We start from the raw sequence: 57,671 nt of genomic DNA on the forward strand, positions 1-57,671 counted from the left end.
TAGTCGGTGCTTATGGCAATGAGGTCACACCCGTTCCCATTCCGAACACGGAAGTTAAGCTCATTCGCGTTGACGATACTTGGCTGGTGACGGCCCGGGAAACTAAATCAGTGCCGACATATATATTCCTCCTTAGCTCAGTCGGTAGAGCACTCGGCTGTTAACCGAGTTGTCGCCCGTTCGAGCCGGGCAGGGGGAGCCAAAAGGACATCTGCAATAGCAGGTGTCTTTTTTTATTTCATGAAGTTTTTAGTTTAGCTCCTGTTTTGCAGGAGTTCTTTTATTCATATACGGATATAACTGCAATTATATGTTTATACACCTTGACAAATGAGGGGAAACACTGTATAATTAATAACTGTGCGATGATTTAACTAAACGGCGATTAATAGATATTAATTATATTGTCCTTAATTAACAGTGCACTTAAAAGATGTGAGATTAACAGAATGAGCTTTCCAAACATAATAATTCGGAAAAATCCTTGTCCTGATTGGATCAGGCGGCTGTAGACAGAGAATATTTCCGAAGAGAAAGTGGGAAGTTTTAAATGAAAATTTGTGTTCTTAATTGTTCTCCGAAAAACAATTTGTCCATTACCATGCAGGCTGTTCTTTATTTGCAGAAATGGTTTCAGGAAATGCTGGATCATGACGAGTTTGATATCGTCCCTGCATTCAGCGGAACAGTTGATGAGAGGATCGAGAGTGCTGTGAAAAACGCTGACCTCATTGTAATGTCAGGTGCGGTTTTCCATTTTGATGTTCACAGCAGTATGGGTAAATTGTTGGACGTTTTGTCCGATGAGTACTATGATTTAATAAAGGATAAGCCTATTACCTTTATTTCAACTTCGGGCATGGTGGGAGATACATTGGCTCATAACAGATTTGAGATATGGGCTGAAAGGAACAATTTGATGTATATTAACAGCCTGAGCCTCGAAAGTTCGGCGATTCTTTCGCCTGTCGGACGTGAGGAGCTTTTCTGCTGGTTTAAGTACGTAAGAGCTGTAGCAGAATATTATCATGACAGAAATATGCCTGAGATAAAAAAACAGGGACGTGTGGTTCTGCTGGATACCTGCGAAAATGAAAATGCGAAAATCACATCTGCTCTGGAAACTGCTAAAAAGAGATTTGAAAAAAGCGGCTTTACTGTCAGCAGCATTATTTTAAGAGATAAGGAGATACGCTGCTGTACAGGCTGTCAGAGCTGTTTCAGCAACAGAAATTGTATCTTTGATGATGACTGGGAGGAGACCTTCGAGGACCTGTATCTTGATACGGATATGATAGTTTACTTCGGTGAACTGCACTATTCGACGCTGGGAAGCTGTTATAAGACTTTCCTCGAAAGACACGCAAGCTTAGGACGCTCAGGCATCGAAGACGAGGTCATCAAGTCTTATTTCTTTGTTCTGGACGAAAAAGCCGACAGAGAGGATATTGCTGAATTCAAGATACATTGCGAGGTTTTTGACGGTTTGAACTGCTCATATCTCAGCGATATCTGTGAGATAGGTGATAACGAGAAAATCATAGAGCTCTGCGATAAGATGACCTTGGCTTATAATTCGGATATCATGCCGCAGAACGGTTTCTTAAAGAACGGCATAAGAAGCGGTTTTGCTGCCGTAGCTGCCAATGTAAGGAACCGATGTCCAGGGGATTACAGGTACTTCAAGGAGATCGGCTGCTATGATGAGATAGCTCCAAGCCCGTATGTGCAGTGGCTGGACAATGCAGACGACGCAAAAAAGGACAGAGAGGCAAGAATGATACCTTATAAAATTACTCTGATGCACCTTGAAGGGCTTCCCGAGGTAAACGAAAGAAGAAAGAACAAAAGCGTATCTGTTATTGAAAGACAAAAAGCAGCAGTTCAGTTATATGAACTGAAACGCAGCTGATAATTGAAATGTGTCCGCTCCTGTGGGCACATTTTTTATTGCCGTAATGGCACAGTTTTATTTGGGTTTAGGAGAATCTGAGGTGATATCTACATACAGTATACAAAATGTTATAATTTTATGAATTCTATAGAGTTTCTCTTGACAAAGTATACAGAACGTGATATAATAAGGACAACAAAACAAGTATGTTGTTCAATTTCCCTTTCTTAACCTTTATTAATTCTTCCTTTTATAATTTGTCCCCTTCTTCATTTAAAACACGCAAATGCGTGTTTTTTCTTTTGCCTTGGCTTGACTAATTGCTGTCGATGTGCTATAATTTTTCTTCAAAGGAGGGATAACATGGAAATAAGACATATCACTGAAAACGATGATTTCAAGGCTGTAAGGAATATTTACGAGAAGAGCTGGCAGTTCGCATACAAGGGCATTATACCTCAGGACTACCTCGACAATATCCCTAAGGAAAAATGGGGCGGAAATATCCTCAAAAACGGCAGGACTGAGATAGGTGCATTTGACGGGGACAAAATAGTAGGCACGGCAAGCTTTTGTCCGTCACGTTGGGAGAATTTCAGCAGCTGCGGCGAGATAGTTACTATTTATCTGCTGCCCGAGTATATAGGCAGAGGTATCGGCTCTCAGCTTATGGAGGCTTGCATAGAGGAGCTTGAATTTCTCGGCTACAGGGAGATTCTTCTGTGGGTGCTGGAGGACAACCACAGAGCCAGACGCTTCTATGAGAAGCAGGGCTTTGTATGCACTGAGGACTACATGGACGATATTATCGGCGGCAAGCCGCTCCGCGAGGTAATGTATCTGCGGAGAAAATAAAGCGGTGGAGTGATTTGCATCACTCCACCTAAAATAATAAAGAAGAAAGAATAATGAATAAAGAATAATTATGGTATCGCCTTTCGGCGATATTATTTTTAATATGTCCGCGAAGCGGACACTTTTATTCTTATTTCTTCTCTATTCTTTCTTATTTTAGAAAAAGGCATGAAGAGTATTCTTCATGCCTTTTTCGCTGCTTAGCCGTTGGCTGCCTGTGCTATGGATTCTACCTTGTTCAGGTTCTTGATAGCAGGTATTGCGGCGATAATGGATATCAGTACATTTATGCCGAGTGCAAGCGCCACAACGGCTGGTATTGCTGCAACGTCCTGAAGCCTGAGCTCTTTTGAAATCAGAGTTTCTATAAGCGTCAGCATATATAAGCCTGTGCCAAGTATCGCTCCCGAGACAGCGGCTGTGGTGGAGAACATTATTGTCTCCAGCATTACGCTCTTGCGGAGCTGTTTCTTTGTCATGCCTACGCTCCTGAGCATCATGAGCTCGCGGCTTCGGTTCAGTACGCTGGTGTTTACCGAGTTTATCATGGAGAGTACTCCTACAAGCCATATCGATATGAGGAATGAAGCCACTATCTTTACTATCGCACTGATGAAACTGCTAAGTCCTGTATTGACTACGAAAATGTCTTCGATACTGGCTGCGAAGTTGTTCATTGCAAAATCGTTTACCTTTTCCTTTGCTGCATCATAGTGCTTGGCATCAGATACATTCAGCAGGATATCGAATGAATTTATGCCGTACTGAGGGGCTTTTTCTGCGGGGATTATAATAGTTCCATCGCCTAATTTACCTGACAGCTTTCCGACTATGTGGTAGCTGTGACCTTCGTAATCGGTTATGGTAAAGCCTTTGCCCAGATCAGTGTAGCTTTTTTCGTATGCGGAGATATACTCGCCTGTTTCCTCATCGAATTTTGGTTCCGAACCGTATATGGAGTTATTGAAGAATACGCCGTCCATGTTTTTGTATTCTTCATAGCTTATGCCTGTTATTTTGTCAATGCTTTTATTGTTGTATTCATATTCGCTGATAATATTGATAGACGTCATGGTGACACCTTTTCTCGGTGTGCGCATGAGCTTGTTTGAAACTATCTTGTCAGAGCCGTCCCTTGAATTAAGACCGACAATATTGTAGCCCTGTATATAGTATTCAGGGAATATCTCTTTGTCGGAGAAGTATTTTTCGGGCTCGGCAAGGGGGGTATCGGGATCGTCGATGACATAGCTGTCGATATAGAAATCGAAGTTGAGTTCGTCCGCCATGTCTTTCATCTCATGTTTTAGGCTGTTGCCTATCAGAGCTGTTGCGGTGAACATGGCAACTCCCAGAGCCATTGTTATAGTTGCGACTATGAAGCGGCTCTTGCAGGCTTTGATGTTCTTCTTGGTGTAGCGGCGGAGCCACTTCCTTGAGCTGAGGTTCAGCTTTGACTTCCTCTTGCGGAGCTTTCTTTTGCTCTTGGGCTTGCCGAAGTTGAGCGCCTCAGCAGGGGAGAGCTTTCTCGAAGCCCACATAGCTGAGGTATATGCCGAGATGAACAGTGCGATTATGGTGAGGAATGCGGCAACTTCAATGAACAGAGGCTTTGCGGAGAACTCGCAGAATTGTATTCCCGAGTTTTTCAGTGAGTTGAAGCACAGACGGCATACAATTACCGCTAATATCATTCCGAGAGGTATCGCCGTGAAGCAGTAGAACAGGGCTTCGTTGAGGACTACAAAGGCTATCTGTGTCTTTGAAGCGCCCATGATACGCATTGCGGCAAAGTGAGTGCTGCGCTCCTGTACTGCCATTTCAAAGGTGTTGTCGATAACGAATCGGGATATGAACCAGCCTATAAGAAGCACTATAAGCATGGGCACGATAGCTACCATTGTCTTATACATGGCATAGGGGCTTTTCAGCTCAAGTGCAAGAAGAAGCGTGTTTTCTCCTTGAGGAAACTCATATTCGTCAAGGAACTGACTGTCATAGTCGAAGCCTAAATCTGTGAACAGCATTTTCAGGGCTTCGTCATAGTCGCAGTTGTCGATAAGACGTATCTTCATCAACGGGTTATACTGTAAGTCGAGCTGGGGATTCTTTTTATAAAGCTCCGAGATATCGAGTTTGTCGCTGTCTGTGCTGAGCGTTATAAATTCTTCGTTTCTGAAAATGAAGCTGTTCGGAGTTATAAAGCCTGCTATTTTAAAGGTAAATGTCACAGGCTCGCCGTATTCAAGGTCGGTATAGGGTATTTTGCGGAGAGGTATACGCTTTTTTATGCGGAGATAGTTCTCGATAGTATTGTTGTATGCCTTCTGGCGCTGCTCCTTTGTGAGTCTGTCATAGCCCTTTTCGCCCTTGCAGTACTCTGTGCCGTATTTTTCTTTCAGCTCCTCACGGGCGTTCTTGACGATATCGGAATCCTCGTCTACAACGCCTGCGGCAGGACGGACAGTGAGTGATATGGTATCGCCCTCGGAATAGCCCATATCCCTTATTTCCATGGGAACGTAGATACCTGATCTCTGGGATATGGAGTTCAGAGATACAGGCATACTGTTTTTGTCGAGCTCACCTATGATGTCAGCGTTTCCGCTTAATGAGCTTGTCAGGAAGGTGCGGCAGGCAGTGGTGTTTTTGCCGTCGGATATCTCCATAAAGTGTGACTTCCCGTCATATGAGCCTTCTTCCATATCCTCATCTTCGCCCAAGCTGACAAATCTGGTTTCTGTGCAGAAATAGTCATCGACTACGGCATGATTCCGTATTATATCTGCTGCCTTGTCGGTGTCCTTTGACTTTTCGAGCCATGAGGAGATGTCTACCTCCCATTTGCCCTCGTCATAGACAGCTTCATTATATAATGTGGTGTAAAGGCTGCTGCCGTAGCAGCATATGGTGGTGAGGATAAATGCCGACAGGGTTATGCACATGAATGTAAGGAATGTGCGGAGCTTTTGTCGGCGGATATATTTCATTGAAAGTGCAATAAGATGTTTCATTGTACCGCCCCCTTATTCGGAAAGCACACCGTCGGTGATACGGCAGACGCGGTCTGCCTGAGTTGCTATGCTGCCGTCATGAGTGATGAGTATCAGCGTCTGGTTGTATTTCTTTATGGAGGTTTTCAGTATGGAGATTATCTCGCGGCTGTTCTTGCTGTCAAGGTTGCCTGTAGGCTCGTCAGCGAGGATTATCTGGGGCTTGTGTATTAGGGCGCGGGCAAAGGCTACACGCTGCTGCTGACCGCCTGAGAGCTCGTGAGGATAGTTACGGCGCTTCTTGTCAAGTCCCGTAAGGCGCAGGAGCTCCTCCAAGAAATCCATATCGGGGGGAGTGTTGTCGAGATTCAGGGGCAGGACGATGTTTTCCTCGACGTTGAGCACGGGGATAAGGTTGTAGGACTGGAATATAAAGCCGATGTTCTTTCTGCGGTAGGCGGAAAGTCCCTTGTCGTCAAGCTTGGTGATGTCCTTGCCGTTTACGAAGATACTGCCGCCGGTAGGTCTGTCAAGTGAGCCGAGACAGTTCAGCAGAGTAGTCTTGCCGCTGCCGCTTTCGCCTGTTATAGCTACAAATTCGCCCTTGCGGACCTCAAGGTCGACGTTGTTTACTGCCATGAGCTTTGTCTCGCCCTCGCCGTACTGCTTGCAGAGCTTTTCTGTTTTTATTATAATGTTGTTTTCCATATAAAGACCACCTTTCTCTTATGTTACTCCCATTATAAAATGTCAATCTTACGGTAACGTTACAAAAGCAGATTTTTTTATGTGATATTTGTAATATCTGAAATGTGACAAATGTCATATGAGAAACTGACACAAGACACTACAAAAATCGTTTTCAGTATTGTATAATGATTATAGTGAAAAACATAAGGGAGGAAAACACTATGAATACAGTTGTTAAAATAAAGGATCTCGTTAAGCGCTACGGCGACCTCATAGCTTTGGATCACCTCAATCTGGAAATTGAGCAGGGAGAGATATTCGGACTTCTCGGACCTAACGGCTCGGGCAAGACCACTACAATAAACTGTCTGCTGTCACTTCTCTCATTCGATAAGGGCGATATTGAGATATTCGGTAAGGAGATGACTCCCGTAAGCTACGATATCAAGAAGGATATTGGCGTTATCATGCAGAATGTGGCTGTCTTTGACGAGCTTACGGTTTATGAGAACATCGACTACTTCTGCGGACTCTACATCAATGACAAGGAAAAGAGAAAGCAGTGCGTTGATGACGCTATCAAGTTCGTGGGACTGGAGGACTTCCGCAAGTTCTATCCGAAAAAGCTGTCGGGAGGTCTTCTACGCAGACTGAACATCGCCTGCGGCATAGCTCACAAGCCTAAGCTCATAATCCTCGACGAGCCTACAGTTGCCGTTGATCCCCAGAGCCGTAACCGTATCCTTGAAGGCATTCAGGAGCTCAACAAAAACGGCGCTACAGTCATCTACACCTCGCACTACATGGAGGAGGTAGAGCAGATATGCACACGTATCTCTATCATGGATAAGGGCAAAAAGGTGGCTGAGGGCACTAAGGACGAGCTCAAGCGCATGATAAAGAATACGGAGACTATCATCATTGAGATACTGGAGCTCCCCGACAAGGCATACAGTGAGATAGCTTCACTGCCTCATGTATACGATTCAAGGTTCGAGAACGGCAAGCTTTCCGTATACTGCTCGGGCGGCAAGCACAACCTCACAAGAGTGCTGGACGTATTGCAGAAGAACGAGCTGGGCTTCGGCAGAGTATATACGGAGCTCCCCACACTCAACGACGTATTCCTCGAAATTACTGGTACTGCTCTCAGAGACAAGGAGGACTGACCATGTTCATGCATATATTGAAATATGAGCTTAAAGGCGGTTTGAGAAGCAAAGACCTCATTATATGGCTCATACTTTTCCCCATAATTCTCGGTACCGTATTTAAGGTGGGCTTCGGAAGTATCTACGAAAAGACCGAGAAATTCAATTCCATTCCTGTTGCAGTGGTGGAGGAGAGCGAAAACAAGGCGTTCAGACAGGTCATCGAAAACATTGAGAGCGCCGACGAGCCCTTTATCACTGCAAGCTTTACAGATAAGGCAAATGCTGAAAAGCTCCTTGACGACGGCGATGTTGAGGGCATAATCTTCTCGGGTGAGAAGCTGAGCCTGACGGTCAAGGAAAAGGGACTCCGCGAGACTATGCTGAAATCCTTTGTGGAGCAGTATTCAGTCCGCGAGAAGATAGCTAAGGACGCTTTTGAAACAGCTCCCGAAAAGGCTCAGGAGGTCATTGAAACGCTTACAGCGGAGACAGTTTCCTCATGCAGGGAGATACCCGTAACTCAGGGAAATCCCGACGTTTATGCACAGTATTTCTACAACCTTATCGCTATGGTGGCTATATTCGGTTCTATAACAGGCATGACTGTTACCTCGCGCAGACAGGCTGACCTTTCGGCTCTCGGCGCAAGAAGCTGCTGCTCGCCTGTGCCTAAGTCAATAAGCGTTCTTGCAAGCCTTGCAAGCAGCTTCATATTGCAGACCATATGCATGACAGTATGCGTCACATTCCTTGCATTCGTGCTCAAAGTGGACTTCGGCGACAGACTGTGGCTGGTTTATCCTACGGCAATATTCGGAGGTATCCTCGGAGTTTCCTTCGGCTTCCTGGTAGGCTCTTTTGCACGCGTCAGCGAAAAGGTAAAGACGGCTATACTTATGACCACATCAATGCTGCTGTGCTTCTTCAGCGGTCTTATGATGGGTAATATGAAGGCTATCGTGGCTGAGAAAGCTCCGTGGTTCAATAACATCAATCCCGTTGCAGTAATATCGGACTGCTTCTACTGCCTCAACATCTATGAGGACTACGACCGCTACTTTACAAAGCTGATAACTATGGCGGTCATTACAGTATTGTTCATAACCCTCGGCATTGTCTTTTCAAGGAGGAAAAAATATGCAAGTATTTAAAGCTATGATGAAGATAATGAGAAAAAGACTGCCTTCTGCTATGATATATATCATAGTATTCGTGGTCATCTCTATCCTCGTTACAAATGCCTCGACAAAGGATAATAAATTCGAGGTGACAAAGCTGAATATATGCGTGTTCGACGAGGACGATACTCCCGAGAGCCGCGCACTCACCGAGTTTATCGGAAAAACCAATGATATAGATGAAATAGAGAACGACAGGGACGCTATCATCGACGCTCTGTATTATAAGCGCGTCAACTACGCGCTCATTATCAATAAGGGCTATGCCGAGAAGCTGGCGGCAGGGGATACAGCCGACCTCTTCGGAAGCTACCACATCGACGAGAACTACTCGGTAGTATATATCGGACAGTTCCTCGACGAGTACACCACTTCGGTAAAGGCTTACCTCGCTATGGGCAAGACTGTTGACGAGGCTATAAGCTGCACTGAGAAGGCGCTCTCACAGCACACGGACGTTGATATGCTGAGAGTTGACAAGGGCGGCAATTCGCACTACAGTGTGGATTTCGCAGGCTATTTCCAGTATATGCCATATATACTCATTGCGGCAGTATTCATCGTTATCTGTCAGGTGCTTGTTACCATGAACAAGAAGGATATACGCTACCGCACCAACTGCTCCTGCATGAACAGCTCAAAATACACAACACAGCTTATTTTAGGAAGCGGCTTGTTTGTTGTCTCGGTATGGCTCCTGCTTATTATAATAGGAGCTGTGCTCAACAAGGAAATGTACGCTGGCAGAGCATGGTACGCGGTATTAAACAGCTTCATATTCTCATTGGTGGTAACTGCTATGGCTGTATTTGTGGCAAGCTTTGAGCCAAAGGAAAACGTGCTGAACATTATCACACAGGTGCTCAGTATCGGTATGAGCTTCCTCTGCGGAATATTTATCCCTATGGAAGTCCTCAGCGACAAGGTCCTCTCAGTAGCAAGATTCCTGCCTGCTTACTGGTACGTAAAGGCTAATAATATGATAGCCGATATCGAGCCTTTCAGCAGAGGCGACGTACTGCTTTGCTTCATCGTGGAGGCTGGATTTGTGTTAATGCTTATTATGCTTACACTTCTGGTGAGAAAGGTAAAATACAGCGGCGCGGCTATTGCTAATACTGCTAAGAAAGCGGCTGTAAGTCATTGAGCTTCAGAAATTAGAACTAAGAGCTAAGAGCTAAGAACTAAGAACTAAGAATTAAGAGTTAAGAAACAACGGGCTGATTTTTACATCAGCCCGTTGTTTATTGTTGTTTAAGTCTGCAAATCCGTCGCCAGCATAAAACATCATATACGCGAAAAGGGCGGCTTTCCGCCGCCCTTACTAATCACTAATAACTAATCACTAATCACTAAGCCCCAATCGCTCCGTGATTATTTTGCAAACCTCTTCCTTATGCTGCTGGAAGTAGAAATGGTCGCCCTCAAAGGGAAAGACTTCGCATTTGCCGTCTGTAAAGCGGCTCCAGCTCTTCATGTCTACGCTCTGCATAAGGGGATCGTCCTTGCCGTATATCACTGTGATATCACAGCCGAACTTTACCTCATCGGGTGTGGCTTTATAGCGCTCAGCCATACGAACATCGGTGCAGAGCACACGGTTCAGCGCACGCATGAGCTCCTCGTCGGGAACGGGTGCGTTTGATGAAAGTGAGTTCTTCGTAAAGAATGATACTATCTCGTCGTCGGAAGCGCTCTCAATATTCTCGAAGCAGTGTACGTCCTCGTCGGGCGGATTCTTGCCCGAAAGGAATATGTGACAGGGCTGGGGGAGTCCCTTTGCCTTTGTCTGCTTTACGAACTCGGTAACGAGAACTGTTCCCATGCTGTGTCCGAAAAGCGCATAGTCGCCGCTGAGAAGCTCGGAATGCTTCTCTATGAGGTCGGCAATGCAGTCCTGTACATTATCGAGGAGAGGCTCTGAGGAGCGCGTAAAGCGCCCTGAGAGCTCCATAGGCACTACAGTCAGCTCCTTTGGCAGAAAGCGCTTGAAGGAGCTGTAGCTCTTTGCAGAGCCGCCTGCGTGTGGGAAGAAAAACAATACCATATTACTCGATAGGTGTGCCCTTTTCGTTGAGGAGGTCGAATATCTCGCCTACCTTGCTGATAGAAGCTACCAGTGAAAGGGGAATGTTGAGCTTGAATGTTTCTGTTATCTCAGAGCCGAGACCGAAAAGTCCGAGTGAATCGAGGAAGAGGTCGTCGTAAACGTCTGTATCTCTTGTTATCTCGGAAGCGTCAACGCCTACATAATCGGAAATTGCCTTTGTAAACTCGTCAAAATTAAGGTTGTTCATTATTTATACTCCTTTTTTCTCAGATATTTGAACTGTATCTTGCCGATATCCTTTGGTATCTCCTCAACGGGAACTACCTTATCGGGCACCTTGTAGGCGGAGAGCTTTCCGTCAAAGTACTTTGCGATATCGCCTCTTGTTATTCTTGCGTCGCCCTTTGGCTGGATATAAGCAACTATCTGCTGACCGATAACGGGGTGGGGCTCGTCTGTTACAGCAGCTGCTGCGATCTGTGGGTGAGTAAGGAGACAAGCCTCAACTTCCTCAGCGTGAACGAGGTTTCCGCCGCGCTTGATGATACGCTTGCTTCTGCCTGCGAAACGAACGATACCGCCCGGGAGCTTGTTTACAAGGTCGCCTGTGCAGAACCAGCGGCGTCCCTGCTCGTCTGTGAGTATCTTTTCTGCGGAGAGCTCGGGGTTGCCGAAGTAATCTGTGATTACGCCGTCTGTGTATACGCAGAGCTCGCCCACTTCGCCCTCGGGAACGTCATTGTGCTTTTCGTCGATAACGCGGATATCTGTGAAGCTGAGCTTCTTGAAATCGCTGGGATCTGTGCCCTGATCTATAGCTGAATCCCATACTACCATTGTGCAGGTCTCGGAAGAACCGATAACGTTGATAACACGGATATGGAGCTTTTCAACGAAGATGTCAGCTATCTCCTTGGGGAGAACTTCGCCTGCGAAATAGCAGATACGAACGCTTGAAAGGTCGTACTTGTCAAAGTCTGGAGTTGAAAGAAGCACCTTTGCCAGTGTGGAAGTGAGCTGGATAACGTTTATCTTGTACTTCTGAACTGTCTCGAGGAATGTGATAGGGTTGAACTGAGGCTGATACATAACTGTACCGCCCTTGAGCACCATCTGCTGTCCCATGCCGAAGCCGCCCTGATGATAGAGAGTCATGCCAAGCATCATTACGTCGTCTGACTTGAATTCGAGGTAGTCGCCCATGTCCTTCTGTGTGGAGAGGAATCCGCCCGAAGGAACAGAGAGTATCTTAGGTGTGCCTGTGCTGCCTGATGTGCAGGCGAGGGACATTGTGTGGAGATAAGACGGCTCGTATATCTCACACTCCTTGCTGCCGTACTCAGCCATGAACTTATCAGCGGAGATGTAGCAGCTGTCCTGTGGGATAACGCTGTCATCAGCGAAGCATATTACCTTGCCGAGAGCTATCTTTGAAGGTACAAGCTCGCTTACAGCAGCGATGATGTTGTTGTTTCTGTACTTCTCTGTTACGAACATTATCTTTGATGTTGTAGCAGGGATAAGCTTTGAGAGCTCAAATGAGCCGCTCTGTGGATCCATAGGAACAGGCTGTGCGCCTATTCTTACTGCTGACCAGTATACAAGGTACCACTCGATGCTGTTTGGCATACAGATGCCTACCTTGTCGTTTGCGGCAATGCCTGTATTTTTCATTGCAGAGCCGAGAACTGCGGTCTTTTCCATGAACTCACCGTATGTGAGCTCGTTCTCGTCTATTCTCAGGAGCACCTTGTCAGGAGTTTCCTGAGCGTACTTGCCGTAGTAATCAAAGAACTTTTCGGACATTATTTCTTACCCCCCATAAGTCTTGCAGCGATGAAGTCTGCTGCGATGTGCTTTACCCAGTGGTACTGCTCGCCAACAGGCATTGCGTGCATGATAGTCTCTTCGGAAACGTATGCAGGCTTATCCTCGATGTGGATGCTCTCCTTGTAGCCCTTTGCCTTGTCGAGGAGCTTCTGTGAAGCCTCGGGAGTCATCCAGTTGTCGTCGCTGCTGTATACCATAAGGAAGTCGGACTTGTGTGTGCCCTCCTCAAGAGTTCTCATGCCCTCGAGGTAATCGTCGCTGTACTGGTAGGAGCTCCACTTACCGCGCTTCATCCATACAGGGATACTGCCCTGATCTGCGAAGTTCATGAGAAGTGGGAAGAGGCTTACGCAAGCCTTTATCTTCGGGTTCTTTACAGTTGCACGGAATGCGTAGCCGCCGCCCATGCAGAGACCGAAGTTAGCCATGTTCTTTTCGTTGAGCTTCTTGTGGTTCTTAACGAACTTGTAGATGCCGTCGAAAGCAGCTTCTATCTGCTTGCCGCCGCACTTGATGTTGTTGTAGATGATCGCAGCGCCTGCGCCCGGCATATCGGGAGTGATAACTGCGATGCCTCTTTCGTTGAGGGGAGCAGCCAGCATTTCAAGCTCCTCCTTGCAGCTTCCGATACCCGAGTATGTGATAACTACAGGGTAGTCTGTCTTTCTGCCCGAATCGGGGTAGTGGATATATGCAGGTATCTTGCCTGCCTTTGTGTCTATCTCAACGTACTCTATCTTGTTCTTGCAGAGCTTTGCATAGTGCTTGTAGCTCTCAACGAGACCGTTGTATATCTCGGTCTTGTGCTCAACGTCCTCGATGTTTACCATAAAGCACGCATAGTGGCACTGTGCGATCATCTTTGCATATTCTCTTGCTGAGATCTTGTTTCCTGCTTCCTCAGCCTTGTCGCGGAGCTCTGTATAGCGGTCTATCTTTGCGTGCCATTCGTCAAGCCATACATTCTGTATCTGCTTGCCGCTCTTTACCTTTATATTGTCTATCTTCTTGAGTATCGATTCCAGATCGAATGGGTCTGCTCCGTAAAGGAGTGAACGTGTTGCTACGGGGTTAAGCAGGTCTCTGATTGCCCATTTCATATTTTTCTATATCCTTTCCTATCCTATTTATGTCTCAGCCTGTGTACTTCCAAGCGCCCTCTCGCGTCATCTCCGTGAACTGCATATATATGCGGTAGGGATCGACCTGAGTGTGCTTCTGTATAAGGCTCAGCATTCTGTCTGCAAGCTCCTTTAAGAATGCTGCCTTGTTGTCTGCGTACTCCTGTGGGAGAATGTATCTGAACTCGGCAAAGAACACTGTGTCCTCGGACTTGTTCATGTACATCGAGCAGTCGTCAAGCATTACCATTATTGCAGGCAGGGGCTTCTTGAGAATGTCTGCCAGCTCTGTTGCTGCTTCGTCGAGGAAGGCAGTCTTTGCAGCAGGAGCGCTGAACCTGAAGTTTGTCTTCATTTGTGCTATAGGCATAATTATTTATCCTTTCAAAAAACGATCCGACGGGCTGTCGGGGACGCCAGCCCCTACAAGAGCTTTTTTATCCTGTAGGGGACGGCGTCTCGACGTCCCGAAATATCGTTATATATCATAGAACGCGAAAACGTTCTTACTTTTCATATCTTTTCAGTACGAGAGTTGCATTGTGTCCGCCGAAGCCGAATGAGTTGGAGATAGCAACGTCTACCTTGTGCTCCTGCGGCTTGTTGGGAACGTAGTTGAGGTCGAGCTCGGGATCAGCCTCGTCATAGTGTAAAGTAGGAGGTACGATGCCTGTCTCGATAGCCTTGATACAAGCGATAGCTTCGAGAGCTCCGCCTGCGCCGAGAGTGTGGCCGATAGAAGCCTTTACAGAGGATACCGGGATATCGTATGCTCTCTTGCCGAATACTTCCTTGACTGCCTTTGTCTCGTAGAGGTCGTTGAGACCTGTTGATGTGCCGTGTGCGTTGATGTAGTCAACGGAATCAGGGGAAAGTCCTGCGTTGTCAAGAGCAAGTCTCATGGACTCAGCCATGCCTACGCCGTCTGTCTTTGGAGCTGTAAGGTTGAATGCCTCGCCGCACATTGCAGCGCCTGCAAGCTCGCAGTAAATCTTTGCACCTCTTGCCTTTGCGCTCTCCTCGGATTCAAGAACGACTGTACCGCCGCCCTCGCCCATGATGAAGCCGTCGCGGTTCTTTGTGAAGGGGCGTGCAGCTGTTGCGGGATCGGGATTTACCGACATGGCAAGGAGCTGATTGAAGCCGCTGATAACAAGGTGGGTAACTGTGTTGGAGATACCGCCTGCGATGACCATGTCACAGAGTCCCGACTCGATGAACTGCTTGCCAAGTGTGATAGCATACGCAGAAGAAGCGCAGGCTGTGCTCACGTTGAAGGAAGGGCCTGTGAAGCCGTACTTGATGGATACCAGAGCAGGGAGCTCGTTAGGCATCTTCTTAAGTGTGATGTTGAGGGGCTTGTCAAGCTCGTAATCCTCATATGAATTATCTATAACGCCGTAGATAACGCCGACTCTTTTGCCGTTGTAGGTGGTTATGTCCACTCCGCAGTCTTCGATAGCTTCGCCTGCGGAAGCAAGTCCCATTCTTGTTACGGTAGTAGTAGCGTTGAGCTGACGCTTTTTCCAGTATTTTGAAGCCTCAGCCTCGAATGCGTCGTCAACCTCTGCGGCAACGGTAGTGTCGTGGTTGTCGAGAGGGATACGTGTGATAGTTCTCATACCGCACTTGCCTTCGATGAGTCCGTTCCAGTAGTCCTCAGCGGTATAGCCTATTGATGTAACGGCACCAATGCCTGTGATAACAACTTTTTTCATTTATTCAACCTCATATCATTAGTTATGGATTTATGCGAATGTTTTGTCCCAGATGTCCTTATCCTTGCGGACGTATGAGCCGAAGCCCGTTTTTGCACTGAGTTCGTCAAGTGCTGCAAAGAGCTTTTCAGCGCCGAATTTATCGTAGTAAGCCGCAGGAGTCTCGGCAAGTCCGAGGGTATCCTGTACAGCTTCAAGAAGTACAGCCTTGTCGCCGCTGTATTCGCTGACGGCGTTTACTGTCTCGTTGAGAATGAGTGCTGCCATATAAAGAGCAGCCTCGCCGCAGTCCTTGCCGCTGGGGCTCTCGTGCTCTGCCATGAAATCAAGGAATGTCATTGTTTCCTTGGGGCAGCCCTCGCTGAGCCAGCTGTTCATCTTCTCGCAGCCGTAGCCGAGGAGTCCCTTGTTTCTTTCGATACGGAAGTTATCGGGGCTTCCTGCCATAAGTCCGAGACCTATGCTGTCAAGCACCTCGAATGGGGGCGCAACAGGGAAGAGCTCCTCAAGAGACTTGTTGAGCTCGGGCGTGGTAACGCCGAAGCTCTCGCGGAGATAGATGGCATGGGATACCATGCAGGCAAGTATCTGGTTGAGATAGATGTGGTATTCGCCTGAGAATACGATCGGCTTTTTGCCTGCGCTCTTTACCAGCTGTGCAGCCTTTTCCGCATTGCTCTGTGAAGTCTCGGGGAGGATATTAAGCTCCACGAAGCCTGTGAGCTTTACGGGGTAGAAGAAGTGCAGACCGAAGCAGCGCTCCTTGTGTGGGATATCTGCGAATACTGACGCGATATCCAGTGAAGATGTATTGGTAAGGAGCAGGCAGTCGTCTGAGACAGCCTGTGCTGCCTTTGCAAAGAGCTCTTTCTTTGCGTTCATGTTCTCGAATACTGCTTCTATAACGACGTCGCAGCCGCTTAAAGCGGAGGTGTCGTCGGTGAAAAGGAATGAATCCTTTTTGAATTCGTACTGTTCCTCGGTGAGCTTCTTGCGCTTCAGGCTCTTGCCGAGTGTTTTGAGCAGTGCTGCGGTGTTCTCCTCAGCTCCGAAGAGGTCGATGACAACGAACTGTGCGTCGGGGAGCTTGTCGAAGAAGAGGGAGAAGATGTCCTTTCCCATTTTGCCGTAGCCGACTATTCCTATTTTCATATTCATGCCTCCCTGTTCTTTAAGTAGGAGCTGATGTACTCCTTATAGTTTGAAGGCACGAATTTGTCTGTGCTCTCTGAGATGTAGTTTATAAGTGATACAGCCTCGGGAACGCCCTGCTTCTTGTCGGCGAAGATATCAGCCCAGCCAAGTGCGAATGCATCTTCGGCAGGAATGAGCTCGCCTGACATGACAAGCTGATAAGCGTTCTTTGTGCCGCATATCTCGATAGTTCTTGCAACTCCGCCCAGTGCAGGGAGTATGCCGAATGTGGATTCGGGCTGACCTACTCTTGCGTTCTTCTCGATTATTCTGTAGTGGCTGTTTACAGCTATCTCGCTGCCCGAACCGATACAGAAGCCTGTTACTACGCTTACAACAGGGAACGGGAGCTCTCTGAGGAAGGTAAAGAAGTGCTTCTGCTTAATGTGGCCTGCGGGGAGCTCTCCTGTGGAATCGTTGTAGGATTCGTTTGCGGAGCGTTCTGAAAGGGCGTCAACGTCAGCACCTACGCTGAAATGTCTGCCTGCGCCCTTGATGATAAGTCCCTTGTATGTATTGTTGGCAGCCTTTTCCTCTACCTGAGCCATTACAGCTTCGTACTCCTTGAGGAAGTCAGCGGTCATAAGGTTGTTGCCTGCCATATTCATTGAAAGAACGAGGATACCGTCCTGTTCTTCAAGTATCATTCCGTTCTCACTCATTTGCGCCACCTCCGTTCTTGTCAGCCATGAGGCGGTAGAAGGCTCTCGATTCGAGCTCGAGCACCTTTTCGGCAGGAGCCTTTCTTGCTGCAATGAAGCAGGTGTTTATCTCCTGTATCTGCTTTTTTGTCTTGTCCTTGAAGATCTTCTCAACGAACTCGTCAGCTTCTTCTGCCTTTATGCACATATCAGCAGCGGCTCTGAGCTCCTCTGAGGGCTCACCCTCGGAAACTATCGCCGACATGAACTGTGCGTCGGAAAGAAAGGCTTTTACTGCGGATTTTTCGCTGTCGTCCGCGCCGAGTACCGTACTGCTGTCGGTATATATAAGCAGTAAGCAAGGCTCGCCGAGCTGCTCCTTAGAGTCAAGAAGCTGATACAGCGAGCTTATCTGAGAGACCTTGGCGGTTATCTCGTTTTTATTTATCGTCATTTTCGTCCCCCTCCAGACACTCTCTTACCTTTTCGGGAATGTCGCATATCATGCGGTGCTTATCCACGTAGGCAAGCTTGCCTGTTACTCTGCATGAAACAAGACCTGTATTCTTGTTTATGATGTTATGCTTATAGCTCACTATACCGCCCGAGCAGGTGACCTCAGTGTCTATCCTGACCTCGTCCAGCATTCTGAGCTCATGTATATAGCGCTGGGTGCTTTCCATTATAACAGGAAAGAGTCCTTCGTCCACCATAGTTGCCAGCAGCCCGTGTACCTTGAAGAAGTTCCACAGAGCGGTCTCTGCGTACTGTAGGTATACTGAGTTGTTGACGTGGCCGAAGGAATCCAGTTCATAGCCCCTTACTGTCAATTTGTAAGAGCTTCTTCTCATTTTTTGAACGCCTCCGCCAGAACAGCCTCAAACTTGCCCTTGGAAGGATCCTCTGCGCCTTCTGCTGCAAGGTTGAAGGTCTCGATAATAGCATTTATCTGTGTGAGGTTCTTTCCGTTGAGAAGCTCCTTAACAAAGGAAACTGTCTCGTCGAAGGAATTCTTGTTTTCGCTGAGCTTGGTAACGAGACCGAGCTCAAGGGCGTCCTTGGCGCCTATCATCTCGCCGCAGAGTATCATGCGGAGAGCCTTTTCCTTGCCGAGGAGCCTGTAAAGGCGTTCCATGCCGCCCATACCCGGAACTACGCCGTGCATTATCTCGGGAAGTCCCAGAAATGCGGAGGGTGAAGCAACTCTGAACTGACAGCTCAGAGCAATTTCAAGTCCGCCGCCGAAGCAGCCGCCGTTGATAGCGGCAGCGGTTATGATAGGCAGCTTCTCGATAGTGCGGAGAAGCTCCCTTGCGTTTTCAAGCTTTGCAGAAAGCTCTTCACCGCCGCTCTCTCCGAAGAGGGAAACGTCAGCGCCGTGGGAGAAATGTCTGCCCTTGCCTGTGATGATGAGAGCCTTTATCTGCGGATTTTTGTCAAGCCAGCCGAGAAGCTCCTTACGGTCGATGAACTCGGGCTCTGTAAGGAGGTTCTTGGGACCGTTGTCTATAGTGAGAACGGCGATATCGTCCTCGGCGTGAAGCTCTGATAAAACAGACTGTAACATCGCTGTCACTTACTGGTTTACGATGTCGTTGCCGTACTGATAGATCTTGCAGAACATATCAACTACGTCGCTCATTGTATCCATAGGTGACTTGAGCATATACTTGCCGATGCTCTGGAGCTTGATGTCGAGGTCGTACTTGTCAGCAGTCATCTCGATGAGCTCAACGAACATAAGTGAGTCGCTTCCGAGGTCTTCCTGTGGGTTTGTATCCATAGTGATCTCGTCCTTCTCAACTTCACATTCTTCTGCATAGTAATCAAAGATCATGTCCTTGATTTCCTGTCTGATTTCTTCTGTGATCTCTCTCATAATGATTTCCTCCATCAATGATAATCTTGTCTTATTCCCTTTCAATGGGTGTTTGCTATATGAAAATTTACATATCCTCAAGGGTGTAAATTTTACATTTTCTGCTAACGCGCGAGAACTTGCTCACGGCGCCGTTTGCGCTTACGTCGAAGAACTCGGTGACTCCGAGGTCTTCAAGCTTTTTGACAGCGAGGTCCCAGCGTATAGGCGTATAGACGTTGAGCTGGTTTTCTCTCATTACCTGACGTCCCTCTGTCATTATCTCTCTGGTGAAGATAGAGAGGATAGGATAAACGGGGGCGTTGTATTCTATAGAACCGCAGAAGTCAACGTACTCCTGTGAGTACTGCTTCATTACGGGGTGGTGATATGCTACTCCTGTACCGAAGCTGAAAGCCTTGATAGCGCCTTCGTTCTGACATAAAAGAAGCGCCCTTTCTACTGCGTCGGCGCGTCCGCTCACCATGACGTGGAATCTTGAGTTGCCGCTTCCGATGACTATTTCATCGGGTGAGAATTTGTCCTTGAACATTTCTTCGATATCGCTGTATGAGAAGCCTATAACGATGCCCATATCGAGCTTTTCGTTGTTCCTCTCAAGACAGCGCATCGTAGCACGGTTCATCATGATGATATCGTGTGCAAATTCGTGGGACACTGAGCCGAAACAGCTGCTTATGCTGACTATGCCTGAGCTGTAGCCTGCACCTATGTCGGGGATTATGCCCTTGTCTATGTAGTGCTCGAAAACGACTCTGTCGCAGATGAGTGAGATTATCCACTCAGCTACTCTTCCGTCGTAAGCCTTGTTCTTCTCCAAGTCCATGTTGAGACCGAGCCTGCCGAATGCAGTTTCTAAGTAATACTCGTATTTATCCATGAGTTCTGGCGGCAGCTTTACGAGAAGCTTTTCGGGTTTTGAACCGATGCCGTTGAACAGGAATGCTCTGTTGTACATCTATAATGCTCCTTTTAATTATACATACATCTTATCACCTATTTTGCGCGCTGTCAATAGGAAAAAAGCCCTTTTGGAAATGTTTGGGAAAAGATATAAAAATAGTTTGCCCTACCAATAATTTTTTATAAAATAGTCCAATTATACTGTCAGTAATTATTTTGAGCATACCTTTTAACGGAGTTCGTAATGGTAAAATGTTGCGAAATATGGTCGTTTTGTGACATTTTGCCGCGGCGCGGTCAGCGCATAAAAAAGCCCTTCCATGTATGGAAAGGCTTTTTGCGTTTAGTCCTTGAGATTTTCGGGAGTCTTTATCAGCTTTGCCTTGAAGAGAGCAGTGCCGATAAGTGTTGAGAATATTGTTGAGATGACCATTTCAAACAATGCGTTGATGCCGACAGCGGTGATGATGAAGAGCAGTATGCTCTTGCCGCCTCTGAGTCTGTCGATGTAATTGAATTTTTTGTATACCTTTAGAGTATAATCGCCGTCGCTGAGACCTCTGAGGGAAGCACCCGACTCTGTGAATTTGGCAGTCTTGCCGTTTATTGTCTTGCCGTTGAGGACTGCTCCCTTGAGCTTGTCCGAGCTGAGCTCGAATCTCTCGGCAATATTTGCCGTTGTGGGGAGAGTGTCCTTTGTATCGCCTACTGTGAGGACGAGGTCTTTGCCGAACTGTACATGGAGACCGTCTTTTGCGAACTCGACATCGTTGCCTGCGCTGTCCTTTACCTGTGAGATAACGCCGCTGCCGATGGTGATAGTGTACTTGTTGTCAAGACCTGTAGCTGTGTGGTTGAAAAGTATTACCAGAGCTCCCATAAAGAAGATAGTGTTGAGGATAGCTGCCGAGAAGCCTGCGATTCCGCATGACTGCTGTACCTTTGAGAGGTCCTTCTTGTTGACGAACCAGAACATTGCAGCAAATCCTGCTGCGAACACGCCGATAAGGGTGAGCGCAATGGGGAGACCTGATGTGATGAAGTTATACATACCCTCGGACATCTTGTACTTGCCGTCCTTATCGTAGCAGATAAGAAGCATTACAGACAGGAAGAGTCCGATGAGGACAATGCCCGAAACTATACCTGAGATAACGGACAGAGCCTTCTTTGATCTTACCTTTGAAAGAACTGAGAAGATAAGTCCTACCAGCAGTCCGTCAAGTGCTCTTGGCACAACGCGCTGAATGAAAGTGAGTGTGGGGCTTATTTCCAGTGTAGCAGCTCCCATTCCGCTGAGAACTCCGATACCGAAGCACTGAAGGAAGCTGAAGATTCCGAACACCAGTCCCATTATAAGTCCGCCTGTTGGTCCGAGTGCGATGGCAGCTATTGCGATGGGGATAATGTTCAGGGTGATGGACAGTGGTCCGATGGGGATAGAGCCGATAGGCGTCAGCGAGAACAACGCAACGATAGCCGTCAGCAGTCCCAGAAGTACCAGTGACCGAACATTGAATTTCTTTTCCATATTAAATTTTCCTCCTTGTTACTACTCCTCGTGTGAGGATATAATACAATATAAATATCATATCATCTTTTATAAAATTTGTAAATAGCCTGAATCTCCAGAAAGATGTTAACAAGAAGTTCATAATTAGTGTGTGTTGCACAAATATTGACAGCTTGTATAAACAAATCGCACAAAAGCAATACGTTCTGTATTATTCGGGGGCTATATTATGAAAACTGCCCATTTGCCGCGAGTCACCCGCAGTTTGCCAAGCCGTTGACTACCGCAAAGGAAACTTTGTTGAACTTGCTGTCGACTGCGGAAAAATCAGCCGTTGCACCAACAAACTGCACAAAAGTGACAGAAAAATTTCTAATTATTAGTTAATGTTAAAATATTGCAATTTGTATACAGCTATGTTATAATTAATGTGCAAAAGTCTGTAATTATATCCTGAAGCGAACAGGCGACAGGAAGTTCTTACGGGGATTGTGGAAATATATAGAAACAGAAAGGACGGAATGACCATGAAAAAATCATTGGGGAAGCGCCTGGTAAGCGGCGTTACTTCTGGTCTTCTGGCTGTGATGTATTCAGTGCCGACAAATCTTGGTATCTCAGCTTCGGCTGCGGACGCCGCTGACGGACTGCCTATCGTCGATACGCCTTATGAAGAGACCATGTGGTACAGAGGAAACCCGCTTGGAATAGCAGGCGACTTCCACTTGTTCGCATTTGATACCATTGAAACAATGAATGACAGTGCACATATCAATGGTAACATCGCAGCGCCGAATTATCTTGTGGGCGCAAATCACGGACAGCTCAACACAGAAGGCACAGGACGGCTTCTCAACGTTGTCAGAGACTCTTTCAAGTTCAAGGAGGGCGGCGTTTACGATACCGCTGCTAAGAACGACGGGGTAAAGGGCTTCTCGCTGGGAAATATGAGCGACTTTATGTTCCCTGCGGACTGTACGCTCTCTATAGGCTATCCCGAGGGGAATCTTCAGTATCCTCAGGATACGAGCTCGGCTGTAAAGCTGAAAACTCCTTCTGCCGATTATACCATAGAGCTGTATACGGGCGGTCCCGGAAAAGCAGAGAGCTATATGGCTCACGCAGGCAGCAAGCTCATCGACTTTGAAAAGGAAAAGGCTAACTACCAGACAAGGTCAAAGTCATACGCTTCAATGGGCGAGAGCTATGCAAAGATAACATGGGAGGATAACCCCAACTATAACGAGTACGATCCCGGCAACAATCAGCCGCCTCAGGTCGGTACCCTTATGCTAAATCCCGAGGGCACCAATGTGCTCAATCTCACCGCAGATCAGCTTGATAACTACAGAGGACTGAAGGTTGCAGGCATCAACTTTGAGGACGGCACCTTCAAGGGTGAACAGGCTCTCGTGGTAAATATCGACCTTCAGGGCAAGTCAAAGCTCAGCTGGACTCCCGAATGGACCTACTGGACTATTGCCGAGCCTGCTGAGCACGTTGTCATCAAGGAAAAGGACAGTGCTCTCAACGGTACGAATATTATCTATAACTTCTATAACGCTGCTGAGGAAGGCACTCAGATAATTTACAATGAGGGCTCTTCATGGAACGAGGGCGAGATAGGAAGCGGCGGTACCGCTGAGCCGTGGGGCTGTGTGCTCGCACCTGACTGTGAGGTAGTGCCCAACAATATGAGCGGTACTATCATCGCACAGAATATCCGCCTCCACAATGAGACTCATATGTCTCCTTTCATGAACCCTGTGTCGGAAAAGGAAACTATCGACGTTTCTGCAAAGAAGACATGGAGCGACGGAGATGAAAAGCACAGCAGCGATAAGGTCGAGGTAACTCTTTACCGCGCTGACAAGGCAGGTCTCACAAATGTAAGCGCTGATCCTTCAGCTGAAAAGCTGGACGCAAAGACTCTCGACAGCTCAGATGACTGGACAGCTAAGTGGACAGCACTTCCGAAGGACGACGGCAAGGGCAATACATATTTCTACTATGCTGTGGAAACTCAGGTTCCCGACAAGTACGAGGTATCCTATACAGGAAACGGCGTCGGCGGAGGCAACAGAGAGATCGGCGTTATAAATACTCTCACCGTCGAGTCTGTTCCTGCAAAGCTGAAATTCGTAAAGTATAACGATACTATCAAGATAACCTCTGAGACTGACAGCTCTATCAAGACTGAAAGCTCAAAGAAAAAGCAGGAGGGCGCTGAGTTCACCCTTACTGCCAAGGAGACCGCAGGTGCTAAGCTTGACGAGGGCGTTACATCAAACCTTGATGACGGCGGCACAGCAGCTCCGATATATTCTGCTGATTCGATAAAGTGGACTACGACAGCTACAGACATCGAGTTCACAAACCTACCGAGCGGCATTTATGTTCTCTCAGAGAAGGCTCCGAGAGGATACCAGTCAATAGACGATGTTGAGTTCAGATTCGACAGCGGAACGGTCACAGTTATCAAAGGAAACAAGGATGTCACCACGGTATCTTCTGACGAAAAGAGCGCTGAGATCGATGTCGTAAACGAGCTCTTCACACTCTCGATCAACAAGGTAGACGAAAACGGTGATCCTCTCATCGGCGCACGTCTCAGACTGAAAGGCGTCACATCGGGCGGCGGAACAGTAAATATGGCAAGCGTCAAGGCTCGCAGCCCTAAGTACTATACTGCTGACGGACGCGGCTGGGACGAAGGCGAGGACCTTGAATACTACATAGACAATGAGGACGGAAGAAGTGCCTTTGAGTGGGTATCCTACGGCTCTGAGATAATCTTTACAGGTCTCCCCGAGGGCGACTATACTGTTGAGGAGGTCAGCGCTCCCGCAGGCTACGCTCTTTCAGGTGAGAAAGTCAAGTTCACTATCTCACGCAAGGACGGCAAGCTTGAGGCTGACAAGAAAAACCTCACTGTAACAAATAAGAAGATAGATTCTTCCGTAAAGATAAGCAAGGCTGACGTCGGCGGCGAGATCGTCGAGGGAGCTGAGTTCACACTTGCAAAGAACGACGGCGACAAGCTGGTTCAGGTGATAACAGATTACTCCGCAGACGATGTCAAGGCAATGACTTCAATGACAATGCCTCTCGAGATCAACGGCAAGAACCTTACAGTAAACGATGTTACGGACGGCATGGGTTATACGCTCAGCGGTCCTACACTCAGAAACGTTACTGTTGACGGAAATGCAGTTTCCGACGAGCAGAACGTATACACAGTATCAGGCAAGGCTTCTGGCACAAAGCTTGCAGTCTCGGGTATCCGCGGCGGCACATACAAGCTGGAGCTTGAGGACGGACGAGTATTCAACATCGTGGCTGACGCCGACGAGGCAGCTGCTCCGAAGGTAACTGCTTTCAAGGCAGAGAAGCTCAGCGAATACAAGTTCAATGGCGGTTCGGCTGATATAAAGGGACTTGAGGACGGCGAGTACGTGCTCAAGGAGACCGCTTCACCTAACGGCTACACAAAGGTAGATTCAGAATTCACATTCACAGTAAAGGACGGCGCAGTTGACAAGACTACTGTCAAGTCCAAGACAACAGGTGCAATAAAGGCGGCTGATGACGGTTCGCTCATCATCACCGACAATGTTTCCGAGATAACTATCGACAAGTACTTCGACGCAGACGGCAATACAACTCCTTCGGGCACAACCGACGGCGCTGACATGAAGCTCACATTCAAGAAGGCTTCAGACAAGCCTGCAACAGTTATCAAGGACGCAGACACTCTTGCAGAGGGCAAGTCTGCTGAATGGAACACAAAGACAGCTCCTTCCAAGACCTTCAAGGGACTTATGGACGGTGAGTATGTTCTCGAAGAGGTAAATGCTCCTCACGGCTACGAAAAGGCAGCTGCAAAGACATTCACTATCGAGGACGGCGTTATAAAGGGCGACACCACAAACAAGGCAAGCCTCCTTAACGTAAAGAAGAACACTATCGTGCTTGACAAGCAGGCTCTCGGCGGAACACCTGTCCCTGAGTCGGCAGGCAAGGCTAAGTTCACACTTATCGCAGGCGAGGGTTCAGACCTCAGCGGCGTAAGCATCAACGACGGCGACGAGCTGGGCGAGGGAGTAAAGACTTCCGAGTTCGACGGCAACGTTGCTACATTCATGGGACTGAAGGACGGTACATACACTCTCCGCGAGGATACTGCTCCTACAGGCTATTCAGTAGTAAGCGACTTTACATTTACTGTAAAGGCTGGCAAGGTAACAGATGTATCATCTGTTACAACAGGCAGGGCTTACGTTGACGAGAACGGCAAGCTGGTTGTCGAGGACGCTCCTATACTGAACATCAGCAAGACTGATCTGGGCGGCAAGGAGATAACAGACGGCGCAGCAGAGTTCACACTTACAGCAAAGGATACAGACGGTTCTCTCGCAGGCGTCAAGATAAACGGCGGCGAGGCTCTCGGCTCTGTTAAGTCAACAACATTCACAGGCAACACAACTAAGATAGAGTACCTCAAGGACGGCAAGTACTCACTCAAGGAGGACACAGCTCCCGCAGGCTACTCAACAGTTTCCGAGTTCACATTCACAGTAAAGAACGGTCTGGTAACAGAGGTAAGCGCTGTAACAGACGGTGTTACCGAGCTTTCAAAGGACGGAACTACTGTAACAGTAAAGGACGCTCCTATCATCAAGCTCAACAAGACTGACCTCGGCGGAACACCTATCCCCGAGACAGCAGGCAAGGTCGAGTATCAGCTCACTGCCAAGGACAGCACACTTGAGGGTGTGAAGATAAACGGCGGCGACGCTCTCAAGAGCACAGACAAGTCTGCTAAGATAGTGGGCAATATCTCAACTCTCGAGCACCTGAAGGACGGCAAGTATACTCTTACAGAGACAGTTGCTCCTGACGGCTATACAGTAGTATCAACATTTGATTTCACTGTAAAGAACGGCGTTGTTACAGACGTAACAGCAGTTACAACAGGCAATGTCACAAAGTCCGAGGACGGAAAGACTATCACTGTTGCAGACGACGTTTCAAAGATAACCATCGACAAGAAGGCTCTTGGCGCTGAGGAGATCCCTGAGTCCGCAGGCAAGGCAACATTCGTGCTTACAGCTGAGGACGAGGGCAAGACTCTCGAGGGAGTAACAGTAGGCGACAAGACACTGACAGCGGACGACAAGTCCACAACATTCACAGGCAACAGCACTAAGTTCACAGGCTTGAAGGACGGCAAGTACAGTCTCGAAGAGACAGTTGCTCCCGACGGCTATGTAACAGTTACAAAGTTCACATTCGACATTGAGAACGGTGTTGTAAAGAATGTAAGCACAGTAACAGACGGAAATGCTTACGTTGACGACAAGGGCAACCTTGTAGTTGAGGATAAGCAGTCCGAGATAACTATCGATAAGAAGGCTCTCGGCGCTGAGGAAATTCCTGAGTCCGCAGGCAAGGCTACATTCGTGCTCACAGCTGAGGACGAGGGTAAGACTCTTGAGGGAGTAACAGTAGGCGACAAGACACTGACAGCGGACGACAAGTCCACAACATTCACAGGCAACAGCACAAAGTTCACAGGTCTGAAGGACGGCAAGTACAGTCTCGAAGAGACAGTTGCTCCCGACGGCTATGTGACAGTTACAAAGTTCACATTCGACATCGAGAACGGTGCGGTAAAGAACGTTGAAACAATAACAGACGGCAACGCTTACGTTGACGACAAGGGCAACCTTGTAGTTGAGGACAAGCAGTCCGTTATCAGCATCGACAAGAAGGCTCTCGGCGCTGAGGAAATTCCTGAGTCCGCAGGCAAGGCTACATTCGTGCTCACAGCTGAGGACGAGGGCAAGACTCTCGAGGGAGTAACAGTAGGCGACAAGAAGCTGACAAAGGACGACAAGTCCACAACATTCACAGGCAACAGCACTAAGTTCACAGGTCTGAAGGACGGCAAGTACAGTCTCGAAGAGACAGCTGCTCCTAACGGCTATTCAGTAGTTTCCAAGTTCACATTCACTGTTGAGAACGGCGTTGTTACAAGCGTTGACGCTGTAACAAACGGCAAGACCTCATTTGCTGAGGGCGGCGATACTCTCATTATCGAGGACGCTAACTACGTAACTATCAGCAAGAAGGATATCACAGGCGAAAACGAGATAAAGGGAGCTACACTCGAAATAACCAATCCCGACGTTGACTGGACTTCAATTGTCGCAGCTAACAGCGGCGATAAGGACTTCGTACAGGTTTACGACAGCAGCAAGAAGGTTATCGGTATCCAGTGGGTATCAGGCGATACTGCAAAGATCGTTCAGGCACTCAAGGACGGTAAGTACAAGCTGAAGGAAACAGGCGACCAGTTCACAAGCGGCGGAAAGGTTTACGACGTTATCACTTCCGAGCTTGAGTTCACTATCAAGAACAGCAAGATAGTTGACGCGACAGGCAAGGATATCAAGACAGACCACGACAAGACATCTGCTGACGGCTATTATTTGGTAGACAAGGCAGGCAATGCTATCGAGGTATGCGACGCTCAGGCAACAACAACTACAACTACAACTACTACAACGACAACAACAACAACTACTACAACTACAAGCACTACAACTTCTACAACCACTACAAGCACAACTTCTACAACCACTACAAGCACAACAACAAGCACAACAACAAGCACAACAACAAGCACAACTACTACGACAACTACAACTACAACCACCACAACCACCACAACAACAACTACTACGACTACACTTGCAAAGGTCAACATCAATAAGGTAGATGACCTCGGCGGCAATGTAGTCAAGGGCGCTCAGCTCACTCTCGTCGGAAGAGACACAAGCGGCAAGGCTATCGAATTCAAGGACGGTCAGCTCAATGTGGGCAAGGGCGGCGAGGCTGTAAACAGCGTCGGCGGTGCTCTTGTATGGTTCTCAGGCGACGAAAAGACTGTCGTATCTGTTGCAGACGGTACTTATGTACTCGATGAGCTTGCAGCTCCTAACGGATACGAGACAGCAACAAGAATAACCTTTGTGGTCAAGGACGGCAAGGTAGTAAGCGGCGGCAAGTCCGATAACACAGTTGAAATGGTAGATAAGAGAATAGTAACTACTACTACAACTACTACCACAACAACTACTACTACGACCACCACGACTACAACAACTACTACAACCACACTTGCTAAGGTCAATATCAATAAGGTAGACGACCTGAACGGCAAGGAGGTCAAGGGCGCTAAGCTTACCCTCACAGGTAAGGAAACAAGCGGCAAGGCTATCACCTTCAAGGACGGTCAGCTCAATGTCGGCAAGGGCGGCGAGGCAGTCAACAGCGTTGGCAGCGCTCTGGTATGGCTCTCAGGCGACGAAAAGACTGTCGTTTCAGTTGCAGACGGAACATATACCCTCGAAGAGCTTGCAGCTCCTAAGGGCTATGAGAAGGCAACAACTGTTACATTCGAGGTCAAGGACGGTAAGGTAGTTAAGGGCGGCAAGTCTGCGGATACAGTTGAAATGGTAGACGAGATAATCGTTACTACAACAACTACAACAACGACTACTACCACCACCACAACAACTACCACGACCACAACTACAACTACGACCTCCACAACAACAAGCACAACAACTCCTACAACTACAACAACTACTTCAACAACTACATCTACTACTACAACGACAACAACAACTACTACCACAACCACCACGACAACGACTACTACAACAACCACCACAACAGTAACAACTACTGTTACTGCTCTGGTTAAGATCGACAAGCAGGATACCTACGGAGCTGAAGTTCCCGGCGCTGAGCTTAGCCTCTCAGGTAAGGATAAGAGCGGCAGGGAAGTAGTATTCAAGGACGGCGATATAGAGCTTGGCAAGGATGCTCAGTTCGTTAAGAAGACAGGCACTGCTGCTTCATGGATATCGGGTACATCTGCTACAGAGATAAAGCTTAATGACGGTAACTATACTCTCCACGAGGTAGCTGCTCCTACAGGCTTTGTTGTGGCAACAGATATCGTATTCGAGATCATAGACGGCAAGGTAGTTTCCGTTGACGGCAAGGCTACTTCCGAGCAGACTATCATAATGATAGACGATGCGATAGTTACTACTACTACAACTGGTGATGTACATGGTATAAATCTCTCAAAGACTACTACAACTACCACAACTACAGCTACAACAACTTCTACCACAATGGATAACGATCAGATCTCAAGAACCACTACTACAACAGCTGAGACTACTACAACTACAGAAGAGACCACAACAACTACAGCAGCAACAACTACAACCACAACAACTGCTCCAAAGGTAACCACTACTACAAAGAAGAAGGCTACCACAGATTCTCCTAAGACAGGCGTTAAGGGCATAGGCGCAGCATTTGCGATACTCGCACTTGCAGCAGGCGGTGCTTTTGCAGCCCGTTCAAGAAAGAGAAATGACGACTGATATTGAATAATATCAATTATCCAAGGCTGTCGGACGAAAGTCCGGCAGCTTTTTTTTTGAAAAGTACTTGTAATTGAGAACGATATTTGCTATAATATTACTGTATCATGAATTTTTGGAGGTGCATTATGAGTTCTGACCCTTATGGGAATTTGAATAATATTCCACGCTTCGGCAGACGATAATGCTCTCGCCCTTTGCCGAAGTGAATTTCGGCGAAAGGAGCAGGGAAGGTCTGCAATGGTGCAGGCTGTCCCGAAATGACAATGATAAACTTTTACAGCTATATTAACGGCTCGCTGACTCAGTGCGAGGCTCCGTCCGCCGGCTGCTGGATATCAGTTATTGATCCAACGCCTACGGAAGTAAAGGAGCTTATCGAGGACTACGGTCTGGACAGCGGCTTCGTTAAGTCTGCACTCGATGAGGAGGAGTCGTCCCGTATCGAGCGCGAGGACGATCAGACTCTCGTTATCATAGATACTCCTGTATCTGCTGTTGACGAGGACAAGACCAAAAACTTCTATACCCTGCCAATGGGTATAATCGTTACGGAGGAGTACGTTTTCACTATCTCTATCCGCGAAACTCAGATAATAAGCGAGGCTAAGAGAGGCGGCATACGCAATCTCCGCCCCGATTTCAAGACCAGATTCGTGCTTCAGATACTGCTGAGGATATCGGCTCTGTTCCTTACCTACCTGAAACAGATAGACAAGATATCATCGGCTGCCGAGCAGGAGCTCCACGACGCCATGAAGAACGAGCTTCTCATGCAGCTCCTTGCATTGGAGAAGTCCCTCGTATATTTCTCTACTTCACTGAAAGCCAATGAAGCCACTATCGAGAAGATCTTCCGCGGCAGAGTTATAAAGCTCTACGACGAAGATCAGGATCTTCTGGAAGATGTGCTCATTGAGATGAAGCAGGCTATCGAAATGGCGAGTATCTATTCGGGAATTTTGTCCAGCATGATGGACGGCTTCTCGTCCATAATCTCAAATAACCAGAATATCGTTATGTGGAGACTTACTATCGTTACCATTATCTTGCAGATACCGAATATCATGTTTGCATTCTACGGTATCAATACTAATGATATACCCTTTAACTATACATGGGTAGCACTCAGTCTGACGGCACTTCTGACGGTAATAACCGCGTTTGTGCTGCTGAAATGGAAGAAGAAATAGCTTGTAGGGGCGGATATTATCCGCCCTTTTGTTATGCCCTGTAGGGACGCGCATTGCGCGTCCTCTTGGAAAACGAACATTATTTTTGTGGACGACCAATGGTTGTCCCTACATGGTTAATTGTTTGTAGGGGCTGATGCCCACATCAGCCCGTCAAAATAAAACGAAGGCAACGGGGCGATGTGGGCATCGCCCCCTACATATGGTCATTTTAGTTTTTTTTGTAATTCGCGGAACGCCGAGGGTGACTCCCTACAGAGGAAGAAATCGCAAAATTTGGATTTACTTTTCATGATTAGTGTGTTATAATAATAGAGTATAGATTTTTATGTAAAGGACGGTCCGTATCATGTCCAAGAATTATGATGTTATTATAGCAGGCTGCGGAGCAGCAGGTCTCTATGCGGCTATCAATCTTCCAAAGGAGCTCAATATCCTTATCCTCTGCAAGCGCGACCTGCCGCTGTGCAATTCCTCACTGGCGCAGGGCGGTATCGCAGGAGTTTACAACTCCCCAAGCGATAATATCCAGTACCACCAGAACGATACCCTCATCGCAGGAAGCTTCAAGAACAACGTTGAAGCCGTTCATACTCTCGTAAGCGAGGCTGCACAGGATATCGAGCATATCATCGAGCTGGGCGTTGAGTTCGACAAGAACCCCGACGGTACATACCACCGCACCCTTGAGGGCGGTCACAGCCACCACCGTATCTTCCACCACGCTGACGCTACAGGCAAGGAGATAACCTCGACTCTCCTCGAAAACGTTCAGAAGCTCAGCAACGTGACTATAATGGAGAATACTATCATGTGCGGCGTTAAGCGCACAAAAACTGGCTACTCTGCATTTCTCAAGCTGCCAGACGACAGTTATGAGACCTGCAACTGTCACTTCATGATACTGGCTACAGGCGGTATCGGACGTGTTTACCAGTTCACCACAAACTCCGCTATCGCAACAGGCGACGGTATAACCTTTGCCTATGAAATGGGCGCTAAGATAAAGAACCTCAGCTATGTGCAGTTCCACCCGACGGCTTTCAACAACCGCGCTACCCGTGAGTGCTTCCTCATTTCCGAGGCTGTACGCGGCGAGGGAGCTTACCTCCTCAACTGCAAGAAGGAGCGCTTCATGCACAACTACGACGAGCGTCTGGAGCTTGCTCCCAGAGATGTAGTTTCTCACGCTATCGTTCTTGAATCCCGCAAGCAGAATTCTACAGACTTCTATCTCGACATAAGCTATAAGGACAGCGAGTTCCTGAAAAAGCGCTTCCCCATGATATACAAGAATCTTTTGGAGCAGGGCTACGACCTTACCAAGGAGCCTGTGCCGATATTCCCGTGCCAGCACTACCTCATGGGCGGTATCGACGTTGACAACAACTCCGAGACCAGCCTGCCGAATCTCTATGCCTGCGGCGAATGCTCACATACGGGAGTCCACGGCAGCAACCGTCTTGCCAGCAATTCTCTCCTTGAAGCTCTTGTTTTCTCACGCCATGCGGCTAACGATATAGCTTCAAAAATGGCAGACGCGCCCAAGGATTTTGAGGAGGCTGAGTTCGACGCTCATATGGGAGCGCCCCGTATACCAAAGGGAGTTCGTACAGAGACAAGAAAGATACTTCAGAACTGCTACTTTGTTATACCCGATAAAAAGGCTGCGGCAGAGGGCTTCAAGCGCGTAAAGGAAATACGCGACGACCTTATAAACGGCGGCTACTTCGTTGACGCAGACTTTGTTCTTGCAAAGTCTATCGTTACTGTTGCTTACATTATCCTCGGTGAGGTAATGCAGTAATTTCTTCTTTTTGACTTTATTTGTGAGGTGATATCTGTGACAAGAATAGGACGTTTTACGGCTTCGGCAGCTGCTGCGGCAGTTATCGCAGGCTATGCGCAGCCCTTTGCGGCATTAGGTGCGGCTGCACTTGTAAAAGGCGATATAAGCCGCGACGACAGGGTATCCGTTGCAGATATCGTACTCCTGAAAAACTTCCTGCTGGGACGCTACGGTTTCAACGAGAATCAGTCCATAGCCGCTGATATAAACTGCGACGGCAATATCGACACCTTTGACCTTGCGGAAATGCAGGATATTATCCTCAGGAGCAGAGATAAGCTCCCCACAGGCACATGGATAGGCGATACCGCAGGCGGCAAGCGCTATTTCAGCTTCGGCGATGGTACGGGCACTGTCATTGATCCCACTACAGGCGGCGTAAGCGATTTCGCCATTGAGTGCGACGAGGATATGGTGGTTCTGAAAATGAAAAGCGGCGATACTGTTACCGCTTTCATCACATGGAGCGATGAAAACTCCTTTACGCTGAAATGGGAGTACGGCAGGACTGAAACATTCCGATATTTCTGCGAAAACAGCATAAAATCCTCGGAGCTCCTCACAGGATGCTGGGTGAGTACAAACGGCGGTGTTTACGAGATAAACGGGCTCAGCGGAAAGCTCACCGACAAGAACAAGAATATAAGCCGTTTCGAGTATGCTCCCAACGGCGAGGATATAGTTTTTCACTTCGGCAGCACTGACAATAATACCGTTGGAAAGATAACCCACAATGACTCTATGCACTTTGTAATACTCTGGTCTAACGGTGAACTGGAGACATTCACAAAGCAGGAGATAGAGGTCAAAAACGGTATAACCTACGTGAACGGCATACTTATCGCCAATAAGACCTATGCCCTGCCAAAGGACTACAATCCCGGGAAGATACTTCCCGATGCTCAGGCGGCTTTCAATACCATGCAGGCTGACGCAAAAAAGGCAGGACTGAGCCTTAGTATATGCTCGGGCTTCCGCTCATACGATTATCAGAATCAGCTTTACAATGGCTACGTTGCCCGTGACGGAAAGACTGCGGCTGATACATATTCTGCAAGGGCAGGACATTCCGAGCATCAGACGGGACTTGCAATGGATATAAACTATGCAAGCTCCGCATTCACGAATACTCCCGAGGCAAAGTGGCTTGCGGCGAATTGCTATAAGTACGGTTTTATACTCCGATACCCCAAGGGCAAGGAGAATATAACAGGCTATATGTACGAGTCATGGCACGTCCGCTATCTCGGCAAAGAGCTTGCGAAAGAGGTCTACGATTCGGGGCTTACCCTTGAGGAGTTCCTGTGTATCGACTCGAAGTACAAATCATAATTTCGAGCTGAGCCAGCTCGACCGCTTGCCACGTTGTCGCTCGTAAACTCGCTTAATAATATAAGAAATGATATTTGTACATCGCTTACAGCGCGATAAGTACGCCGAGCCCATGAACGGGATTCCAAAGGGACTGTGTTCCTTTGGCGGTGTCCAGAGGCAGCGCCTCTGGTCGCTGTTACAGCTTTCAGAGAACAGCGAAACAATACGAAGGCGCCCTGCAAGGGGTGAATCAAAAAACAGTCCAGTGGACTGTTTTTTGAGAGGGGACGCCCTGCAAGTGAGGGCGTCCCTTAACAGGCGGATAATATCCGCCCCTACAAATGTAAATTTTGATTTACAACAGAAAGGAAGATATTAATGAAGCTTTTACAATGCTATGTTGACAATATCATAACCACCGCCCTTATGGAGGACATAAACTACATCGACGCGGCTGCGGACAACCTTATCCCTGCCGACCACAGAAGCTCCGCTTATTACGTTGCCAAGGACACAGGCGTGGTCTGCGGTATCGAGGTCGCTAAGCGCGTTTTCGACCTCGCAGGCGGCGACGTGGACTTCAAAATACTTCTTCATGACGGCACAAAAGTCCAGAAGGGCGACATCATCGCTGAGCTTGAAGGCAGCACCCTTACTCTCCTCAAAGGCGAGAGAACTGCCCTCAACCTCTTACAGCATATGTCGGGTATAGCTACCGCAACAAACAAGTGCGTGGAGCTGGTCAAGGGCACTAAGGCTGCCGTTACTGACACAAGAAAGACTCTACCGGGACTTCGAGCACTCCAGAAGTACGCGGTAACTGTAGGCGGCGGAAAGAATCACCGCTTCAATCTCTCCGACGCGGCTATGCTCAAGGACAATCACATTGACGCATACGGCGGAATCACTGCGGCTGTGAACGCCCTCCGTGAGAAGATAGGTCACACCGTCAAGATAGAGGTGGAGGTCCGCACACTTGACGAGCTTCGTGAGGCACTTGCTACAGGCGTTGAGATTATCATGCTGGATAATATGAGCTGTGACGAGATGAAGGAGGCTGTGGAGATAGCAGACGGCAAGGCTCTCCTTGAAGCTTCGGGCAATGTTACCTCTGAGAATATCCGCTCTGTGGCTGAGACAGGCGTTGACATCATCTCACTGGGAGCTCTTACTCATTCAGTAAAGTGCTTTGATATCTCTATGAAGATAAAGAAATGACAGGATAACTATGAATGACTGTATTTTCTGTAAGCTCATAAGCGATGAATTTCAGCCCATGAAGGTCTATGAGGACGAGCATACTCTTGTGTTTATGGACACGGCACAGGATGTTGACGGACATATCCTTGCAGTCCCGAAAAAGCACTGCATGAATATTCTGGACTGCGATGAAGAAACGCTGACAAGCCTTATGAGAACTGTGAAAAAGGTGTCGGAGCACCTTGTGGAGAAATGCGGCTATGATGGATTGAACCTACTCAATGCAAGCGGTGAGAGCGCAGGTCAGTCCGTGCCACACTTCCACATACATATCATACCGAGAAAGGGCGGCGACGGAATTGACGCATGGCCGAATTTTGAAGGAGCTTCAAGGAACACCGAGGATGTTTTCAGAGAGATAACAATGTTATAAAAATAACGTTAGGGGCGCAAATTGTGCGCCCGTTTTTGAAGGAAGTTTGGGAGGTGTAGGTATGGAAAGAGTTATCTGGCTTATCATCATGATTCCCATTGGCATTTTGTTTACCTGTCTCGGTATCTGCGCATGGAGGCGGAAAAAGCCCATGTGGTTCTGGTCGGGCAGAGAAGTCAGGGAAACTGAAATATCGGATATTCCTGCCTATAACAAAGCAAACGGGCTTATGTGGACAGCTTTTTCTGCTGTATTCTGGGCAGGCGCGGTTCTTGGGCTGTTTCAGCTTGATATTGCAGGAATAGTTGTCGCTGTGGGAACTATCGTCGGGATACCTGTACTGTTTCTTACTTATAAAAGGATATATTCAAAATATAAGCGCTGAATACCGCAGCCGTCCGTATTGATATACGGGCGGCTTTTTATTATTAGGGACGCTTCTCTTGCAAGGCGGCTCAAATGGGCTGTCGAGGACGCCAGCCCCTACAACAGTTTTAGCCATTCTTTTCGAGACCGTCGGACGCCCAAAGGGCGCCCATACAGATGATACCGTATATGTACGGCTTTACGCGGGCGGCGGAACGCCGCCCCTACAAGCTAACGGCTTTCGGGCGGATAATATCCGCCACTACAGGTATAATAATGCAAAATCGGCGCATAATACCGCTGAGGTGAGATAATGGAGAAAAAACGACTGCTGTCCTCACTTGACCGCAGCATCGACGAGATACGCCGCATTTCGGGAGGCTCGTCCGACGTGCTCATAAACCGTTTCGTGACCGGAGGTATACACTGCGCTCTTCTGTGCTGCGAGGGCATGGTGTCTGCGTCGGTCATCACGGAGCTCATATTCGAGCCAATAACCGATATTCCACAGCAGAAAGACTCCCACGGGCTGTTTCACTATATAAATGAGGAGCTTCTGCTGTCCACTGACCGCCCCGAGGTCGGGGACTACGATACCCTTTTTCAGCTGATGAATTCGGGATTTGCTGTTCTTCTTGCGGAGGGCATGACCACGGGGCTTGCTTTCGGAGTGCAGGGATACAATACAAGGGGAGTTCAGGAGCCTCTCGGCGAGGGCAATATAATGGGTGCGCACGAGGGCTTCACTGAGACTGTCCGCACCAATATGTCGCAGATACGCAGGCGGATAAAGTCTCCCGAGCTGGTCATGGAGCTGTCGAAAAGAGGGGATAAGAGCTACACGGATATCTGCCTGTGCTATATGAAAGACCGCGTACCAAAGGCACTTATGGAGAGGATACGGCGCTCCCTTGACAGAGTGGAGCTTGAAGCGGTGCTGACCACGGGATATCTGCGCCCCTTTGTGGAGAACGGCAGCTTTGAGCTGTTTGATTCCACGGGAACGACGGAGCGCCCCGACGTGCTGTGCTCCAAGCTTATCGAGGGGCGTGTGGCTCTGCTGGTGGACGGCGTTCCATATGCCATAGTAATTCCGCGGCTGTTCTGCGAGAGCTTTCAGACGCTGGACGACTACGCCTACAAGCCCTACTACGCCACTTTCATTCGCTGGCTGAAATACGGGGCTTTTCTCATAGCGGTGCTTCTGCCGTCATTTTATGTTGCCATAGTCATGTATCACCCCGAGCTGCTGAACAGCACATTGTTCATGCTCCTTGTGGATTCGGAGAAAAAAGCTCCGCTGTCCATAGTCACGGAGGCGTTTTTCGTGCTGATAATGTACGAGGTCATACGCGAAGCAGGAGTTCGTCTGCCCAAGCCTGTTGGCGGAGCAGTCAGCATAATCAGCGGACTTATAATCGGTGATGCGGCAGTAAATTCGGGACTGGTCAGTACTCCGCTGCTGACTATGACGGCGCTTTCAGTTCTTGGCGGACTTGTTGTTCCCGAGCTTAATCCGCAGGTGACTGTGCTGAGATTCGTCTTTCTCGCGGCAGGGGGAGCGCTGGGGCTTTTCGGCATAAGTCTCCTTGCCTGTGGGGTGCTGGTGAATATCTGCGCTACGGAGGACTACGGCTTTCCGTACATGGCGCCGCTGTCGCCTTTTAAAAGGTCGGGCATGGGCGATACCGCTGTACGCAGCGGCATAAAGAAGCTTCAGAGCCGCGGCTTTACTGTTGAGGAGTACCATGAATAGGATATCGAAATTTCAGTTTACGGCACTGCTGCTGATAACGGACCTGTTCAGCCTGTGCTGCTTCGGCAGCGTATCTCTCGGGACGCTCTGGGGGATACTGGCAGCTGCGGCAGTCCAGTATCTTGCGGCGATGTGCTTTGCAGTGCAGGGCGGTGCGCTTAAAAAGTGGGCGCAGGTATTTTTTCTTGTCTATGCGGTTTTCAGCGGCGGAGCTCTGTTCGTTTCTCTGTGGCGGACAAGGAGCGTTGTCTATATCCCATATGAGGCAAGTCACGGGATATGGGGAAGTCTCATGACCGCAGGACTTATCGCGCTGGTGTGCCTGTATGCTTCGTCAACAGGGATAAGATTGGTGGCACGGGCTGCTGTCATTGCGGCGGCAATGGCTTTGCTGAGCCTGTCCGTTGACCTTGTCAGCGCGGTTTTCAATGCGGAGTGGAGCAATGTTTCGCTGCCAGAGAAGCGCGGTTTGCTCAGCGAGATAATGAGGGGCTTCGGGCTCAGCGGCAGTCTCGGCAGTATGGCAGTGTGGCTTGACAGCGTCAAGGGCGATAAGAGCAAGGCACTGACGGCGTATTTCGGGGCAAAGGCTGCGGCGGCTGCCGCAGTTATGCTGACGGTGCTGCCTGTGGTGGGCGGTATCATGGAGCTTACGGACTTTCCCGTTATCACGGCTGCGCAGCTCTCCCAGCCCTTTGAGGCGCAGAGGATAGACTCGCTGTTTATGGTGGTCTTCTCGGTTCTGGCTATATTCTCAGTGACCTTGCAGGTCATGACAGGCGCCTATCTGCTGGGAGAGCTAATTCCGCGCTTTCAGCGCTGGCGCAGCCTTACTGTCATTGCTTTGGTTATCGGAGCGGCTTTCATTATCAACGGCAGGGAACTGCTCACGGCACGCGCCTGCGCGGCAGCAGCCGCGCTGCTTATTGCGCCTGTAGGCGCAAAAAAATCCGCTGCCAAAGGCAGCGGATAGGCGCGTGTGTATCAGCTCCGACTTTTCTTTTCGCGGAGCTGTCGGAAAAAATCCGACAGTATAGCGGAGCACTCCTCCTCCATGACGCCGCCCGTTACTTCGGGACGGTAGTTGTAGGGAAGCTCGAACATCTTCTGAACAGATACGGCAGAGCCGCTTTTTACGTCGTATGCTCCGAAAATAACGTTGTCGATACGGGAGTTTATAATAGCTCCGCAGCACATGGGGCAGGGTTCAAGGGTAACGTATATGGCACATTCGGGGAGCCGCCAGCCTCCAAGAGTACGGCAGGCTTCGTCTATAGCCATTATCTCGGCGTGAGCAAGAGCGTTTTTGGCTTTCTCACGCATATTCCGTCCCTCACCGACAATTTCGCCCGTGGTCTTTTTTACCACAACTGCGCCTACGGGGACTTCGCCCTCGTCAAAGGCTTCTCTTGCCAGTTCAAGTGCACGGGACATATATTTATCCATGGAAATGCTCCTTGTTTTATAGTATGAGCTTTATAAGTGCTGCCATTACGCATACGCCCATGACAGCAGGTACAGGATAGCTTCTGAATGCGATGACGAGTCGCTGCCACATAGTTATCTCGGACTTATATGACGCGATCCTGTGGTGGTTCTTTTTCTTGCCGAGTATATATAACAGACTGACTCCTGCAACACCGAATATGAATACCGCAAGGATAAAGATGTTGCGTTTCAGGAAAGCGCTGTCCACTGACGTTGATTCAAGAAGTATCAGCGCCATTCGGTAGAGCTTGAAGATTATCTGAACATATACCGCTGTGAGTATCGAGCCGCTCCTAAGCATTCCTGCGGCGGCAATTGCCGACATGAGCAGTGCGGCAGGGAACTCGCGGACGTCCTGTACAAGAAGCGCCGACATCATTGATGTTATCACAACTGCGAACAGGTCTCCGAACTGGCGGAGAGCTCCGAATATAGCACCTCGGAAAAAGAGCTCCGACATGACCGATACAACGACTATATCGAATATAGCGTAGATGATGAACTGTTTCTGGTCCCATGCAGAGGCGTCGGCGTCTATCTCGCGGAAGTAATTGAACACCTGACGAGTCCTGTTGGTGTATATGTTTGGCAGGCTGGTCACTGCGCTTGCTGCCATTGCCATACAAAGCGATGCTATCATATCCGAGGAATGCCGCAGCTTCGTAATATACTCTGCTTTAACAGGCATTTTCAGCTTTTTGTGCACGTACCATGCAGGCAGCATCACCTTCATAAGACCGATGAGTATGAGAGATGTGACTATCTCGACATCTCCGCCGTAAAAGCCTGTGCTGAAAAACGAGGTATGTATATCAAAGCCGAGAAAGCTGAACAATGATATTACTGCCTTGCCGATGATATTGTCGATAACTACCCACATCAGCATAGCTATGCCTGCAACGTTCATTATCTTTATTACGCAGTTGCGCTCGGCAGTTGGGAGAGACTTGCTTTCAAAGCCCTTTCCGTCTACAAAAACACTTTCTCTGCGGTCCATTTTGAAATTGAATGCATATGGATTATCCTTGTTCTTGCGCCATTTGATAAAGCTTTGATTATAGCCGTCGTCCTGCGTTGAATAGTCGAATTGTTCTACCACGTTGATAATGTTTTTTTCTGAGGTGTCAGTAAGCTGCATTGACTCACCTCCTACAATTTCTCATAATAATAGTATCACATTTTGAGGGGAACAGTGTTGATATTTTAAAGCATTTTTATGAACAATCAGTTAAATTAGTAAAAAATAAAAGGAGACATCTCTTGAACAGATCAATTTTTGCTTCAGCTGCCGTAACAGCGCTGATTTTTTCCGTTGGCTGCGCCTCGGGACGTATACATGAGCGGAGCTATCTCCGCGCTGCCGCAGTTTCACGAAGCGGACAGCTTACCTTTTCTTTCTTTGATGAAGATGAACCCATAGTCGGCAGCGGCGATGATATCGACTCAGCCAAGAGCTCCGCGGAGCTCATTGGCGGCAAGCCTATATTCACAGGCTACACCGAACTCATTGTCGTTGACGGTGCGGACTCGCTGAACCTTCTTGACCATATGCTTGACAGCTGGAAGCTGTCGCCCTCATGCACCGTTGTTTACAGCGGCAGCGGAGAGGAGCTTCTCCGTGAAAATGATACGGAGCAACTTATGGGTATCACCGAGCAGGCTGTGAAGCAGGGGATAGCTCCCGAATGTGACATCATAACCGTGCTGGGAGAGCTCTGCCATAACGGTCAGGCAGAGGTGGCTGAGCTTCGCGCCGACGGCTCGGCGGGCAGCCGCGTCATATATTAATTCTGGTGGCGGACTACTCCGTATTCGTCGTCAAGCCGATAGTACGGACAGGAGTAGTTTGTGCCCTGCAAAAAGCGGTACATCTCGTCCTCGTCGAGGTTTATCATACAGACGTAGCAGTCGTAGTCCTCGTCGTAGACGTAGTTTGTACAGGTCTCGCAGTTGGTGGCTTTTTTCTTTTTATCCATGAGCACTCCTTTCGGGAAAGTTATTTGTCTTTAGTTAGCCTGTAGGGGGCGATGCCTACATCGCCCCGTTAGGTTAATAATAAATCGGGCTGATGTGGGCATCAGCCCCTACATATTCTATTGCAACACGGCGTCCCTTAACGGGCTGTCGAGGACGCCAGCCCCTACATTGGAACGGCGAGGGCGCCGTTCCCTACACACAAAACTAATCAATTATAACACAAATGAGGAGAAAAAGCAATAAAAACCGCAAATTTTCGGGAGAAATTTTTGTTTCATGCATTGACAAAAATATAACAACGTTCCTTTTTTTATATATCACAAAAACGGTTTACCGCTTTTTGCAGGCCGTTAGCCTTCGTTTACAGCAATTTTTGCATTGTTTGCGAGTAATATTGCTATTCCTAAAAAATACCCTCTGCCGCTATTGACACATTGACAAAAAACAGATATAATAGTATCAGAGGAACGTTTGGCTTTTGTCGGACGCTCCGTGCTGCGGTGCTTATTTCCGCACATTACATGATAATTTTTTAGGAGGTATTATACAATGTCACTGACAAAAAACCCTAACGTATTAAAGTGGGTAGACGAAATGGTAGCTCTCTGCCAGCCTGATAAGGTAGTTTGGATCGACGGCTCTCAGGAGCAGATCGACGCTCTTATCGAAGAGGTAACTTCACTCCCCGATGACAGCTGGGACAAAATGTACAAGCTGAATCAGGAAAAGTATCCGAATTGTCTCTATCACAGAACCCGTGCTAACGACGTTGCCCGTGTTGAGGACAGAACTTTCATCTGCTCAAAGGAAAAGAAGGGTGCAGGTCCTACAAACAACTGGATGGCTCCCGATGAGATGAAGGCTCTCCTTACTCCTATGTACAACGGCGTTATGAAGGGCAGAACAATGTACGTTATCCCTTATTCAATGGGACCTATCGGTTCTCCTCTTGCTAAGGTAGGCGTTGAGGTTACTGACTCTATCTACGTTGTTCTTAACATGAACATCATGACACGTATGGGTAAACAGGCTTTCGAGAACCTCGGTGATACTTCCGACGATTTCGTAAGAGGTCTCCACTCAAAGGCTGACGTTGATCCCGAGAAGAGATACATCGTTCAGTTCCCTGAGGAAAATACTATCTGGTCTATCAACTCTGCTTACGGCGGAAACGTTCTCCTCGGCAAGAAGTGCTTCGCACTCCGTATAGCTTCATTCCAGGGTAAGAACGAGGCTTGGATGGCTGAGCATATGCTTATCCTCGGCGTTAAGAAGCCTAACGGCGAAGTTAAGTACATCACAGCTGCATTCCCATCAGCTTGCGGTAAGACCAACTTAGCTATGCTTATCCCGCCAGAGGGATACAAGAAGGACGGCTATGAGATATTCACAGTCGGCGACGATATCGCTTGGATGAAGCCAGGTAAGGACGGCAGACTCTATGCTATCAACCCTGAGAACGGCTTCTTCGGCGTTGCTCCCGGAACAAACGCTAAGTCAAACTACAACGCTCTCGCTTGCACAAAGAACGGCGCTATCTTCACAAACGTTGCTCTCGATAACTCTGACAATACTCCATGGTGGGAGAAGCTCACAGAGAATCCGCCTAAGGATGCTACAGAGTGGAAGGGCGAGAAGGTAGACGGCGAGGCTTATACTGCTGCAGGCAACAAGCTTGCTCATCCGAACTCAAGATTCACAGCTCCTGCTAAGAACTGCCCATGCATCTCTCCTGAGTTCAACAACCCAGAGGGCGTTCCTGTATCTGCTATCATCTTCGGCGGCAGAAGAGCTACAACTGCTCCTCTCGTATATCAGTCATTCGACTGGACACACGGTACATACATCGGTTCAGCTGTTTCTTCTGAGACAACTGCTGCTGCTACAGGTGCTGTAGGCGTACTCCGTCACGATCCTATGGCTATGAAGCCATTCATCGGCTACAACGTAGGCGACTACTGGGCACACTGGCTCGAAATGGGCGCAAGACTCGGCAGCAAGGCTCCTAAGATCTTCAACGTAAACTGGTTCAGAACAGACGATCAGGGCAACTTCCTCTGGCCTGGTTTCGGCGACAACATGAGAGTTCTCGATTGGATCATCAAGAGAGTTGACGGCGAGGTTGACGCTGTTGAGACTCCTATCGGATACCTTCCAAAGCCTGAGGACATCAACCTCAAGGGTATCGAGGACGAGGTAACTCCTGACGCACTCAAGATGCTCCTTACAGTTGATAAGGAAGAGTGGAAGAAGGAGATCGCTGAGATGAGAAGATACTATGACGAGGACATCAAGGCTAAGGGCGGCAATATCCCACAGGCACTTTACGATGAGCTCGACATGATCGAAGCAAATCTCAACAAGTAATATCAAAAGGCGTGACTTTTGTCACGCCTTTTTTAGTTATTAGATGTTAGTGATTAGTAGGGGACGCCGCCCTCGGCGTCCCGAAATAGTTTAAATGCTCTCCGAACGGGGAGCTTTATAAAGAAGAGTGAATAAAGAATAATGAAAAATGAAGAATTTCGGTGTTCGCTGGCGCGGACGTATTTAAATCATATCGGCGCAAGCCGATACAATTATTATTCATTCTTCTTTCTTCTTTCTTATTTAAAGATAAAAAAAGCTCCCCTTATGGGGAGTTTTTTGACATTCCATAGCGGTTGCTGTGAAATGAAAACAGAGCTTGAATATTTTTACAATTGATTCCCGATAATACGCCGAAAAAGCCTTTTTTTAAGCTCGGCGGCGTAAAAGAATCAGTCTATTTGTATTATATCACAGTTTTTGGTTATATACAATAGCAGTATTGCACAAATAAATACTGCCGACTTAGTGTAATATAGATAAATAAATATACTGTCTGTAATGAGGACTCCCTGACTTTTTTAATTTTTGCAAATTTTTGTGACACTTTCACGACCTACTGCGATTATTAATGTGTAAGGGGGCAAAGGGTTTGAAATTTTCAATAATTCCTACAAAATCGCATGAAATGGCTTGCATTTTCCTTCGTAAACTGCTATTATAATAAATATGTATTCAATAACCGCCGTTAGGCGGTTATTGCCCTGAACTATGTTCAGGGAGCGCAAATTCTTTATTAAGTATAGAATTTGCGCGTTATATTTATTGATGTCATGCTCATTTTGCCCTAATGGGCAAAACAAAGTGCAGGAAAGGAGCAGCTTTTTGATTCTTTCTTGCACTTTGACAACTTAAAATTGGCTTTATTATATGTTTTATAGCCAATTTTAAGTTGTTGAGCAGACATTAATAAGGCGTTGTGATTTGAAAGGATATTTAAAATGGAGAAATTTATCAAGTGGTGCGTTTCCATACTCCCCAAGCCATTACAGAAAATATACTATAAATATGAAGAAAAGTGGCTCTATCTCGTTTTCGGCGGACTGACTACCGTCGTGTCTATCGTTACGAAGCTCCTGCTCTTCAAGTTCGTTCCCGGCGAGCCCAAATGGGAGAGTACCGCAGGCGTTGTATTTTCATGGATATGCGCGGTAACATTCGCGTTCTTCACCAACAAGAAGTACGTCTTCAAGAACGAGACCAAGAATGCCAAGGAGTTCTGGAAGGTATTCGCTTCGTTCTACGGCGCAAGACTTGCAACTCTCGGCATGGAGGAGGCTATATTCCTCATCTTCTGCGACTGGCTGGGCATGAGCAAGACCGTTATCACATTCCTCAGTCAGGTGGTAATATTTATCGCAAACTATATTCTCAGTAAGGTCTTTGTTTTCAAGAACAAGGAAAACGATACCGCGGAGCAGCATAATGACTGACACAATTAAAATAGGAAGGGTGACTATCCCCAGAACTGCCGCACTTGCTCCTATGGCAGGAGTTGCAGACAGAGCATACAGGCTCATGTGCAAGAAGTATGGCGCGGCTTACGTGGTCAGCGAAATGGTGTCCGCAAAGGGCATATGCTACAGTGACCGCAAGACTGCGGAGCTCTGCACAGTCACCGACGATGAGCGTCCCATGGCGGTGCAGCTTTTCGGCAGCGAGCCCGACTTCATGGCGGAGGCTGTGAAGATAGTTCTGGAGTACAGGCCCGACATAATCGACATAAATATGGGCTGTCCCGTGCCGAAGGTAGTGGGTACGGGGGCAGGCTCGGCGCTGATGAAGGACATAAAGCTGGCGGCGGATATCACAGAAGCTGCGGTAAAGGCGGCAGGGGAGACTCCTGTCACTGTGAAGATACGCAGCGGCTGGAACGCCGAGAGCATAAACGCTCCCGAAATGGCTAAGGCTCTCGAAGCAGCAGGAGCTGCGGCTGTTGCAGTCCACGGGCGCACGAGGGATATGTTCTACAGCGGCGAGTCCGACAGCAGTGTGATAAAGGCTGTGAAAGAGGCTGTCAGCATTCCTGTTATCGGAAACGGCGATATCACCGACGCCGATTCCTGCGTGAAGATGTACAGCGAGACAGGCTGCGACCTTGTGATGATAGGGCGCGGCAGCTACGGGAATCCATTTATTTTCCGCGAGATAGAAGCGAAGCTTCGCGGCGAAGTCTATGAGCCGCCTGCTCTGGAAACGAAAATGCAGGTCATGCTGGAGCATATCCGCCTGATACTTGAACTCAGCGAAAAGTGTGAGGAGCTCGCCATGCACGAAGCCCGCAAACACGCGGCGTGGTACATGAACGGCTATTACGGCTCGGCAAAATTCCGCGGACGCTGCTATCAGCTTTCCTCCTATGCAGAGGCGGAGGCTCTGGCAGATGAGTTCATTCAGCTTCAGCGCAGCCGACAGGCGAGCCTTTGAGGTCTGTTATACGCTGGGGAATCCGAAATTACGCATTCTGTATACAAAGTGGACAAAACAGCGGATTATCGTCAGAGTGTACAAAAAACACGCATAAACTTCGTATGAATGAACAAATATAGGGTAAAACTAAAGTTGAATAGGAGAATTTGCCGTAAATACGTTGTTTTGTGAGCAAAATTAAGCATTTTGTGCTTAAAACGCGTTGTAAATTCATTTAAGTTTGATACAATTTGTAATTGCCAAATTAAAAATAATGTGATATAATAAAAATGGTAAGTGGCATGATTTTTATGGATTTTATGCCTTTCGCCAAAAAGGAGACCTCTATGAAACTCAGAAAAGGACGTGCCTTCGGCGCAGTTACTGTTCTTGCTGCACTTATCGCAGGAGTAGTAAGCTGTAATGTTGTCGGAAGTACAGAACCTAACAACAAGGAGCCTGTCACAAGCGGCAGTCCTTCCGCCGTAACAACGGAAGCTGCGGAGCCTGCAACAGAGGAACAGCCCGATAAGGTGGTTCATGTTGTGGCGGCAGGCGATAATCTCATACATTATTCGGTATACAAGAATGCCGAAGCACTGGCAGGCGGCGTGGGCTATGACTTCAAGCCCATGTACTCCGAGGTGAAGTACCTCGTTGAAGGTGCTGACCTTGCCATACTCAATCAGGAGACTATCATCTCCCAGAGCAACCCTATCCGCGGTGCGGACGGCGGTCAGCTCATATTCAACTCGCCTCCCGAGGTCGCAGACGCAGTCATAGACCTTGGCTTCGATGTGTTCACTATGGCGAACAATCACCTGCTGGATATGGGGACGGACGGTCTTGAGGAGTCCATAAGATTCTGGAATCAGAAGGCGGAGGAGAACGACCTTACAGTTCTCGGAGCTTACCTGAATGAAGAGGACGCAAACAATATCCGCGTTCGTGAGGTCAACGGCGTCAAGATAGCCTTCCTCGCTTATGCGCACCATATAAACGGCTTTGATTCGCTGCTGGACGACGTTCCGCTGAGAGTCATCAAGAATGAGGAAGAGGACGTCATCGAGAGACAGATAAAGGAAGCCGACCAGTTGGCAGACGTTGTCATCGTATCCGCTCACTGGGGCGAAGATGATACAACTGTGGTCACTGATGACAGAATAGAGCTCGCCAACAAAATGGTTGACTGGGGTGCTGATGTGATACTCGGCTGTCACACACATACCGCAGAGACCATGGAGTGGATAGAGCGCGACGACGGCACAAAGGGCTTCGTTTATTACTCAATGGGCAACTTCATCTGCGCTCAGACCGACAACTTCAACGTTGTTGGAGAGATGCCCGATTTCGATATAGTCATCGACGGAAAGACAAATGAGCTCAGGCTGGAAAACGTGGGCTGTATACCTATTATCATTCATTACGAGAGCGAATTCTCCAACATGAAGATATACCCCTACAGCAAGTATTCACCCGAGCTGGCAGAGCGTCACGGACTCCCGTATGCAGTGCCTCAGGGCTCGTATCCGGAGTTCGGCTGGGACGTCATAAATCGCATAATAGACGAGCAGATTCCTGCGGAATTCAGGAAACTCGACAAATAATTTGATAAATTCATTTTTGGTTCAAATATACGCTTTCACAGGGCTTTTTCGAGATTTTTACCATTGTGCAAACCGTGCAAAAATCACTTTTGCAGTTTATGTAAAATACCAAAAACGATATGAACCTATTTACTTTTTTTTAGACCTGATATATAATGAAATCATGAATAAATATAGATTTGGGATTTAGTATCCCATCACGGCAGTGTGATGCGTCTTGAGACAAAACCACTGCTGGCAGAGCACAAGCTTTTAGTCACAGGCTGACGGCAGAGGGGAGCTTCTGAGAGGCGTGTACATACGTCCGTTCGGAATCTGTTCCATGTGACCGCGGCTCGGACAGCTTAGCCTCGTCTGTATGACTGACAGCGGCTTCACAGCCACCGCTTTGCACAGCTTTCATTCGTATATCGGTGATGTGGTTTTGCAGGGAGGGCGGAACGGTGTATCCGCTGCAATTAAGACATGATATAATAAAAGGGGCGATCGGTTCCTTTGTTATATAACATTATTGAAGAAGGAGGAAAAAATAATGAAGACAAAAAAGGTAGTCGTCGGAGCTTTAGCTGCGATGCTTTCACTTTCAGTCTGCTCACTCGCACCTGCGGTAGCTGCCGGCGAAACAGTGCAGATATCCGTTGGCAAAGTAAACGCAGAGGCAGGTGCAGCATTCTCGGTGGACGTATCGTTGGCTGATATCCCATCTTCCGGCATCCAGTGCCTTGACTTCGCTGTTTCCTATGACAGCAAGGTACTCACAATCGAATCCATAGAGGCAGGAGCACTCGTTAAAAACGGCTCTGACTCAAAGGATCTCTCAGCATCTCTTGCACCTCTCTTCGAGGGCACAGTTAACAGCTCAGAGGGCTGGGCGAGTGCGGCATGGTCCACATCTACTGATGATGCTTCATACTGGCTCAAGAGCGATGGCGTTTTCTGCACCATTAAGGGTAAAGTAGCAAGCGGCGTTGCAAACGGCACAGTTTCTGATCTCAAGATCATTCCTATCGACCGTGAACTTTATTCAAAGTCAGGCGTTAAGAATAAGGAAATCAGCTGTGGCTATGAGAAGGACGGAAAGCCCGTCAAGTATGATACAAAGCTGGTTAACGGCAGCGTTACAGTAGGTACGCCGGTAACAACTACTACACAGCCAACTACAGGCAAGATCACACGCGGTGACGCTAACTGCGACACTCAGGTAGATATGTCTGACGTTGTTCTCATTATGCAGAGCCTTGCTAACCCCAACAAGTACGGCCTTAGCGGTTCGGACGACAAGCACATTACAGCTCAGGGACAGGCAAACGCAGATGTTGATGACAGCGTAAAGGGTATCACAGGCGGAGACGCTCTGAAGATACAGCAGTGGCTGCTCAAGAGCATTTCTGAGCTCTGATCCGAGATTATCTGATTTGTCCCCCTTACAAAGGAATACAAACCCAATTTATGTTTTATTAATAGGCTTAAAAAACCTAAAGAAAGGAATTATTACAAATGAAAAAGTTAATTTCTGCAGTCACATCACTGTGTATGGCTGCATCAATGGTATGCACAGTAGTTCCTGCAACAGTAGGCGCTGCTGACGCTTCCAAGGGATTATCTATTAAAACATATGATATCCAGAATCCAGATGCTGCTTCTGGTAAGTCTGAGATCACAATCAGCAAGAAGGATATTCCTGCTGGCGGTTACACAATCCCATCTGCTGTTTACTACTCAGAGGATACTGATAACTCAACAGGTTCTCTCCTTGCAAGTATCACAACAGATTCTAAGGATATCCAGTTCAAGATGTATGATCCTTCCAAGGACGCTTACACATCTGAGAACAAGTCCTACAAGCTCGGCGATGTAGAGTTCACAACTAACAAGTACATCTCATTCGGCGGCTACTGCAAGAGCGCAAGAGATGGCTACAAGGCTGCTGGTCTCTATCAGATGGCTTGTGAATCTTCACAGACAGCTGCTAAGACAGACAACTACTTTATCGGCTGCTCATGGATGAACAACGGTAAGGATTATAAGTGGGCAGGCGCAAAGTCTGATTCATATCCATTATATGCATTCGACACAATTATCCCACAGAATATTGCTGCTGGTACATATAAGGTTATGTTCTGTGACTACAACACAGACGCTACAGGCAAGAACGACAATCCTTGCCCAATGGTTGAGAGCGCTGGCACAAGATACACCAAGAAGGAAGGCAACCTCAAGCTCAGCGAGCTCACAATCAAGGTTACTGACGGTAATACAGATGCAACAACTACAACTAAGCCTGCTGTTACAACAACAACTACAACAATCAAGACTCCGAATCCAACAACAACAACTACAGTTAAGCCTGTAGGTGATGCTGATATCACATTCGAGTTTGTTGATTTCAAGACAGGCAAGAGCTCTGGTACATACAAGCCAGGCGATACAATCGAAGTTGACGTTAACATCAAGGCTGGCGGCAAGCCTGTATCAGCTACAGATGTTCAGTTCAAGGCTAACGGTCTTGAAGTTACTGAGATCGGCGAGAGCGCAGGCGCATTCGACGGCGTATCTGTAAACTCTAACCTCAAGGAACTCCGTGCAAGCTATCCTTCACTTAACGGCGATACACCTATGGTTCCAGAGGACGGCAAGTCTGCATTCATGCTCACAGTTAAGGTTCCTGCTGACGCTAAGGACGGTACTTACACACTTGACTTTGACAGCCAGTGCAAGATCTTCAAGGATAACACAAGCTTCAACTATAAGACAGCTTCAACTCCTCTTACTGTAACTGTTGGCAATCCTCCTGTAAATCAGGATACAACAACAACTACAACTGTTACAACAGCAAAGGATCCTGGTAAGACAACAACAACTACAGTTAAGCCTGTAGGTGATGCTGATATCACATTTGACTTCGTTGATTTCAAGACACAGAAGACAGCTATCAGCGCTAAGGCTGGCGATGAGATCGAGGTTGACGTTAACATCAAGGCTAACGGCAAGCCTGTATCAGCTACAGACGTACAGTTCAAGGCTACAAACGGTCTTGTTTTAAGCGACATCGGTGAGAGCGCAGGCGCATTCGACGGCGTATCTGTAAACTCTAACCTCAAGGAACTCCGTGCAAGCTATCCTTCACTCAACGGTGATACACCTATGGTTCCAGAGGACGGTAAGTCAGCATTCATGCTCACAGTTAAGGTTCCTGCAAATGCTAAGGACGGCGACGTTTATACACTCGGCTTCGACAGCCAGTGCAAGATCTTCAAGGATAACACAAGCTTTAACTACAAGACAGACTTCACTCCTCTTACAATCACAATCGGTGACTACGTAGTTACAACAACTTCAACTACAGCAGTTACAACTACAACAGTTACAACAACTGTTAAGCCAGATCCTACAACATCAACAACAACTACAACTCCTGATCCTCAGCCTGGCAAGACCATCAAGGTTACTATGTGGGGCGACGCTAACTGCGACGGCAAGGTAAACGTTGCTGACGTTGTTGCAATCAGAAACATGACAGCTGATATGGATGCATTCCTCGCAGACGCTGGTTTCGCATTCGATAAGGCTCAGGGCAGAGTAAACGCAGACGTTGTTGATCCTCAGGATATCACAGGCGCTGCTTGCGATCCTGCTAAGGTTAAGATCACAGGTGCTGATGCTGACCTTATCATCAACTACATCATTTCTAACGGTTACGATATGGCTAAGGCTGTAACACCTAAGAAGTCCTAAGTAAGAAACATCAATTAAATAAGAGCAATTTGCTCGGAAAGGAAATGCACTGATGAAGAAACTGCTTTCAGCAGTTACATCCGTTGCCATGAGCTTCTCGCTCATGGCAGGTGCATTTGCTTCGCCAGTTAGTGCTGCGGGCGGTAATACTGCTTCGCAGCCTAAACTTAATATGGGCGGAGTACTGGATGTTTCTGCTAATAAAAATGCCGGTGAATCAGTTGAGTGGAACATAGGCACAGCAATTGCTGCTCCTGGTATGTCTGTAACAGTACCAGTAGTAGTAAGCAAGTCTACCCTCGAGGTAACAAGTGCTCAGTTCAAGATCAACCCCGCTTCACCTATCAAGCTCAAGTCTGTTAAGGCAGGCGAGGCTTACGGTGCAAATGCTTCTTTTGACGGTAATGTTATCGTTCTTGAGAGAAGCAGCGGTAAGGGCGTTGTTGCTGCCAACGATTCAGTGGTTCTCAACTTAACATTTTCTGTTCCAAGTGATTGTGCTGAAGGCGACTATGCAGTAGAGGCTTCTGACCTCTTCGTTAGTAACGCAAAGAGCGCTGATATTACATCAAGTGTAAAGTTCGGTGCAGGTACAATCAAGGTACAGAAGGACGTTCCTAATGGTAACGTTTCATGGATACTCGACAATGTGGAGGGTGCTCCCGGTGAAACAGTTACATTAAAGGCTTATGTCAGCAATACTGACGGAGCTCTCGCAGTAGCAGGCGCTCAGTTCGGTATCAAGACAGAGTCTCCAATCGAATTCAAGTCACTCAAGGAAGGCGGAGCTTATGCTTCTCCTATTGCTTTTGATGAGAAGGTTCAGACCTACGTATTCGATTCAGGTTCAGGTAAGGGCGTTATCGCTGGCGATAAGTCCACTATCATGAACATTTCTTATACTATCCCGTCTACTTGCCCCGAGGGAACATACAAGGTCTCATGGGATAACGGCGTGGTTAGTGACGGACATTCAGCTGACATTACCTCTAAGGTAAAGTTCGTTGACGGTTCTATCAAGGTAACAAAGGGCGTTACTTCCAATAAGGTAACATGGACACTCAGCAACGAGACAGCTAAGGCAGGAGACGTTGTTACTATGACAGCAAAGGTTTCCGATAAGTCCAATGCAGGTCTCAAGGTCGGCGGCGCTCAGTTCATGCTCGACGCTAAGTCTCCTATTACTTATAATGACAAGATCGCTGAGGGCAACGCTTACGGCGCTGCTATCAAGTACACAAAGGGTACAGACAGATTCGTGTTTGACCTTAACGGTGCAGGCAAGGCTGCTGCTGACGATTCAACTATCTTCAGCGTAGACTTCAAGGTACCTGACAATTGTCCTGACGGCGTTTATACTGTAAAGTGGGCTGATACCTTCGTTTCAGACGGCAAGGCTAACGACGTTACAAAGGACATCGTTCTGGTTGACGGTTCTATCACAGTAGGAACTGTTCAGACAGACAAGGGAACAGCTACTTGGGTTATCCCAAGCGAAGTACAGGCAGAACCCGGTTCGTCAGTAGAGCTCGTTGCTAAGGTAAAGGGCGATTCTGACCTCTCAGTTGCAGGTGCTCAGTTCTCTATCGTAGGCACAGATCCTACAAAGCTCAACAGCATTACAGGTAAGCCTTACGGCTTTACACTTTCTTCCGATCCTGAGTACAAGGCTAACTGCATTTTCGAGAATGCAACAGGCGCTACTGCTAAGGACGGAGACGTACTCTTCACAATCAAGTTTGACGTTCCTGCAGGCACACCTGACGGACTTTATCCTGTAAAGTGGTCCAAGCAGTTCGTTACAAACGACAAGAGTGTTGATATCACAAAGAATGTAACATTTGTTGACGGTAGCATCAGAGTTGGCAAGGGTACAACTACAACCACAGTAACTGGTACCGGTACAACAACAACTGTAACAGGCACAACAACAACATTACCTACAGGCGCTCTTATCTGGCAGATCGACACAAAGCAGATCGAGGTTCCAGCAGTGGATACTAAGGTTGAGCTCAGAGTCTATGTAAACGATAAGAACGATGCTAAGGTAGGCGTTGCAGGTGCTCAGTTCCGCATTACCAATGCAAAGGAGATCACATTTGATTCCGCTAAGGGTTCTGACGCATACAATGCTAAGTTTGAGACAGATACAAAGACAGCAGGCGTTGACAAGAGCGCTGTAATGTTCGTATCTGACGATCTCAAGAATGCTGTAGCAGCAAACAATGCTGACGTTGCAGTTCTTACATTCACAGTTCCTGCTAACACACCAGAGGGAACATACGTTGTTGGATTTGCTGACAATTCACTTTTCGTAACTGATGAAAAGTGCAAGGACATCACTAAGAATATCATCGGTCTTGACGGTGCTATCATCATCAAGAAGCCCGATCCTGATGTTCCCGTTTCATCATCAACAACAACAACAACAACAACTGTTACAGGAAGCAGCACATCTTCTACTTCTTCTGTAACAGGCACAACAACAACTGTTACAGGAAGCAGCACATCTTCAACTTCTTCTGTAACAGGCACAACAACAACTGTTACAGGAAGCAGCACATCTTCAACTTCTTCTGTAACAGGCACAACAACAACTGTTACAGGAAGCAGCACATCTTCAACTTCTTCTGTAACAGGCACATCAACAACAGTTACAGGAAGCAGCACATCTTCAACTTCTACTGTAACTACAGTAACAACAACAATACCTGACGGTGCTATCATCTGGAAGCTTGACACGGTTCACGCTGTTCCCGGTGAGACTGTTAAGGTTAAGATGGTTGTAATTGATTCCAATAAGGTAAATCTCGGCATTGCAGCTGCTCAGTTCTCAGTAACACCTTCTATCACAGGCAATACAGGTGCAGAGCTCACATCTGTCGGCGAAGCATCAGCTTATGGTTCAAAGGTTGTTAAGGGACCTGACAACAACATCAGATTTGTCTTTGAGGACAAGGATGCTCATGTTGCAGCAGACGGTGCAACAGTTGCTGAGTTCAGCTACACAGTCGGCAAGGACGCAGTTCCAGGCAAGGATATCGATCTTGTTATAAGCGATCTCTTTGTTTCAAACGGCAAGTCAGTTGATATCTCTAAGTATGTAATTGGCATAGATGGTAAGATCATTGTTGATGCACCATCTATTGATCCAACTTCAACTACAACCACAACAACTGGTACAAGTACAACAACTGGTACAAGTACAACAACTGGTACAAGTACAACAACTGGTACAGGTACAACAACTGGTACAGGTACAACAACTGGTACAGGTACAACAAGTGGTACAGGTACAACAACAACTGTTACAGGAAGCAGTACATCATCAACTTCTTCTGCAACAGGTACTACATCAACAGGTACAGGCACTACATCAACAGGTACAGGTACTACAAATACAAGTACAACAACAACTGTAACAGGCAGCAGCACATCTACATCTACTGCTACAACTACAGGTACAGGTACAGTTCTGAACGTAACCTTTACAACTACATCTAATCCATGGGGTATCCTTGATCCCGTAACCTATACAACTACTACAGTTGACGGTTACCTCTACTCATATGGAACAGTTAAGACTCAGGCAGGCTTCTACTTCAGCCACGATAACGGTATCCGTGCAAAGGGCGACAAGGGCGGCTTCAATCCTGATCAGGTTGTAGAGCTTCAGATCTACGATGTATTCAAGGATGGAACAATTAAGCTCAGAGAATCTATTGACAGAAGCTGGATCAACTTTGGTCAGGCTACACCTGAAAAGGTTTACAACAGCAGGACTCACACTGACGGTAAGACCACTATCGATGACTTCAAGTATGAGATCCCTGTAATGTACGGCAATATGTCTGTAGTAAATACTCAGGGCGAGGCACTTACAGTTCCTGTATACATTGGCGTTAAGGGCGATGTAAACCTTGATAACAAGGTTAACGCAGTTGACGCTTCAACAGCACTTTCGTACTACGCTTCTTACCAGACAAATGGTAATACAAAGACGTCTGTAATATGCCAGAATGACAAGAATGGTCTCACAGTAACATCTCCTACAGATATACTCGATCATTTCGCAGCATTCCTCGGCGACGTTGATACAAACGAGTACGATCCGAATAACTGGAAGACAATGAAGGGCGACAGAACAGTAAACGCTGTTGACGCTTCTTACATCCTTTCATTCTACGCTGAGAGACAGCGTTCCGCTAATAAGGATAAGTCGGCTAACGACCTCTGGAATGATGTTCTTGGCGATGTAAGATTCGGTACAAAGTAAAAAACGCTAAAAAAGCAGGTCTTTCGACCTGCTTTTTTACATTATATACCGCTTGACAAAGACGATGGTAAGATGATATAATACCAATTGTAAGAGAAATTAAGCCAAAATAACAAATGAAATAATACTAAAAGTTCATTTGAATGAAAATATTACGATTCATATAGAGCTATATTGTGAAAAAGCTACAAAAAACGGGAATATTAATCGGCAATAATTTTTTGAAAAAATGTACTGTTCTGCTTGACTTATTGGACTATGTGTGATAAAATGTAGTTATGAATTTTGGGGCGGAGTATATATATACGCATATATCACCCGAAATTTAGCCTAATGCACAGACACCTTATGTAATAATAAGTACGTCTTGGCAAAAGGGGAATAAACATGTTAGAGAGGTATAGGACAATGAAGAATTCATTATTCAAAAGGGCTATCGCAGCAGCTGCAGCTGTTCCGCTCGCTCTTACACAGTGTCTCACATTTGCAAACGCTGTAGAAAGTGACACTGCAACAACTACTGCAAACGTTCAGGCGCAGAGCCAGGAAAGCATACTTAAGGCTTTACTCGCTATCCCTGGTGACGCTAAGATTTTAGGACCTAATGAAAAGGGTGCTGCATACAATCGTCAGCAGTCAACATGGGAGCAGACAGCTCTCTTCCTTCTGAACAATATTGGCGCAAAAGACGGAAGCATCGACCTCACTCCTTATGTTGAGAAGGTTGTAGCTAATGCAGGCAGTTACAGCGATGTAGCAGAAAAGTGTGCAGAGCTTTTAGATGGTCAGAAAGTTGATTATACATTTGACGGTAAGGTGCTCAAGATTACAGGCAAGATTAACAAGCCTGATTACAATGCAATTATCAAGGCTGGTATCGGAAAGAAAGAAATTCCAACACAGTCTCCTAAGAAGGCTCCACAGAAGGTTGCAGGCCGTTATATGGCACCAGCAAGCAATGTAGAGATTCCAGAAGAGTATCTTGCATTTATTCCAGAAGGCTATGATGTAGAAAAGCTCAAGAGTATTGATGTTGCTGCGTTCGAAAAGAAGAACCCCGGCTTCATTGATGAAGTAATAAAGACAATCCCTGAGGAGAAGAGACCCGCAGCAGATGTTGTTGAAGGACTTAAGTCAGGTGAGAAGACAATTGCTGATCTTACAAACGAGCAGATCGTTGATGTAGCTCAGGGTTATGTTGCTGTACAGGTTGAAAAGGCTTTCAGCAGCGAGAAGCTTGACGCAATCAGAATTGATGGTACATTTGAACTTATAATAGATGGTTCAAAGCTTGATGCTAATCAGACAATAACTGCTGAACTCAAGTATACTTGTGGAGATGGCGAGACTTATGTAGCTGGTCAGATTCCTGGTGTATTAAAGCAGAAGTTCAGCGATATCAAGAAGACAGCTGATGAGGAGATAAATGCTCAGATTGATCCTAAGTACAATTATCTTGTACAGGACGAGTTTGACAAGGTTATCGACAAGCTCATCAAGGCAGCTACAAAGGCTGACAACGGCGTTACAAAGGCACTTGCTTTTGACTGGAACTACACAACAGCTCAGGAGAAGAACAATGCTGCTGACGCTATCACAAAGCTGAATGCTAAGATC

At 47.5% G+C, this 57,671-nt stretch carries 42 protein-coding genes, 1 tRNA gene and 1 rRNA gene (1 of these 44 running past the window's edge); 25 read left to right on the plus strand and 19 right to left on the minus strand.

Annotation, left to right across the window (positions count from 1 at the left end):
* Positions 1–2: 2 nt before the first annotated feature.
* The 4 genes from rrf (at position 3) to T497_RS0113080 (ending at position 2,749) form a co-directional block, all read left to right on the plus strand.
* Positions 3–119 (plus strand): 5S ribosomal RNA (gene rrf, locus T497_RS0113065).
* A 7-nt stretch (positions 120–126) separates the two neighbouring features.
* A tRNA-Asn gene (locus T497_RS0113070) sits at positions 127–202 on the plus strand.
* A 348-nt stretch (positions 203–550) separates the two neighbouring features.
* On the plus strand, positions 551–1,912 hold the full coding sequence (locus tag T497_RS0113075) for an NAD(P)H-dependent oxidoreductase (RefSeq protein ID WP_155266916.1): 1,362 nt from the start codon (positions 551–553) through the stop codon (positions 1,910–1,912).
* 345 nt (positions 1,913–2,257) lie between these two features.
* Entirely contained in the window at positions 2,258–2,749 is a 492-nt protein-coding gene (locus T497_RS0113080; protein WP_028515994.1) for a GNAT family N-acetyltransferase, read from the plus strand.
* A 200-nt stretch (positions 2,750–2,949) separates the two neighbouring features.
* Here the strand turns inward: T497_RS0113080 and T497_RS0113085 are convergent, their stop codons facing one another.
* Both T497_RS0113085 and T497_RS0113090 read right to left on the minus strand, forming a co-directional pair.
* On the minus strand, positions 2,950–5,763 hold the full coding sequence (locus T497_RS0113085) for an ABC transporter permease (protein ID WP_028515995.1): 2,814 nt from the start codon (positions 5,761–5,763) through the stop codon (positions 2,950–2,952).
* 12 nt (positions 5,764–5,775) lie between these two features.
* A complete protein-coding gene (locus T497_RS0113090) occupies positions 5,776–6,450 on the minus strand; it encodes an ABC transporter ATP-binding protein (RefSeq protein WP_028515996.1) in 675 nt (224 codons plus the stop codon).
* Positions 6,451–6,653: 203 nt separating this feature from the next.
* Here T497_RS0113090 and T497_RS0113095 point away from each other — a divergent pair, with 203 nt between their 5' ends.
* Genes T497_RS0113095 through T497_RS16925 form a run of 3 tightly spaced genes read left to right on the plus strand, consistent with a single transcriptional unit; the run spans position 6,654 to position 9,911 of the window.
* Positions 6,654–7,601, plus strand: coding sequence for an ABC transporter ATP-binding protein (locus tag T497_RS0113095; protein ID WP_028515997.1), 948 nt, complete (start codon positions 6,654–6,656; stop codon positions 7,599–7,601).
* Between the two features lie 2 nt (positions 7,602–7,603).
* Positions 7,604–8,737 (plus strand): ABC transporter permease, encoded by a 1,134-nt coding sequence (locus tag T497_RS0113100; RefSeq protein WP_028515998.1) that lies wholly within the window; start codon positions 7,604–7,606, stop codon positions 8,735–8,737.
* The gene (locus tag T497_RS16925; protein WP_051530679.1) at positions 8,724–9,911 is read left to right on the plus strand and encodes an ABC transporter permease; all 1,188 of its coding nucleotides are present in this window, start codon (positions 8,724–8,726) and stop codon (positions 9,909–9,911) included. Before T497_RS0113100 ends, T497_RS16925 begins: the two co-directional genes overlap by 14 nt.
* A gap of 198 nt (positions 9,912–10,109) precedes the next feature.
* Here the strand turns inward: T497_RS16925 and T497_RS0113110 are convergent, their stop codons facing one another.
* The 14 genes from T497_RS0113110 to T497_RS17745 all read right to left on the minus strand — a co-directional run bounded on the left by T497_RS0113110 (position 10,110) and on the right by T497_RS17745 (position 21,631).
* Positions 10,110–10,811 (minus strand): thioesterase II family protein, encoded by a 702-nt coding sequence (locus T497_RS0113110; protein ID WP_028515999.1) that lies wholly within the window; start codon positions 10,809–10,811, stop codon positions 10,110–10,112.
* A 1-nt stretch (position 10,812) separates the two neighbouring features.
* Entirely contained in the window at positions 10,813–11,061 is a 249-nt protein-coding gene (locus T497_RS0113115; RefSeq protein ID WP_028516000.1) for an acyl carrier protein, read from the minus strand.
* The gene (locus T497_RS0113120; protein WP_028516001.1) at positions 11,061–12,620 is read right to left on the minus strand and encodes a class I adenylate-forming enzyme family protein; all 1,560 of its coding nucleotides are present in this window, start codon (positions 12,618–12,620) and stop codon (positions 11,061–11,063) included. The genes T497_RS0113115 and T497_RS0113120 overlap by 1 nt, the downstream gene beginning before the upstream one ends.
* Positions 12,620–13,744, minus strand: a complete 1,125-nt coding sequence (locus T497_RS0113125) for an alpha/beta hydrolase (protein WP_037325208.1) — start codon at positions 13,742–13,744, stop codon at positions 12,620–12,622. The genes T497_RS0113120 and T497_RS0113125 overlap by 1 nt, the downstream gene beginning before the upstream one ends.
* Positions 13,745–13,778: 34 nt before the next feature.
* Positions 13,779–14,135: a phenylpyruvate tautomerase MIF-related protein gene (locus tag T497_RS0113130; RefSeq protein WP_028516003.1), complete on the minus strand. Its 357-nt coding sequence runs from the start codon at positions 14,133–14,135 to the stop codon at positions 13,779–13,781.
* 136 nt (positions 14,136–14,271) lie between these two features.
* Positions 14,272–15,483, minus strand: a complete 1,212-nt coding sequence (locus tag T497_RS0113135) for a beta-ketoacyl-[acyl-carrier-protein] synthase family protein (RefSeq protein ID WP_028516004.1) — start codon at positions 15,481–15,483, stop codon at positions 14,272–14,274.
* A gap of 30 nt (positions 15,484–15,513) precedes the next feature.
* Complete coding sequence (locus tag T497_RS0113140; protein WP_028516005.1) at positions 15,514–16,635, minus strand: 3-hydroxyacyl-CoA dehydrogenase family protein; 1,122 nt, start codon at positions 16,633–16,635, stop codon at positions 15,514–15,516.
* 2 nt (positions 16,636–16,637) lie between these two features.
* The gene (locus tag T497_RS0113145) at positions 16,638–17,339 is read right to left on the minus strand and encodes an enoyl-CoA hydratase/isomerase family protein (RefSeq protein ID WP_028516006.1); all 702 of its coding nucleotides are present in this window, start codon (positions 17,337–17,339) and stop codon (positions 16,638–16,640) included.
* Positions 17,332–17,772 carry a hypothetical protein gene (locus T497_RS0113150; protein WP_028516007.1) on the minus strand — a complete coding sequence of 147 codons (441 nt, stop codon included), beginning with the start codon at positions 17,770–17,772 and terminating at the stop codon, positions 17,332–17,334. Before T497_RS0113150 ends, T497_RS0113145 begins: the two co-directional genes overlap by 8 nt.
* The gene (locus tag T497_RS0113155; protein WP_028516008.1) at positions 17,759–18,169 is read right to left on the minus strand and encodes an acyl-CoA thioesterase; all 411 of its coding nucleotides are present in this window, start codon (positions 18,167–18,169) and stop codon (positions 17,759–17,761) included. The genes T497_RS0113150 and T497_RS0113155 overlap by 14 nt, the downstream gene beginning before the upstream one ends.
* A complete protein-coding gene (locus T497_RS0113160; protein ID WP_028516009.1) occupies positions 18,166–18,885 on the minus strand; it encodes an enoyl-CoA hydratase/isomerase family protein in 720 nt (239 codons plus the stop codon). Before T497_RS0113160 ends, T497_RS0113155 begins: the two co-directional genes overlap by 4 nt.
* Before the next feature lie 9 nt (positions 18,886–18,894).
* The gene (locus T497_RS0113165) at positions 18,895–19,197 is read right to left on the minus strand and encodes an acyl carrier protein (protein ID WP_024861539.1); all 303 of its coding nucleotides are present in this window, start codon (positions 19,195–19,197) and stop codon (positions 18,895–18,897) included.
* A gap of 67 nt (positions 19,198–19,264) precedes the next feature.
* A complete protein-coding gene (locus tag T497_RS0113170) occupies positions 19,265–20,155 on the minus strand; it encodes a malonyl CoA-ACP transacylase (RefSeq protein ID WP_028516010.1) in 891 nt (296 codons plus the stop codon).
* Positions 20,156–20,443: 288 nt separating this feature from the next.
* On the minus strand, positions 20,444–21,631 hold the full coding sequence (locus T497_RS17745; RefSeq protein WP_051530680.1) for an ECF transporter S component: 1,188 nt from the start codon (positions 21,629–21,631) through the stop codon (positions 20,444–20,446).
* A 509-nt stretch (positions 21,632–22,140) separates the two neighbouring features.
* On the opposite strand from T497_RS17745, the gene T497_RS18365 reads away from it, so the two are divergent.
* The 9 genes from T497_RS18365 to T497_RS0113220 all read left to right on the plus strand — a co-directional run bounded on the left by T497_RS18365 (position 22,141) and on the right by T497_RS0113220 (position 39,168).
* Positions 22,141–30,084, plus strand: a complete 7,944-nt coding sequence (locus tag T497_RS18365; RefSeq protein WP_028516011.1) for a SpaA isopeptide-forming pilin-related protein — start codon at positions 22,141–22,143, stop codon at positions 30,082–30,084.
* A gap of 266 nt (positions 30,085–30,350) precedes the next feature.
* Positions 30,351–31,277, plus strand: coding sequence for a magnesium transporter CorA family protein (locus tag T497_RS0113185; RefSeq protein ID WP_028516012.1), 927 nt, complete (start codon positions 30,351–30,353; stop codon positions 31,275–31,277).
* 349 nt (positions 31,278–31,626) lie between these two features.
* Complete coding sequence (locus T497_RS0113190; protein ID WP_028516013.1) at positions 31,627–33,084, plus strand: L-aspartate oxidase; 1,458 nt, start codon at positions 31,627–31,629, stop codon at positions 33,082–33,084.
* 36 nt (positions 33,085–33,120) lie between these two features.
* Positions 33,121–34,458, plus strand: coding sequence for a D-alanyl-D-alanine carboxypeptidase family protein (locus tag T497_RS18590; RefSeq protein WP_051530681.1), 1,338 nt, complete (start codon positions 33,121–33,123; stop codon positions 34,456–34,458).
* A 360-nt stretch (positions 34,459–34,818) separates the two neighbouring features.
* Entirely contained in the window at positions 34,819–35,658 is an 840-nt protein-coding gene (nadC, locus tag T497_RS0113200) for a carboxylating nicotinate-nucleotide diphosphorylase (protein WP_028516014.1), read from the plus strand.
* Positions 35,659–35,668: 10 nt separating this feature from the next.
* Positions 35,669–36,073, plus strand: a complete 405-nt coding sequence (locus T497_RS0113205; protein ID WP_028516015.1) for an HIT family protein — start codon at positions 35,669–35,671, stop codon at positions 36,071–36,073.
* 61 nt (positions 36,074–36,134) lie between these two features.
* The gene (locus T497_RS0113210; protein ID WP_028516016.1) at positions 36,135–36,458 is read left to right on the plus strand and encodes a hypothetical protein; all 324 of its coding nucleotides are present in this window, start codon (positions 36,135–36,137) and stop codon (positions 36,456–36,458) included.
* A 294-nt stretch (positions 36,459–36,752) separates the two neighbouring features.
* On the plus strand, positions 36,753–38,195 hold the full coding sequence (locus tag T497_RS0113215) for a spore germination protein (RefSeq protein ID WP_028516017.1): 1,443 nt from the start codon (positions 36,753–36,755) through the stop codon (positions 38,193–38,195).
* On the plus strand, positions 38,188–39,168 hold the full coding sequence (locus T497_RS0113220) for a hypothetical protein (RefSeq protein WP_028516018.1): 981 nt from the start codon (positions 38,188–38,190) through the stop codon (positions 39,166–39,168). Before T497_RS0113215 ends, T497_RS0113220 begins: the two co-directional genes overlap by 8 nt.
* Positions 39,169–39,179: 11 nt before the next feature.
* Here T497_RS0113220 and tadA read toward each other — a convergent pair whose 3' ends face one another.
* Both tadA and T497_RS0113230 read right to left on the minus strand, forming a co-directional pair.
* Entirely contained in the window at positions 39,180–39,641 is a 462-nt protein-coding gene (gene tadA, locus T497_RS0113225) for a tRNA adenosine(34) deaminase TadA (protein ID WP_028516019.1), read from the minus strand.
* Between the two features lie 16 nt (positions 39,642–39,657).
* Positions 39,658–40,821: a CPBP family intramembrane glutamic endopeptidase gene (locus tag T497_RS0113230; RefSeq protein ID WP_028516020.1), complete on the minus strand. Its 1,164-nt coding sequence runs from the start codon at positions 40,819–40,821 to the stop codon at positions 39,658–39,660.
* A gap of 122 nt (positions 40,822–40,943) precedes the next feature.
* Here T497_RS0113230 and T497_RS0113235 point away from each other — a divergent pair, with 122 nt between their 5' ends.
* Positions 40,944–41,471: a hypothetical protein gene (locus T497_RS0113235; RefSeq protein ID WP_028516021.1), complete on the plus strand. Its 528-nt coding sequence runs from the start codon at positions 40,944–40,946 to the stop codon at positions 41,469–41,471.
* Here the strand turns inward: T497_RS0113235 and T497_RS0113240 are convergent.
* Positions 41,468–41,659 carry a DUF6472 family protein gene (locus T497_RS0113240; protein ID WP_028516022.1) on the minus strand — a complete coding sequence of 64 codons (192 nt, stop codon included), beginning with the start codon at positions 41,657–41,659 and terminating at the stop codon, positions 41,468–41,470. The genes T497_RS0113235 and T497_RS0113240 overlap by 4 nt on opposite strands.
* Before the next feature lie 550 nt (positions 41,660–42,209).
* Here T497_RS0113240 and T497_RS0113245 point away from each other — a divergent pair.
* The 8 genes from T497_RS0113245 to T497_RS18375 form a co-directional block, all read left to right on the plus strand.
* Entirely contained in the window at positions 42,210–44,027 is a 1,818-nt protein-coding gene (locus T497_RS0113245; protein WP_196243046.1) for a phosphoenolpyruvate carboxykinase (GTP), read from the plus strand.
* Positions 44,028–44,968: 941 nt separating this feature from the next.
* Entirely contained in the window at positions 44,969–45,460 is a 492-nt protein-coding gene (locus T497_RS0113250; RefSeq protein ID WP_037325211.1) for a GtrA family protein, read from the plus strand.
* The gene (gene dusB / locus T497_RS0113255; protein ID WP_028516025.1) at positions 45,453–46,454 is read left to right on the plus strand and encodes a tRNA dihydrouridine synthase DusB; all 1,002 of its coding nucleotides are present in this window, start codon (positions 45,453–45,455) and stop codon (positions 46,452–46,454) included. Before T497_RS0113250 ends, dusB begins: the two co-directional genes overlap by 8 nt.
* Before the next feature lie 329 nt (positions 46,455–46,783).
* Positions 46,784–48,043 (plus strand): CapA family protein, encoded by a 1,260-nt coding sequence (locus tag T497_RS0113260; protein ID WP_028516026.1) that lies wholly within the window; start codon positions 46,784–46,786, stop codon positions 48,041–48,043.
* A 532-nt stretch (positions 48,044–48,575) separates the two neighbouring features.
* Entirely contained in the window at positions 48,576–49,442 is an 867-nt protein-coding gene (locus tag T497_RS0113265) for a cohesin domain-containing protein (protein WP_028516027.1), read from the plus strand.
* Between the two features lie 98 nt (positions 49,443–49,540).
* The gene (locus tag T497_RS0113270) at positions 49,541–51,778 is read left to right on the plus strand and encodes a hypothetical protein (RefSeq protein ID WP_028516028.1); all 2,238 of its coding nucleotides are present in this window, start codon (positions 49,541–49,543) and stop codon (positions 51,776–51,778) included.
* Positions 51,779–51,830: 52 nt separating this feature from the next.
* The gene (locus T497_RS0113275) at positions 51,831–56,054 is read left to right on the plus strand and encodes a cohesin domain-containing protein (RefSeq protein WP_028516029.1); all 4,224 of its coding nucleotides are present in this window, start codon (positions 51,831–51,833) and stop codon (positions 56,052–56,054) included.
* 408 nt (positions 56,055–56,462) lie between these two features.
* Positions 56,463–57,671, plus strand: partial view of a cellulose-binding protein CttA-related protein gene (locus T497_RS18375; RefSeq protein ID WP_028516030.1) — the 5' end (the start) only. The gene runs 1,308 nt beyond the window's last position; only the first 1,209 of its 2,517 coding nucleotides appear in the window; it begins with the start codon at positions 56,463–56,465; the stop codon falls past the right edge of the window.

The sequence above is a fragment of the Ruminococcus flavefaciens MA2007 genome, assembly GCF_000621845.1.
Taxonomy (GTDB): Bacteria; Bacillota; Clostridia; order Oscillospirales; family Ruminococcaceae; genus Ruminococcus; species Ruminococcus flavefaciens_E.

Coding starts and splice junctions, on each gene's coding strand:
- nadC (WP_028516014.1), top strand. CDS start 34,819: ATGAAGCTTTTACAATGCTATGTTGACAATATCATAACCACCGCCCTT.
- T497_RS0113170 (WP_028516010.1), bottom strand. CDS start 20,155: ATGTACAACAGAGCATTCCTGTTCAACGGCATCGGTTCAAAACCCGAA.
- T497_RS0113155 (WP_028516008.1), bottom strand. CDS start 18,169: ATGAGAAGAAGCTCTTACAAATTGACAGTAAGGGGCTATGAACTGGAT.
- T497_RS18365 (WP_028516011.1), top strand. CDS start 22,141: ATGAAAAAATCATTGGGGAAGCGCCTGGTAAGCGGCGTTACTTCTGGT.
- T497_RS0113085 (WP_028515995.1), bottom strand. CDS start 5,763: ATGAAACATCTTATTGCACTTTCAATGAAATATATCCGCCGACAAAAG.
- T497_RS0113220 (WP_028516018.1), top strand. CDS start 38,188: ATGAATAGGATATCGAAATTTCAGTTTACGGCACTGCTGCTGATAACG.
- T497_RS0113270 (WP_028516028.1), top strand. CDS start 49,541: ATGAAAAAGTTAATTTCTGCAGTCACATCACTGTGTATGGCTGCATCA.
- T497_RS16925 (WP_051530679.1), top strand. CDS start 8,724: ATGCAAGTATTTAAAGCTATGATGAAGATAATGAGAAAAAGACTGCCT.
- T497_RS0113245 (WP_196243046.1), top strand. CDS start 42,210: ATGTCACTGACAAAAAACCCTAACGTATTAAAGTGGGTAGACGAAATG.
- T497_RS0113250 (WP_037325211.1), top strand. CDS start 44,969: ATGGAGAAATTTATCAAGTGGTGCGTTTCCATACTCCCCAAGCCATTA.
- T497_RS0113185 (WP_028516012.1), top strand. CDS start 30,351: ATGATAAACTTTTACAGCTATATTAACGGCTCGCTGACTCAGTGCGAG.
- T497_RS0113140 (WP_028516005.1), bottom strand. CDS start 16,635: ATGAAAATAGGAATAGTCGGCTACGGCAAAATGGGAAAGGACATCTTC.
- T497_RS0113230 (WP_028516020.1), bottom strand. CDS start 40,821: ATGCAGCTTACTGACACCTCAGAAAAAAACATTATCAACGTGGTAGAA.
- T497_RS0113275 (WP_028516029.1), top strand. CDS start 51,831: ATGAAGAAACTGCTTTCAGCAGTTACATCCGTTGCCATGAGCTTCTCG.
- T497_RS0113215 (WP_028516017.1), top strand. CDS start 36,753: ATGGAGAAAAAACGACTGCTGTCCTCACTTGACCGCAGCATCGACGAG.
- T497_RS0113145 (WP_028516006.1), bottom strand. CDS start 17,339: ATGAGTGAGAACGGAATGATACTTGAAGAACAGGACGGTATCCTCGTT.
- T497_RS0113160 (WP_028516009.1), bottom strand. CDS start 18,885: ATGTTACAGTCTGTTTTATCAGAGCTTCACGCCGAGGACGATATCGCC.
- T497_RS0113190 (WP_028516013.1), top strand. CDS start 31,627: ATGTCCAAGAATTATGATGTTATTATAGCAGGCTGCGGAGCAGCAGGT.
- T497_RS0113260 (WP_028516026.1), top strand. CDS start 46,784: ATGAAACTCAGAAAAGGACGTGCCTTCGGCGCAGTTACTGTTCTTGCT.
- T497_RS0113090 (WP_028515996.1), bottom strand. CDS start 6,450: ATGGAAAACAACATTATAATAAAAACAGAAAAGCTCTGCAAGCAGTAC.
- T497_RS0113115 (WP_028516000.1), bottom strand. CDS start 11,061: ATGAACAACCTTAATTTTGACGAGTTTACAAAGGCAATTTCCGATTAT.
- T497_RS0113080 (WP_028515994.1), top strand. CDS start 2,258: ATGGAAATAAGACATATCACTGAAAACGATGATTTCAAGGCTGTAAGG.
- T497_RS0113120 (WP_028516001.1), bottom strand. CDS start 12,620: ATGTCCGAAAAGTTCTTTGATTACTACGGCAAGTACGCTCAGGAAACT.
- T497_RS0113150 (WP_028516007.1), bottom strand. CDS start 17,772: ATGACGATAAATAAAAACGAGATAACCGCCAAGGTCTCTCAGATAAGC.
- tadA (WP_028516019.1), bottom strand. CDS start 39,641: ATGGATAAATATATGTCCCGTGCACTTGAACTGGCAAGAGAAGCCTTT.
- T497_RS17745 (WP_051530680.1), bottom strand. CDS start 21,631: ATGGAAAAGAAATTCAATGTTCGGTCACTGGTACTTCTGGGACTGCTG.
- T497_RS0113130 (WP_028516003.1), bottom strand. CDS start 14,135: ATGCCTATAGCACAAATGAAGACAAACTTCAGGTTCAGCGCTCCTGCT.
- T497_RS0113135 (WP_028516004.1), bottom strand. CDS start 15,483: ATGAAAAAAGTTGTTATCACAGGCATTGGTGCCGTTACATCAATAGGC.
- T497_RS0113205 (WP_028516015.1), top strand. CDS start 35,669: ATGAATGACTGTATTTTCTGTAAGCTCATAAGCGATGAATTTCAGCCC.
- T497_RS0113110 (WP_028515999.1), bottom strand. CDS start 10,811: ATGGTATTGTTTTTCTTCCCACACGCAGGCGGCTCTGCAAAGAGCTAC.
- T497_RS0113165 (WP_024861539.1), bottom strand. CDS start 19,197: ATGAGAGAGATCACAGAAGAAATCAGACAGGAAATCAAGGACATGATC.
- T497_RS0113210 (WP_028516016.1), top strand. CDS start 36,135: ATGGAAAGAGTTATCTGGCTTATCATCATGATTCCCATTGGCATTTTG.
- T497_RS0113075 (WP_155266916.1), top strand. CDS start 551: ATGAAAATTTGTGTTCTTAATTGTTCTCCGAAAAACAATTTGTCCATT.
- T497_RS0113265 (WP_028516027.1), top strand. CDS start 48,576: ATGAAGACAAAAAAGGTAGTCGTCGGAGCTTTAGCTGCGATGCTTTCA.
- T497_RS0113125 (WP_037325208.1), bottom strand. CDS start 13,744: ATGAAATGGGCAATCAGAGACCTGCTTAACCCCGTAGCAACACGTTCA.
- dusB (WP_028516025.1), top strand. CDS start 45,453: ATGACTGACACAATTAAAATAGGAAGGGTGACTATCCCCAGAACTGCC.
- T497_RS0113095 (WP_028515997.1), top strand. CDS start 6,654: ATGAATACAGTTGTTAAAATAAAGGATCTCGTTAAGCGCTACGGCGAC.
- T497_RS0113100 (WP_028515998.1), top strand. CDS start 7,604: ATGTTCATGCATATATTGAAATATGAGCTTAAAGGCGGTTTGAGAAGC.
- T497_RS0113240 (WP_028516022.1), bottom strand. CDS start 41,659: ATGGATAAAAAGAAAAAAGCCACCAACTGCGAGACCTGTACAAACTAC.